The sequence below is a fragment of the Cloacibacillus evryensis DSM 19522 genome (assembly GCF_000585335.1).
Taxonomy (GTDB): Bacteria; Synergistota; Synergistia; order Synergistales; family Synergistaceae; genus Cloacibacillus; species Cloacibacillus evryensis.
The window spans coordinates 1,240,242-1,293,182 of record NZ_KK073872.1; the positions used below are offsets into that span (position 1 = coordinate 1,240,242).

Here is a 52,941-nt window from a genome sequence, read left to right on the forward strand (position 1 = left end):
GGAGTCCGGCACGCTTGACATGAGCCTCGCGAAGATCGCCTCCTTCATGGACGACCAGGACAACCTCCGCAAGAAGATCATCTCGGCGATGACCTACCCCGCGGTGGTCATCGGCATCGCGCTGCTCGTCCTCGGCGTGATGGTCGCCGTCGTCATCCCGCAGTTTGAAAAGGCCTTTTCCAACCTTAACATAAAACTCCCCGCGCTGACGCTGATGACCTTCAAATTCGGCCGCTGGATGGAGCACAACTGGTATATCATCCCGCTTGCCGTCGTCGCAATCGTCCTCCTTTTCAGCCAACTGCGAAAGATGAAATCGATGAAGCTGCCGCTAGACTCCTTTATGCTTAGGATACCGGTATTCGGCGACATCGCCTTCAAGGCCTCGCTGACGCGCTCCTTCCGCACGATGGGCTCGCTGCTGCGCTCCGGCGTCCCCGTGCTCTCCGCGCTTGAGATGACGGCCGACGTCGCGGGTAATGAGAAGATAAAGCGCGGCTTCCTCGAAATGCGCGACGGCGCCGCGATGGGGCGGGCCCTCAACGATGTCGTGCGCGAGAAAAAGCTCTTCCCGCCGATGATCGGCCACATGATCGCCGTCGGCGAAGAGACGGGGCGCACCGACGAGATGCTCGAGAAGGTCGCCGACTGGTACGACGCGGAGCTCTCGGAGAAGATCAAGCGGCTCAGCTCGATCCTCGAGCCGGTCATGGTCGTCTTCGTCGGCGTCATCGTCGGCTTCATGGTGCTCGCCATCTTCCTGCCGATCATCTCGGCGATCCAGGCTTTTATGTGATATATGGCAAATTTGAGCATTTTAAGAGATATATTGCTGCGATTTATGGCAAATTCGGCCCTTTTAAGAAATACATCTCTTTCCTTTTGTTGAAATTGATACTATAATCAGGATGGTAACAGCGGAGCCGCCAGGCGCGGCTCGGAAAAATTATAGATATAAACAAACGGAGATATCATCGAGGGAGGGATATGCAAGGGCATATCTGTCAAATCAAACGGGGGACCGGAAGGCGAGTCCGGTCCGAGCAGGGTGGGCGCGCGCGCGGCATTCGGCAAAAATAGATTGGGAGGAAAAATGTAAATGAAAAAGATGATCAAAAAGTACCGCAAAGCGAAAGGCTTCACCCTCGTAGAACTGCTTATCGTTATAATCATTATCGGCATACTGGCCGGGATGATGATGCTGTCGACCGGTTCGGCGACGGATACGGCTGAGGCAACAAAAATTGTATCAGATATGAGAAACATTAAATCTGCCTGTTTAATGTATTATGCAGAAAATCGTGTATGGCCCAAAGCAACAGACATCGAGAGTGTTGACAAATATTTGGATACACAAACCGATACGACAAAGTATAATCTCGAAGCAGGAGTTAAGTCAGGGGATTTGAACGTTACGGGAACTACGAAGGAGGCAGGTGTCCAGAAAAAACTTGTGACTATGGCAGCTGATGCAGGTTTATATGATGATAATACTGCTACTAAGATTATTAAAACCCCACAAGACAAGGTACATATGATAATTAAAAAAGACAAAGACTAGATTAATAGCTAAAGATAAATTCAATGGGGGTGCTGCTATAGCATCCCTTTTTTCGTCTTTTTACATACTCAAATAAAAGCATTCACGCAAACAAAAAACTCCCGCCCGCCGAATCTATCTCAAAAAACCTCGCAAACACCGAACCGCACCTGCTGCGCGGCGCGAAGCGCCAATAAACATGCCATCGCGGCGGAATTCCCCCATCACGCCACCAGCCGTGCCATCCTGCCTCTGTCGGGCAGAGGGGCGTCCTTTATCCCGCGCGCCGTCCCGATGAAGGCCTCCATCGCCTCCGTCATGTATTTGTTTTTGTGGTAGACGAGGGAAAAGACCCTGTCCCAGTCGCCGCTGCCGCTGCAGATCGCGCGGATGCCGCCGGCGTCGAGGTGCGGTATCAGCAGGCGGATGGAGGCGACGCCGATGCAGCCCTCTTCGCGCACCGCGCGCAGCGTCGAATCGAAGCAGGCCACCTCCCATTTGATTTTCAGTTTCCTCTTATGCTCGACGATGAAGTTCTCAAATATCTCCCTTGTGCCGCTGCCATGTTCGCGCATCACGAAGTTTTCGCGGCAGAGCTCGTCGAGGCTGACGTACTTTTTCCCCGCGAAGGGGTGGTCCTTGGCGCAGAAGAGCGCGACGTAGTCGTCCATCAGATGAAAGCGGAGGAGGTCGGGATTTCTTATCTTCCCTTCGACGACCGCCGCGTCCAGCTCCGAGCGCAGCAGCATCTCCTCTATCGTCCGCGTGTTGTTGACGTAGCTGTAGATGTCGGTATCCGGCCTTGTTTCGGAGAATTTTCTGACGACGGCCGGCATCACGCACATTCCCACGGTGACGGAGGAGCCCACGCGGAGGGTGTCGCGGCGCACGGCGGGAGACATGTTGTATTCAAGGTTTTCATAGGCGCTTATCACCTCCCGCGCGTAGCCGAGGAGCCTTTTGCCCTCCTCGGTGATATGGAGCCTTTTGGAGAGCCGCTCGAACAGCGCGGCGGAGTAGTATTCTTCCAGCTCCCGGATGATCTGGCTCACCGTCGGCTGTGAGAGGTGGTGATCGCGCGCGGCCGCGCTCATCCTGCCGCTCTCCGCGACGGCGATGAAGATTCTAAGGTGATGAAGGGTCATTTTGTTCCTCCCGGTATATAGGTTTTACCTATGATATAAATTATATTTTATTACTTTTAATAATCAAAAGATAGCCCTATAATTGGCTGCGGCAAATAATATTACAAGGGGCGTGGAATTGTGAAGATTCTTGTGATCGGCGGCGTGGCGGCTGGCACGAAGGTCGCGGCGAAGCTTAAGAGGGAAGACCGCGGCGCGGAAGTCCGCATATTGGTAAAGGATAAGGATATCTCCTACGCGGGCTGCGGCCTGCCCTATTATGTCGGCGGCGTCATCGCCGACAGGGGGGCGCTTATCGTCAATACGCCGGAGAAGTTTTCCGCGCTGACGGGCGCCGCGGTGCTTACGGGCAAGGAGGCCGTCTCGCTGGACAGGGAGGCGAAGCTGGTGACCGCCGTCGACACGGAGACGGGGGAGAGGGAGGCTTATTCTTACGACAAGCTGGTCATTGCGACGGGCGCGAGCCCCGTGGCGCCGCCCTTTCCCGGGATAAATCTGAAAAATGTATTTTTTATGAGGAAGCCGGAGGACGCCGTGTCTCTGCGCGCGGCGGTCGATACGGGGGAGATCCGGCGCGCGGTCGTCTGCGGCGGCGGTTTTATCGGCCTCGAGGTGGCGGAGAATCTCGCTGCGAAGGGCGTCAGGGTTTCGGTCATCGATATGGCGGAGCAGATCCTTCCCGGCTTTGACCCGGAAATGGCCGCTTACGCCGAAAGGCATCTCGCCGACCACGGCATCGCCTGCTTCACCGGGGCGAAGCTCGAGGAGATCATCGGCGGCGAAAAGGTGGAGAAGATAAGGACCGATAAGCGCGCGATGAAGGCGGACGCAGTGGTGCTGTCGCTCGGCATCCGTCCGAACACGGCGTTTCTAGCCGGCAGCGGCATCGAGCTCGCCCCCGGCGGGACGATAAAGGTCGACGGGCAGATGCGTACCAACGACCCAGACGTGTATGCCGTCGGCGACTGCGCGATGGTGACGAACCGCGTCACGGGAGCCCCAGCCTGGTCCCCGATGGGCTCTTCCGCCAATATAGAGGGACGCCTGGCCGCCAGGGTGCTCGCGGGGGAGGCGCTTTCATATCCCGGCGTGCTCGGCACGGGCGTCTGCAAGCTGCCGGAGCTCAACGTCGGCCGCACGGGCCTCACGGAGGCGGCGGCGAAAGAGGCCGGCTATGACGTGGTGACGGTGACGGCGGTCGTAGACGACAAGGCGCATTATTATCCGGGCGCGTCAAATTTTATCGTTAAGATGATCGCCGACAGGCAAAGCGGCAAGTTTCTCGGCCTGCAGGCGCTCGGCAAGGGCGCGGTCGACAAAATGGTCGATATCGCCGTCGTCGCGCTGACGCTGGGAGCCTCGCTGCATGACCTTGAAAACATGGACCTTGCCTACGCGCCGCCGTTCTCAACGGCGATACATCCCTTCGCCCATACGCTCAACGTGCTTCTCAACAAGATAAGCGGCGGGCTGGATTCGTTCACTCCCGCGGAATACGCGGCGGGACTGGCGGATGATTATAAGATAGTGGATGTTTCGATAAATCCGTCGCTGGAGGGCGCGCCCTATGTCGATCTTACGAAGATAGCCGGGCCGCTGCCGGAATACGGGACCGGCGATAAGCTGCTTCTCGTCTGCGCCAAGGGCAAGCGCGCCTATCTGACGCAGAACCGCATGAAATTTTACGGCTATGATAATACGAAGGTGCTCGAAGCCGGGCATATCTTCAATGAAATAGATATCGAAGAATAAATCAAGGGAATAAGGGGAGAAATCAGTTATGGCAAACGGTTCTGTTACGCCCGAGGAAGAGAAGTCCGTCAAGGCGCTGGGTTTTTTGAGGAACAGGGGCACGAATAATTTTTCAGGGAGGATCATCACCGTAAACGGCAAGATAACCGCCGACCAGATGATATGCCTGTCCGAAGCGGCCAAGCTCTACGGGAACGGCGTCGTCACGATGACGACGCGGCTCACAGTCGAATGTCAGGGGATACCGTTCGACAAGATAGAGGATTTTCGCGCCCATGTCGCGAAGGCGGGGCTCTCGACCGGAGGCACCGGCTCCAAAGTGCGCCCCGTCGTCTCCTGTAAGGGGACGACCTGCCAGTACGGCCTTATCGACACTTTTGAGCTGTCAGAGGAGATCCACGAGAGATTCTACAACGGTTACAGGTCTGTGAAGCTGCCGCACAAATTTAAGATCGCCGTCGGCGGCTGCCCGAATAACTGCGTCAAGCCGGACCTCAACGACGTCGGGATCATCGGCCAGCTGATCCCCAACTTTGACGAAGAGAGCTGCAACGGCTGCAAAAAGTGCGCGGTCGTGAGCGCCTGCCCCATGAACGCGGCGAAGGTCGCGGACGGCCTGCTTCAGATAGACGGCGCGAAGTGCAACAACTGCGGACGCTGCGTAGGCAAGTGCGGCTTTGACGCCATCGAGGACGGCACGCGGGGATATAAAATATACATCGGCGGCAGGTGGGGGAAGTCCACCGCCGTGGGCAGGCCGCTCGGCAAGGTATTTACCGACAGGGAAGAGGCGCTCGCGGCCATAGAACGGGCGATATTGCTCTTCTGCGAACAGGGAAAGACCGGAGAACGTTTCGCCTCCACCATCTCGCGCCTCGGTTTTGAGTACGTGGAAAAGGAACTGCTCGACGGCGGCATCCTCTCAAGAAAAGACGAGATCCTGGCAGCCGGCCTCCACGCAACAGGCGGCGCCACCTGCTAGAAACGTGACGAAAGAGGGCGGCGGAGCTCGATTGCCCCCGCCGCCCCGCCCGACGCGCTCATTCGCCGGCCTAACCCCTAACCCCCAAGCCGCCGGGCTCCGGCTCGCAGGCCGGAGCGACGGGAAATATGTCGTAATTATGAGTTTGTTGGTAAGGGTATGCGGCAACGATCATTTTCACAGCCGCGTTCTTTGGGTATATATTCAAAAAAATAACCCGGCTTAAAAAGCCGGGATTTTTGTCGGTGGTGGGCCCATCAGGAATCGAACCTGAAACCATCCGGTTATGAGCCGGGAGCTCTAACCAATTGAGCTATGGGCCCTTATGTCAGGGCGGCAGGGCTAGTCTATCGTTATAGCCGATACCGGGCAGCTGTCAGCCGCCTCTTTAGCCGAAGAATTGACTTCATTGCTTATGACCATGCATTTGCCTTCATCTTCGTCTAGCTTAAAATTTTGTGGACAAAGCTCGAAGCACACGCCACAGCCGATGCAGTCATCAAGGTTAACTTTTATACCCATGGCGAGTCACCTCCCTTCCACGAGGTAAGATTCTACGACATTTTCAGTGATACGTCAAACACTTTTTTATAAATGGGCCGAGGGACGCTACTCCCTGCCCGGCGTCACGGCGAGGCGGTTCTGCCCCTCCGAGCTGTGCTTCAGCGTCAGCAGCGACCGGTAGTTGGGGACGGTCTTTTCTTTCGGCTCGTCGTAGGCGATGAAGACGCCGATCCCCGCGACTTCGGCGTCGAACTGCTTCGCCATGAGCAGCATGCCGGACGCGGTGCTGCCGCCGCGCATGAAGTCGTCTACGATGAGGACGCGGCAGCCGCGGCGCATTTGGCGGGTGCCTATATACATGGTTTTGACGTCTCCGCTCGCGGTCGGATAGTGCACGCCCACGGCGGCCCCGTCGCTGGGGCGATTGCGGAAGCGGCAGACGGCGAGGGGAACGCCGAGCGCGTAGGCGGCGAACATCGCGATGGGGATGCCCTTTACCTCGGATGTCATGACGACGTCGGGTTCGGCGTCGGTGAACAGCGAGGCCATGCAGTAACCGAGCGAGAGGGCCGTTTCTGGGTTGAAGATAAGGTCGCTGTAGTAGATCAGTCCGCCGGGCAGGTTCCTCTCCGGGTCTGTCAGTTTTTCGGCGATCTCGGAGAGCAGCGTCTGGCGGTATTCTGGCGTGCATATCGGAACGAAGCGCGCGCCGCCGCTGCGTCCGCGGTCGACCTGCATCTGTCCGAATCCCTCCGCTACCATCGCCGAATTGATGACTTCGACGTCGTCGCTGATGACGGTCTTTGAGACGTTGAATTTGCTTGCAAGATCTGTCAGGGATATAAGCTTCGACGGACAGAGCATAAATTTTGCCGCTAACCTGACCAGTCTTTCTGTTCTTTGACCCCTCATAGTGATCACTCCATATTAAATGTTTTTAATATCCAGCCTTCATTGTTATATATCTTTTCGGCACGAAGCGCCTCTTCCCGGTCAGCGTAGAGGCCAAAGAAAGCGCTTCCGCTGCCGCAGAGCCCCCAGCCGCGGGCGCCCGTTTCCGAGGCTATCTCCTCCGCGACCGCGTACTCGCGGTGCTCCTCTGTAAGTATAGGGAAAAAATCGTTGGGCAGCCGGTTCGCCCGATGTCCTTCCCTGAGCCGACGCAGGCATTCGGCGGCCTCTGCCGCGATCTCTTCCTCCGACGGCGGAGCCTCGTTTTTGTTCTCGGCGCGCATGGCGTCCAGCTTCGCGTAGGCCTCTTTCGTGTCGGAACTCCACTTGGGAAAAGCAAGCACCCATCCCAGCTTTGGAGCCTCTCCGCCCGGGGTCAAAATTTCTCCTATGCCGCGCGCTGCCGCCATTTCACTGTCGGAGGCGAGAAAGGCGATATCCGCGCCTAGCCGTCCGATTTCTTTTTCCGTCATCTCAAGACGGAAATTTTCCCTTAGCCACTTCAGCAACGCGGCCGCGTTGCCGCTCCCGGCCCCTATCCCGCTCCCGGCAGGAAAAAATTTATCAAGCCGTATTTTGAGGGGCGGGATGTTCGCCGCGCACTCCCTTGCCGCCGTGAGAGCTTTTGTTACAAGGTTTTCTCCTATTATCGGCATTCCTGTTACTTCCAGAAAATCTCCAATAATTTCATCGCAATTTGCCCGAATTGTCAACCTCTCTACCGCTCTTTTCTGCCAAAATAGTGAATATATTTCATGATATCCGTCACTGCGCCGGGAGAGTATCCGCAGTGTCAGGTTTATTTTGATAGGGGAGTTTATTATGCTTTGCACCTTGATCCTCCTGAAGATATACTAAAACGCCCCGGCTCGTCTGCCGGGGCGTAGTCAGTCAAAGAATTTCTAAAAGAGATTTTCTCCGCTGGGTTCCAGCTGCAATTCAACTTCTTTGGTGAGGAGATCCGTATAGCTGAAAGAGATCGTACTCTGCTGGGATTCTATGAATACCGTAAAGAGGCTGGGGTACGTCTCCTTTATTATCCCTGTGCGCTCCTCAATCTTGCGCCTGCCGTTGGCCGCGCGGTATGAGATTTTGGACCCTTTGTGGAGAGACACTATCTCACGAATTGATTCTAAAGTATACGCCATACACAACACCTCCACAAGTCGTCAAGTAATTGTACATCAAAATTGGCGAGATTGCAATACAATCTTGAAAGGGAGGTGCGTTTACCAGCCTTTTATGCAAACATTTATTTTTTCATTAATATGCGCTTGTCGCCGACCCGTCTGGTGATCCCCTTGCTGTCAAAGTATTCAAGCAGCGGCAGAGCGTATTTTCTGCTGCTGCCGGTCGCGTCGCGCACCGCGGCGAGCGTAATGTCGCCGGAAATATTTGCTAACTTTTCTTTGAAATCAGCCTCAATTTCAAGGAATAGAAGGAACGCGCCCGTTATGAGCGCGAGTTCTTTTTTCTCCTTGAGGTAGGCGATAATGCGTTTCATCTCTTCCGCGGTGAAGCCCAGGGCAGCCTGCGCCTCTTCGACGCTTGGCATGGAGTAACCCATTTTGACGGCGTATTTTTTCAGCGCCGTGACATTGGCGGAGAAAAGTTCCTCGTCAAAGGGCTCGAAGTTGGCGAGACGCGCCCGCTCGTCTTCAAATTTTATCACGCCCTGTTTTTCAAAGAGCGTGAGAAGTTCGCGGGTAAACTTCGTATCCTGCAAGTCAATGGCCTTTGCGCATTCTTCGGCGGGCATTCCCTTTCTCTCAGGGTGTTCCCTGTGGAAGGAGGCGAGGGCCTTTGCGAGCCCGGAGCCGAGTTCTTCCATTTTGCCCTTCGAGAGCAGGACGGCGCTGCCGCCGCGGATCACGCCGATCTCCCCCCTCGCCTCAAGCGGAGAGAGCGCGCGCATAAGCTCCGCGATGTTTATCTCGTTCATCCTCGCGGCGTCGGCCGCGTTTATCAGCCCTTTGTAGTTTATCAGCGCAAGCAGCCTCTCTTTTAGCTGCGGTTCTTCGGAGAGCCTGTCGAGATATTCCAGCAGGGCGGTCTTTGACTGCCTGTTTTTAGGGCGTTCGCCCGCGGGCATCAGTATCTTTCCGCCGGCCACCGTCACCAGCGGGCTGTATGTCCTCAGTATGAAGCAGCTGTTCATCGAGGCGACGACGGGGTCTTCCGTTATCAACTGAGCCGCCGCGCTTTCGCCGGGAAGTATCTGTTCCCTGTCGAGCAGCGAGACACGGGTCACGGTGTCCGTGGTCCCCACGTGGAGCCTCAGCCTCTGCCAGTGTTTAAGCGGCTCGGCGGACGGCAGCAGCCTGATGCTGACGTCGAGGCACTTGGAGGCGGTGAAACAGTCTTTCGCCGTTACGACGTCCCCGCGTCCCACATCGCTGAGCGATATTCCAGCAAGGTTCACCGCGACGCGCTGTCCCGCCGTGGCGACGGAGACAGGCGCGCCGTGTACCTGTATGGAGCGTACCTTTGAGGGGAAGCTCCGCGGCATCACCTCTACCTCGTCTCCCTCGCGGACTTCGCCGTTGATGGCCGTGCCGGTGACTACGGTGCCGAAGCCTGAGATGTGGAAAGCCCGGTCGACGGGGAGGAAGAAAGCGCCTTTGCGGCTCTTGGCGTCCGCCGTTTCTGTCATCCGCTGCAGCGCCTTTTTGAGTTCTTCGATGCCCGCTCCCGTGTAAGCGGAGACCGGTATGACCGGCTTATCGGCCAGAAATGTATCCGCAAGCAGCGATTTGGCGTCGTCCACCGCCATTTCGAGCATCTCTTCGTCGACGAGGTCTATTTTGTTGATAACTGTCAATCCGTTTTTTATGCCCAGCAGCGAGAGGATGGCCAGGTGTTCGCGCGTCTGCGGCATCACGCCGTCGTCGGCGGCGATGACGAGCATTACCGCGTCTACGCCCGCCGCTCCCGCCACCATTTGGCGGATGAATTTTTCATGTCCGGGAACGTCGACGATGCTTATCGTCTGCCCCGACGGCAGGGTGAAGGGGGCAAAGCCCAGCTCGATCGTCATGCCGCGCTTTTTTTCCTCCGCTAGGCGGTCGCAGTCGACGTCGGTGAGGCGCTTTACGAGGGTCGTCTTGCCGTGGTCTATGTGTCCGGCTGTGCCGATGACAAATGGGTACTCGTTGTTGGCCATATCAGGCTCCGCGCTCCGACGGCATGTGGAGGATCTCGTCAAGGGCGTCGATGATCCGCCTGTCGTCTCCCGGCCGCATGGTGCGCAGGTGGAAGAGTACTTTGTCTTCGGCCGCGCCCGTGATCACCGGATGGCTTCCCCGGCGCAGCTTTTCCGCGAGTTTGCCCGCGCTGCCCATCTCGGGCAGGCGCAGGGCCACCGCGTATCCCGCGAGCTCCGACTGCGGAAAGGTGCCTCCGCCCACGGTGTCGTTTACGGGGACGACTTCGATCATCAGCCGCTGTATCCTCGTGTTCTTAAAATAGCTCTTGAGCCGGCGGCTGAATCTCTTCGCATCCTCAAGCAGCTCCTCTTTGGTTTTAAAGATCATGTCCACCGTCGGTATCGCGCGGCCGTCCCCGCGCAGGTAGAGGCGCAGCGTCGCCTCGCAGGCGGCCAGCGTCATCTTGTCGACGCGCAGCGCGCGCAGCAGCTGATGCGATTTCAGTTTTTCTATCAGCTCTTTTTTACCGACGATCGCCCCGATCTGCGGGCCGCCGAGCAGTTTGTCGCCGGAGAAGGTGACGATGTCGCAGCCGGCTTTGAGCGATTCCGCGACGGTGGGGTCGTTTTCGCTTGAGAGTCCCGCCGCCGAGGTGTCTATCAGCATGCCGCTGCCGAGGTCCTCCATGAAGACCAGGCCGCGGGCGCGGGCGAGCGCCGCGAGTTCTTCGCGCGGCACGGCGGAGTGGAATCCCGTAACGCGGTAATTGGACGGATGCACCTTCAGGAGTACCGCGCATTCTTCCGTGATCGCCGTTTCGTAATCTTTGAGGTGCGTGCGGTTTGTCGTGCCGACCTCGACCATCCTTGTGCCGGAAAGGGCCATGATGTCCGGGATGCGGAAGGAGCCGCCGATCTCGACGAGTTCCCCGCGCGAGACGACGGATTCTTTATCATTCGCGAGCGCCGAGAGGGCCAGGATCACCGCCGCCGCGTTGTTGTTGACGACGAGCGCCGCCTCCGCCCCCGTGAGGCGGCAGAGCAGCCATTCCACGTGGTTGTTGCGGTGGCCGCGCGCGCCCTCTTCGAGTGAATATTCAAGGGTGTTGTATGAGCCGGCGATCTCAAGGACCTCTTTTACCGCCTCCTCCGCGAGCAGCGATCGTCCGAGGTTGGTGTGGATGACGACGCCGGTCGCGTTGACGACGCGGCGCAGGCTCGGCGTCGATTTTTTATCGAGCAGCCGCCTCGCGTCGTTTTCGATCGATTCAAAGTCGAAGGCCGTGTCTGGGTCTTTAAGTATCCTGGCGCGCTGGGCGGCGAGCAATTCGGTCAGCAGCAGCTTCACCGTCTCGCGTCCAAGTTTTTTTTCGTATCCGTCTATCCACGGCAGAGCCAGCAGCTTGTCCATGGAGGGGATGTTTCTCATTATCTTTTGAATGTTCGCGTCCAAGGGAAGTCCTCCCTGTCATTTATATTGGTATTGACCACCTAATTGTATATGAAAATCCTGAAAAAGTTATATTATTTCAGACCAAATCAGGTTTGCGACCCTCAGTCCCTTCCGGGTCAGCCTGATCCCCCGCCCGTCGTTCTCATAAAGGTCGCGGGGAAATTTTCGCAGCGACGCGGTCAGGGAATCGAGGGCTTTTTCTCCGTACCTCTCCGTGAAAGCCGTCCTGTCGATGCCGGAGGTCATCCTTAACCCCAGCACCGCCGCCTCGCGCGCGCTTTTTTCAAGGGGGAGCCTTTCTTCCTCTTCGACCGGCAGCCGCCCTTTCGTCAGCTCCGCCGCGTATCGCCGCAGTTCGCCGAAGTTTTTATAGCGAAGCCCCGACAGATAGCCGGCGGCCCCCGGCCCGGCTCCGAAGTATTCCCCCTCGCGCCAGTAGTTGATGTTGTGGCGGCTCTCGCGCCCCGGTTTCGCGAAGTTTGCGACCTCATACTGCGCGTAGCCCTTGCGCGGAAGGTACCACTGGGCCCACCGGTAGGCAGCGTATCCGTCGCCGAGGATCTTTTCATCGAGCGATCCCCACGGCGTGCCCTCCTCAAGCGACAGCTGGTAGAGCGATATATGATCCAGGCCGCAGCGCGCCGCCTCGCGCAGGGTGCGCCCCCAGTTGGCGAAGCTCTGATAGGGCAGCCCGAAGATAAAATCCGCGCTCACGGAGAAGCCGGAGGCGAGCGCCGCGGAGATCGCGCCGTGCGCCTGGCGCGGGCTGTGCAGCCGTCCCATCAGCGAGAGTTCGGCGTCGTCAAAGCTCTGTACGCCGATGCTGACGCGCGTCACACGCCAGTCGCGCCAGGTCAGCAGATGCTCAGCCCGCAGTGAATTTGGATTCGCCTCGACCGTGACCTCCGCTTTCTGATCGAAGTCGAAGTACCTCTCTATAAGCTCCGTCAGCGCGAGCCATTGCGGCCCGGTGAGCGTTGTCGGCGTGCCGCCGCCGACGTAACAGGTCGCGAGCCTCGGCCTCTCCGCGGAGGAGAGGCGAAGCGAAAATTCGCGCTCCAGCATCGACAGCCAGAGCTCGCGCTCGCCCTCGCGCGGCACGGCGCTCTCAAAGGCGCAGTAATTGCATTTGCGTTCGCAAAACGGAACGTGGATATAGAGAGAACGACAGCTCATGGAGTTACCTTTCTACCGGCCCCTGACACAGCGCCGCGGCCTGTGTCCGCCCGTGGCGCTGATGATGTTTATGATCGGCGGCGATCCCTATTTATCCTCGGCTTTGGTGACGTCCATGAAGGCGAGGAACGCCTCCTGCGGTATGGAGACGCGCCCCACCTGCTTCATGCGCTTTTTGCCCTCTTTCTGCTTCTCGAGCAGCTTGCGTTTGCGGGTGATGTCGCCGCCGTAGCACTTGGCGAGAACGTCCTTGCGCACCGCCTTGATGTTCATGCGGACGATGACCTTCTTGCCGACCGCCGCCTGTACCGGCACCTCAAATAGCTGGCGCGGTATCAGCTCCTTGAGCTTGCCGACCACGGCGTGTCCGCGATGGTACGCCTGGTCCGCGTGGCAGATGAAGGAGAAGGCGTCGACCGGCTCCTCCTGGAGCAGCACGTCCACCTTGACGAGCTTCGAGGCGCGGAAACCCGTGTGGTCGTAGTCCAGCGAGGCGTAGCCGCGCGTGCATGACTTGAGCCTGTCGTGGAAATCAAGGATGAATTCCGCGAGCGGCATGTCGTAGGTGAGGCGCACGCGCTCCGGCGTTATGTAATCCATCGAGACGTAGGTGCCGCGCTTGTCCTGGCAGAGCTGCATCGCCGCGCCGACGAACTGTTCGGGCATAAATATCGAGAGTTTTATGTATGGCTCGCGTATCTCCTCGATGCGGACGGGGTCGGGAAAGTCGGAGGGACGGTGCGCCTCGATGATCGAGCCGTCCGTCTGCACGATCTGATAGACGACGTTCGGCGCGGTCGCCACAAGGTCGACGCCGAACTCGCGGTTCAGCCGCTCCTTCGCGATCTCCATGTGCAGCAGCCCGAGGAAGCCGCAGCGGAAGCCGAAGCCCAGCGCCGCGGAGTTCTCCGGTTCAAAGCTGATCGCAGAGTCGTTTATCTGTAATTTTTCCAGCGCCTCGCGCAGCTGGTTGATGTCCTCGCGCTCCACGGGGTAGAAGCCGCAGAAGACGACCGGCTTCACCTTTTTATAACCCGCGAGCGGCGCGGAGGCGGGCTTCGCGCTGTCGGTTATCGTGTCGCCGACATGCGCTTCGTCGATCGTCTTTATGCTTGCGCAGATAAAACCGACCTCTCCGGGGCCGAGCCTCTCGACCTTCAGCATGTCGGGCTTGAATACGCCGACCTCGTCTATCTGGTAATCGCGCCCGGTCGCCATGAAGCGGACATTCTTCCCCGCCGCCAGCGTTCCGTTCATCACGCGGACATAGCAGATGACGCCCTTGTAGTTGTCATACACGGAATCAAAAATGAGCGCCTGCAGCGGGGCCTCCGCCTCGCCGACCGGCGCGGGGACGTCGCGCACGATGCGCTCCAGCAGCTCTGGGATGCCCTCGCCGGTCTTTGCCGAGACGGGGACCGCCTCTTCGGCGTTGATGCCGATTATCTCCTCGAGCTCGCGCTTCACCTGTTCCGGGTGGGCCGAGGGGAGGTCTATCTTGTTCAGGATCGGCACGAGCTCGAGGTCGAGGTCCGCGGCAAGATAGCTGTTCGCCACAGTCTGCGCCTCGACGCCCTGCGCCGCGTCGACGACCAGCACCGCCCCCTCGCAGGCCGCGAGCGAACGCGAGACCTCGTAGGAGAAGTCGACGTGTCCCGGGGTGTCGATGAGATTCAGGATATATTCCCTGCCGTCCTGCGCCAGATAGTTCATCCGCACGGGAACGGACTTTATGGTGATGCCGCGCTCGCGTTCGATGTCGAGCCGGTCGAGCAGCTGCGCCTTCATGTTTCTCTTGTCTATCGTACCCGTCGCTTCGAGAAGCCGGTCCGAAAGCGTCGACTTTCCATGGTCGACGTGGGCGATGATGCTGAAATTCCTGATATTTTCCAATTTCATTCGCGTAAATTCACTCCCTCAAAATCACATTGTATTTTATCCGATAATGGCGGTGCAGGGCAATGTATAATTTTCCCAACTTAGATGTTAAAATACAAAGGCGGCCTCCGCGCCGCGAAAATTCCTACGAAAGCATGGACTGCAGATGGCGGATAAACGGCATTTTATACATAACACCGATATTGGACAAAATTTTCTGATCGACCGCGGCGTCGTCGAGTTTATATTAAAAAGGTCGGAGCCGGCGGCCGGCGACGTCGTGCTTGAGATAGGCCCCGGCGACGGCATCCTTACGCGCGGTTTGCTGACGACGCCGCTGGCGGCGCTTTATTCCGTCGAAGTCGACGACCGGCTGCGCGACGGCATTGAGAGGATCGCCGCGCACGACGGGAGGTACCGCTGCTTCTGGGGCGATGCGGTGCGGTTCGATTACGTGCGCGAACTGCCGGAGATGCCGGCAAAAATCATCGCGAACCTGCCATACCATATAACGACGCCTTTGATGTGGGCCTTCCTCGAACAACTGGTCCCGGATAAGACCGATTACATGCTGCTGATGGTGCAGTTGGAATCGGCGGAGCGCATCGCCTCTCCCGCCGGCCACCGCGAGCGCTCGCCGCTGGGAATAACCGTCGAGGCTATGGGCAGCGCGGAGATCGTCAGGAAGATCCCGCCGTCGGCCTTCAATCCGCAGCCGCGCGTGAACTCGGCGCTTATCGAAATAAAAATAGAGAGAAACAGGGAGCTGGCCAACGACCGGACCTGGCGCGGGCTGCTCGCGCGCTCCTTCACACAGCGCCGCAAGACCCTTGTGAACAACTGGACGGCGGGCTACGGCGGCAGCGGCGTGACGCGCGAGACGGCCCTTGAGATACTTGCCGCGCATGACCTGAGGGCGACCGCCCGCGCGGAGGAGCTTCCGCTTGAAAAATGGTTCGAGCTTGCGAAGGTACCGGAATTTCATCTGAAAAATAAAAAGAGCGGAGAACGGATAAATAAAGATGTTGTGGAATCTCAATAAAGTCATAATCAGCCAAAACGACGGGCTGCCGGTCGACTGGCGCGGAATGTCGCCGTCTGGGCGCGTCCTTGTCGAGATCGGATTCGGCAACGGGGAATTCCTCGAATTCCTCGCCGGCAGCAACCCCGACGCGCTCATCGTGGGCGTCGAGGTCTCCCAGTGGTGCGCCGCGAAGGGCGCGCGCCGGATACTCGCCGCCGGCTATGAAAACGCGCGCGTGATGCACGGGGACGCCCGCTTTCTGCTGCGCCATTGCTTTGCGCCGGAGAGCGTGGAGCGCGTATACATGAACTTTCCCTGCCCGTGGCCGAAGACGAGGCACGCCTCGCGCCGCGTCACGGTGCCGTCATTCGCCGATCTGATGAAATACCTCATCAGCCCCGGCGGCGCCTTAGAGCTCGCGACCGACGTCGATTGGTACGCGTTGGAGACGGCGGAAGTCTTTTCCGGAGATCCCGCCTTCCGCGCCGATCCCGTGGCGGTAAACCCGGCGCGCCCGTACGTGACGAAATACGAACGCAAATGGAAGGCGATGGGAAAGGATACCTGGCATTTGACGATACACAAGGATGTAAAACTTACGGAAAAACCGGCGGGGGAGGACGACTGGCCAATGGAATGTGAAGCGTCGACGAAAAAGAGCGTCAAAGAGGTCATAGATTCGCTGAAAGACTGCGAGGGAGAGGGAGTCGGCGGCAAAGGACACTGGGTGTTCCGCGACGCATTTCTCTCCGACGGCGGAGTGGGGCTGATGCTCGTCATCACCGCCGACGAAGAATTTGAACAGCATTTCTACCTCAAGGTGATCCCCAACCCGCGAGGCGTCACCATCAAAGTCGACTCCGTGGGACATCCCTACAGGACTCCGGCGATGAGGGCGGCGCTGCTGAAGGCGCTGGCCGCGGCTGAAAATTAACGCCCTCGTTATCTTTGATAATATTTGTTTTCATACGATGTGAAAAAGGGCGGAGCGCGGTTGTTCCGCCCTTGCTAAAATTCAAGCCTATTTTTTGAGCAATTTTTTGCCTATATACAATAAAGTAACGAGCCACGGCAGGAAAGCGACGGCATTGAGCGTCGCCTGCAGCCCCGCGATGTCGGCGATGATGCCGACTGGCGTGACGAAGAGATTGGCGATGCCCCATGACACCCCGTTGGACAACGAGCTTACCATACTGCGGGAATCGGGGCAGCGTCTTTGCGCCATAGCCGTGGTAACCGGGGTGCTGGCCTGTAAAAAAGCAAATCCAACCATCAGCGAGAGCAGGCAAAAGAGATTCGAGGCATGGAGGCCGATGATGAGAAAGAGCGGGGAAGCGGCAAGCGCCCCGAAAAGCACCTTCTCGTCGCCGATCATATCTGCCAGCTTTCCTCCCACGATACCGGCGAACGTCGCTGAAAGCGTGGCGGCAAATAGGACCATGCCGCCCATCGCGATGGTACTGCCGCGTGTGATGAGCAGCATCGGCAGGAATATCTTGATCGACTGGAAAACGGCGTCGCGGATGCTCGTTATCGAGACGATCCAGCCTACCCTGGAAATAAGATAACGCAGGTTGCGCAGGAACTGCGGGCGCTCGCCGGCCTCGCGGGCGGCTTCATCAGCCCGCCGTCCCATGCGGCGCCAGAGTGACAGGCAGACGCACGCCGCGACGGGAATGATGACGAGGGGAAAGCCCGGCTTGCCCAGCATCGAGATCATAAAGACGACATATATCGGTCCGATGGCGCTGCCAAAACTGCCGCTGGCCTGAAAGAGCGAAAGATAAAAGGCGAGGGCGTTCTCACCCGCCGTCGCGCCGCATCTGCCCGTGCCCTGCGGATGAAAAAGCGCCGTCCCCACGCTCATCATCCCGACGAAGATGAAAGCCGTGCCGTAACTCGGCGAAAGGGGGAGCAGCGCCGCGCCCGTGACGGAGAGCAGCGGTCCCCAGACGGCGAACCACGGGCGTCTGAGCCTGTCGGCAAAGAAACCGAAGACCGGCTGTCCGAAAATATTCGTAATGCCGAAAAGCGCGTTCAAAAGCCCCGCCTGGCTCATCGTCAGCGAAATAGACTGTGCCAGCATCGGGATGATCGTCGGCAGCGCCGTCGAATGCATATCGTTGAGGCCGTGGAGAAAGATCACTCCGAACAGCGTGCGTTTGTTTCTCTTAGAAATGGCGCGGCAATCATTACAGGCGGCGGTCGAATCCATAAAAAATCCCCCAATATCCATATATACATCAAAACTATCCGATATTATACTCTTTGTGTGAAACAGTGGGAGGAATAAGTTTATGAAAGAAATGAGACCGACGACCGGCAAAGTGACGCTGGCGCTCTTCAATATATTGGGCAACATCCACGGCAGAAGCTTTCTCGACCTTTTTTCCGGCAGCGGCCAGATCGCTTTAACGGCGGCGAGGAAAGGGGCCGCGCCGGTCGTATCTGTCGAATCGGAGCGGAAGCGCCACGCCGAGATCGTCAAAAAAGCGCCCGCGGGGGTGAAATGCCTCTGCTTCGACGTGCGCCGCGCCGTCGCCAGATTCGCGAAAAACGGCGAACGATTCGATATAATATTTGCCGACCCACCCTATAATTTAGGCTGGGGCGAAGAATTTCCCAAACTGATGGCGGCGAACGGGGAGATTTTAGCGCCGAACGGCGTTATAATCTTTGAACATTCCGAAGAGGAAGAGCCGGCCGCGATGGACGAGGCGGAGTGGGAACGCGAAGACAGAAGATACGGCGGCACGGTACTGAGTTTCTACAGCAGGAGGAATAACGATGATTAGGGCAGTATACCCGGGGTCTTTCGACCCGATAACCAACGGACATCTATATATATCGGAACGGGCGGCGGCGCTCTTCGACGAACTGATCGTCGCCGTGCTGGTCAACCCGGAAAAACGCTCCACCTTCAGCGAGGAAGAACGCCAGATCATGGCGCGCGAGGCGCTCGTCCACCTGCCGAACGTCAAGGTAAAATACTTCAACGGCCTGCTCGCGGACTTCATGCGCCAGCAGCAGAGCCGCATCATCATCCGCGGCCTGCGCGCCCTTTCCGACTTCGAGTACGAATTCCAGCTCGCGCAGATGAACCGCCAGCTCGCGCCGGAGATAGAGACCTTCTTCATCGTCACCGACGCCAAATACTCCTACCTCTCCAGCCGCGCGATCAAAGACGCCTTCCAGTTCGGCGGCGCGGTAAGAGACATGGTCCCCCCGGGGGTCTACAGAAGGCTGCGCGAAAGGATACCGCCGCGAAATCTGTAGGCGCCGCATATCCATATCCGCCGGTTACCTTCTCTTCGCCGGGATCGCGGTGGTCCAAATATCAGCGTTCCGGCCGCGGCCGTCTTATCTCCATCAGGTCCTGCGGCCGTTTGGTGGGGACGAAGCCCTTTTTGCGGTAGAGGCCGTGGGCGTCTTTGGTGATCAGCAACCACTGATAGACGTCGGAAAGTTCAGGCGCGCCGAGGACCCGGTCTATCATTTCCTGTGCGATGCCAGCGCCGCGATACTCTTCCTCGACGTAGAAATCGGTCAGGTAAGCGAAGCGGGTTCTGTCCGATATCACGCGCCCATATCCTATCTGCCGCCCCTCTTCGCCGAAGGCTCCGATCACAAGCGCTGAGTTTTGCGCGGCTTTTGTCACCTCGGCGAGCCCGATGCCGGGCGACCAGTAGGTTTTTGAAAGCATATCCCTCACCCTTGCCATATCCATATTCTTCAGGCCTGTTTTGTATGTGACGTTCATACCGCCCTTTTTCATACCATAATTACCTTCCTTTTATGTTCTTCGCCGTAGCTGCCGTTGGGGATCAGCTCCTCCCATAATTCGCAGGCCAGCGCCTCATAGCGCGCGGCCTTTGCGGCGTACGGCGATACCCGCGCCGCCTTGCCGTATGTCGTGACTACGGGCAGCGCGGATCTTTCCCTCATCTCGCGGAGCAGCGCGCGCCCTTTTTCGTTCATGCCGAGCACGCGGATGTACGGCGGCCCAAGGCGCTGGGCGGCGCGGTTCGTCCAATGGTCCAGCCCCAGCGCGGCGTGGACCGCCGAGCGGCGGATGCGTCCGGCGGGGTAGCGTTTCGAGGTGCAGGCGTCGGTCCATTCTTTGAAGCTTTTCGCTTCGCGCGCCGCTTCGCGCATTTTATATTCGACGCCCTCGCCGATCTCCGCGCAGTTTGCCAGCTCTTCCGTTTTTGTACGCAGGATCACGGCCCGCAGCAACTTCCAGAATGTATCGTGGCTGACGCAGGCGCGCCCCGTGTTGAGCGCGTCCTCTAAGATTCCCGCCGCCGCCGCGGGCATGTAAAGGAGCGCCTCGCTCCTTCTTTCCTCTCGCAGCGCCGCGCGTATCGCCGTGGCGCTGGGGATTTCTTCGAGTTCCGCGCAGTTGTAAGCGGAGCCGAGGCGTTTGACCGGCACCGGGCGCATAGGGTAGTTTTTCTTTTTTATCCTCATCATGTAGGAGAGCGCGAGCGTGTTGTTGCTGCCGGCAAGCAGCGCGGCGCTCCCGGGAAGCAGCTCCTCCGCCGCGCGCGCGCGCGCCTCGACGTATGAAAACCCCGCCGTCAAATATTTTTTCAAAGATAACTTGAAAGGTTCGGGTTCTTCTAGTAAGATATCAATAATACTGTCCACAAGGCAGTCTGGGTTTTCCGCGCCAAAGGAAAGATGCGTCACGGCGCCGGTCGCGGCAAGTATGTCTACGGCCGCGTTCGCGAAGACGCCGGCGTTGTGCGAGGAGAATATTACGGGCAGCTCGAGGACCAGATCTATCCCGCACGAGAGAGCCGTTTTTGCCCTTGTCCATTTATCGAGCAGAGCCGGTTCCCCGCGCTGGACGAAGTTTGAAGAGAGCACGGCGACGGCGGCCTCCGCGCCGCACGTTTCACGGGCTCTTTCGGCGTGGTAAAGATGCCCCTTATGGAGCGGATTATATTCGGCAACAATCCCGGCGACGGGGTAAAGCATAGAGGTCCACCGTCCTTTCATATTCATTAGGATACCATAAAGGGCGGTGCAAACAGATTAAGGGAGGCAACTCGGTTCTAATGAAAATTCTTGTTCTCAATTGCGGCAGCTCATCTCTGAAGTATCAGCTCATCGAAATGGATGGCGAAAAGGTCCTGGCCAAGGGGCTGGTGGAGCGTATCGGCATCGAAGGCTCGCGTATCAAGCACACAAAGACCGGCATGGACTCTGTGACGCGCGAAGTGCCGTTCCCCAACCACTCCGCGGCGATCAAGTACGTCCTCGACATTCTCGTCGATCCCGAGCTCGGCGTGCTCAAGAACCTTGACGAGCTTTACGCCACGGGCCACCGCATAGTGCACGGCGGAGAAAAGTTCACCAAGTCCGTGCTCGTTACGCCCGAGGTCGTCAAGGGCATCGAAGAGGTCATCCCTCTCGCGCCGCTCCACAACCCGGCGAACCTTCAGGGTCTCAAGGCCGTAATGGAGGCTCTCCCCGGAAAGCCGAACGTCGTCGTCTTCGACACCGCGTTCCATCAGACGATGCCGCCGAAGGCTTTCATTTACGGAACACCCTACGACTGCTACGAGAAGGACCGTGTGCGCCGCTACGGCTTCCACGGCACCAGCCACGGGTATGTCGCCGGCAGGGCGGCGGAGATACTCGGCAAGGATATCAAAGACCTTAAGATAATCACCTGCCACCTCGGCAACGGCAGCTCGATCACGGCTGTGGACGGCGGGAAGTCTGTGGATACGTCGATGGGATACGGCACGGCCGAAGGAGTCCTCATGGGCACTAGAAGCGGCAACGTCGATGTCTCCGTCATGATATACCTGATGGAGCGTTACGGCGACGTGCAGAAGGTCAGCGACATCGTCCACAAACAGTCTGGGCTCCTCGGCGTCTCCGGCGTCTCCGGCGTCTCCAGCGACCTCCGCGACGTCGAAGAAGCGGCGGCGAACGGCAACCAGCGCGCGAAGATTGCGCAGGACATCCTTATTACCGGCGTCAAAAAATACATCGGTTCCTATGCGGCGGAGATGGGCGGCGTGGACGTCGTCGTCTTCACAGCCGGTATCGGTGAAAACGGCATCGGCTTCCGCAAAGAGGTCTGCGAGAATATGGAGTTTATGGGCATCAAGATCGATCCCGAGAAGAACAACTGCCGCGGCAAAGAGGTCATCTTCAGCACGCCCGATTCAAAGGTCACGGTGATGGTCGTCCCGACAGACGAAGAAATGGCCATCGCGCGCGATACCAAGAGATGCGCAGAGGAAGCGAAGTAGGGAAGTAATGGAAAAATATCTGGAGGCGGCTCCCAAAAGCTGGAAGCATCGACTCGTGCTCTCCGCCGTTCCGAAAGACGGCGCCCCGTACGAGGACAGCTTTTCTGTACACCTGGACAGGCCGGTGAGCTACTGGGACCAGATATACACGCTGCTGTCGGACCCTCTGGTAAAGGTGGAGTCCTGCCGTTCGGAGGGGCGCGTGGTCGTCATCGTCTCCCTTCGGACGGAGGTCGGCGTTCCTTGCGCACGCTGCCTTGAACCGGCCCGCTCCGAGATCGGCGGAGAGCTGCGGTATATTTTTTCGCTTCGCCGCGACGAACGGCAGCGGGAAGAATCGGAAGAGGGGCAGGACGGGGAAGAGGAGATGATCGTTCTCGACTCATGGGAAGATGAGATCGATCTGGGACAGCTCATCTGGGAGGTCCTCATCACGGCGCTCCCCGGAGCCGTCCTCTGCTCGCCGGACTGCAAAGGGCTCTGCCCGCAGTGCGGCGCGAACCTGAACAAGGCTCCCTGCGGCTGCAAAAAAGAGAGCCGGGACCCTCGTTTCGACGTTTTGAAAAATTTTATGGCGGATAACGGTAAATAGTACTGCAAAAAAACCAATTTAGTGATAGAATTGTCCAGTTGGAAAAATGTTCCGGCGGATTTATTTAAGGGGGGAAACAGAAGATGGCAACACCCAAGAGGCGAGTATCCCACGCCCGTACGCATAATCGCAAAGCACAGTGGCTCGGCGAGCTCGAGGCCCCCAGCCTTACAGCCTGCAAGCATTGCGGAGAAATGATCCAGACCTATTGCGCCTGCCCGGCGTGCGGCTATTACAAGGGCCGTCAGGTCGTCAAGATCGCTGAAGAAAAGACAACGGATTAATAGCGCCGCAGGCCGCTTTTGGGCGGCGATGGCGAGTTTCTGTCTGACAGCCAAAGAACGGGACGGCATTTTTTGCCGCCCCGATTTTTGATTGCCGGAGGCTTTTACCCTCCGTGAAACATAGAAAATTTTCATAAAAAATTTACGCCGCGGGGCCGCGAATTATAAATTTTCCTATTGACAACGAACCTAAGATATAATATCTTGTCTGGTGTTATGACCAGCTCTTAATTGAGTTGGGATTTATGTGGCTAAGTGACCAGAGATGTTTCTTTAAGGAGAAGCAAATGCGTTCGGAAGGCAGAAAACAGCGGCACAAGCAGCTTGTAAACCTGATAGAATCGAATCCTTTGTTGACGGACGAAGAGATATCTTCCGCGCTCGGCGTCAGCCTGAGCACGGTGCGCCTTGACAGGGGCCTGCTTGCGATCCCCGAGCTGCGCGAGCGGATGCGCTCGATGGCGGAGCATGCCACGAGCCGCTTAAAATCGCTCTGCGCTGACGAGGTCGTCGGCGAGCTTGTGGGGCTTGAGCCGAGTAAATGGGCGCTGTCGATGCTTTCCACGAACCCCGATATGGCCTTTCGTCAGACGGAGATGGTCGGCGACTACTACATCTACGCGCAGGCCGCCTCGCTGGCGATCGCGACGATAGACGCCGAGATGGTGGTGGTAGCGACGGCGCGGCTCAAATATTGCCGCCCGGCCTATCTGGGAGAAAAGATAATCGCCCGTTCGAAGGTTGGGACGCATAAAGGCAACAAATATGTCGTCAGCGTTCATTCGCGTATCGGCGACAGGGAAATATTTGTCGGCCGTTTTGTGGTCGCTGCGCTGGATGCTCACAATAACGAAAAATTGGGGGACGAAATATGCTGATAGCACTGGATGCAATGGGCGGAGACCACGCGCCCGAAGAACCGTGCAAGGGCGCGATTCTCGCCTGCAGAGAGAAACCTCATCTTTCTATCGCGCTCGTAGGCGACAGCGAAAAGATAAAACCGCTCGTTGAAAAGGCGGAAAGAAATGTACGCTCACGGCTGAGCATAGTACATACCGACGAGGTGATAAACGGCAGCGACTCTCCTTCTCTCTCGATCAGAAGGAAGAAAAACTCAAGCCTCGTCGTCGGCTTTGAAATGGTCCGTTCCAAAGAGGCGGACGGCATCGTCTCCTCCGGCAACACCGGCGCGATCGCCGCGGGCGCGGTGCTCCTCCTCGGACGCATTCCGGGGATAGACCGTCCCGGGCTGGGCGCGGTGCTCCCGGTCCTCAACCGTTCGACGCTTCTCATGGATGTGGGTGGCACGGTGCGCTGCAAGCCGATAAACCTGCTGCAGTTCGCGCAGATGGGCTCCATATATATGAAGCTTTTCCAGAATGTCGAAAACCCGTCCGTGCGCCTGCTCAGCAACGGTGAGGAGATGACGAAGGGAGACGACGTGATCTCCGCGGCCAGAGGGCTGATCGAGGCGAGCTGCCTCAACTTTCAGGGATACGCGGAGGGCAAGGACATCCCCAACGGGATATCGGACGTCGTTATATGCGACGGCTTTACCGGGAACGTCATCATAAAATTCGGCGAAGGGCTCGGGGAACTGCTGAAAAGCCAGTTCAAAGAGGAATATATCCACCATACGCTGCCGAAGATAGGACTTTTCTTTATGTGGCCCGCGATGAAACGAGTTATGGGCCGTTTTGACTGGGAAAAATATGGCGGCTCCCCGGTACTGGGCGTCAACGGAAGCGTCGTCAAAGTACATGGACGCTCTAAGGCGAACGCCATAGCGCACGCCATTACGGGGGCGGCCAATTTTATAGAACGCAACGGCGTCGACCGAATACGAGAAGAGATTGCACGAGGAGTACAAAATGGCAATGATTAACGGATACCCCGTGAAGATCGCGGGAACGGGAAAATACATCCCGGAAAAGATAATGACCAACTTTGATTTTGAGGGATTTCTTGAGACCAGCGACGAATGGATCAGGAGCCGCACCGGCATTAAGAAACGGCATATAGCCGCGGATGACGAAAAGTGCAGCGATCTGGCCTACAGGGCCGGTCTGGCCGCTCTGGAAGACGCCGGAATGCGTCCCGAGGAGCTTGACCTCGTCATCGTCTCCACAAATACTCCCGATACCTATTGCCCCTGTACTTCGGCAAAGGTGCAGGGGAAGCTCGGCGCTAAGAACGCCGGCGCATATGACATCCTTGCCGGCTGCACCGGAAGCCTCACGGCTATGCTGACGGCGATAGGCGGCATTGCTGGCGGTATATGGAACAACGTGCTGGTCATCGGCGCGGAGGATTTCGCCAGCGTTCTTGACTGGAACGACCGCTCGACCTGCATCCTCTTCGGCGACGGCGCGGGGGCCTGCATCCTTACCCGTTCCGCGGAGGGCGGCCCGCGCTTCATCTCCGGAGAGCTCATGGCCGACGGAGATAAATACGATTTCATAACGATAGACAAAGAGGAGGGGCACCCCTCTCCCGTCTTGCGCATGAAGGGCTCCGAAGTGTTCCGCTTCGTCAATACGTACCTGCCCCCGTTCCTCAAAAACTTCTGTGAAAAATCAGGCGTTACGCCGCCGGAGGTGGATTTCTGGGTGCTGCACCAGGCCAACACGAGGATAATCGACAGCCTCTTCAAGCGCCTCGGCGTCTCCACCGACCGCACTCTGATCAACCTCGAAAATTACGGAAACACATCCGCCGCCTCAATGGTGGTCACGCTAGACGAGGCGATGAAAGAGGGGCGCGTAAAGAGCGGGGAGAAGATCATGTTCACCGCCTTCGGCGCCGGCATGACGCTTGGCGCGCTGCTTTACGAGGCGTAAGGAGAGGTTCGATGTTTGAAAATAACCCCGTAACAAAACTGCTGAAAATTAAATATCCCATCATCCAGGGCGGAATGGCCTGGGTCGCGGACGCGGACCTCGCCGCGGCTGTCAGCAACGGCGGCGGCTTGGGAATAATCGCGGCGGCGAACATGCCCCCAGAACTCCTGGAACGGCAGATAATAAAGATCCGCACTCTGACCGACAAGCCCTTCGGGCTCAACATAATGCTGATGTCGCCTACGGCCGACGACGCGCTTGAACTTGCCGCCAGGCATAACGTTCCCGTCGTCACTACGGGGGCGGGGCTGCCGGGCAAAGTGCTGGAAAAGCTCAAACCGCTCGGCACGACGGTCATTCCGGTCGTAGCCTCCGTTTCGCACGCTGAGCGTATCGCCAAACAGGGCGCCGACGCCGTTATCGCCGAGGGCACCGAAGCCGGCGGGCATATCGGCGAGATCACGACGATGAACCTCGTCCCGCAGATCGTTGACGCGGTGGATATCCCCGTGATCGCCGCCGGCGGCATCGCCGACGGACGGGGCGCGGCGGCGGCGTTCGTGCTGGGTGCCTCCGGCGTCCAGGTGGGGACGCGCTTTGTCTGCGCCGAAGAGTGCAACGTCCACATCAACTATAAGCAGAAGATAGTCAAGGCCAACGACCGCGCGACGGCGGTGACGGGCCGTTCGCTCGGGCATCCCGTGCGCGCGATAAAAAATAAATTCATCAAGCAGTACGAAGAGCTTGAAAAAAGGGGCGCGCCGGCGGAGGAGCTCGAGGCTCTCGGCGCCGGAAAACTGCGCCTCGCCGTCGTCGAGGGAGACACCGAGATGGGCTCCCTGATGTCCGGACAGTCCGCGGGACTTGTCCGCGCCATAGAGCCGGCGGCCGTCATTATTGAGAGCATCGTCTCTCAGATGAACAACATCTTTTCAGAAATGACGAGGTATAGCAGATGAAATATGCGATGATATTTCCCGGACAGGGCGCTCAGCGCCCGGGGATGGGAAAAGACATCTACGACCGTTACGTCTCGGCGAAGAGGATCTTTGACGAGGCCGACGAGGCTCTGGGATTCTCATTGAGCGACATAATATTCAACGGCACCCCGGAGGAGCTGGCCCATACGAAAATAACCCAGCCGGCCATCCTCACCGTCAGCGTCGCTATGCTCCGGGCGCTTGAACAGGAACTGGGGACCGCGGTGGAACCTGCCTGCATGGCGGGGCACAGCCTCGGCGAATACACGGCCCTTGTCGCCGCCGGGTCCCTGTCGCTGACAGACGGCGTGCGCCTTGTCCATAAACGCGGCGGCCTCATGCAGGATGCCGTTCCGCTCGGAATGGGCTCGATGGCGGCGATAATAGGGATCGAACTCTCAGACGTCAGCGCGATCTGCGCCGAGGCGGCGCAGGGCGAGGTCTGCCAGGCGGCGAATATCAATTCCCCGACGCAGATCGTCATCTCCGGACACGCGGGAGCGGTTGCCCGCGCGGTCGCCCTCATCGAACAGAAATACACCGCCAAGGTCGTGCCGCTGAGAGTGAGCGCCCCCTTCCACTGCGACCTTATGCGGCCGGTGGCGGACAGGCTGAAAGAGGCATTCAAAAGCATCGAATGGCATGAGCCTAAGTTCCCCATCATCGCGAACGCCAACGCCCGTCCGGTACAGAAGATCCCCGCCGTGCGCGAGGCCCTTTACAACCAGACCTTCTCGCCGGTCATGTGGTCGCAGTCGGTCCTCGAGATGGAGAACGAGGGCGTCGAGGGTTACATCGAGCTCGGCCCCGGCAGCGTCCTCTCCGGGCTTGTGAGAAAAATATGCAAAGGCAAACGCCCATATGCCGTTTCGAACTCGGATGAGCTCATGGCGGCCGCCGAATATCTGCGAGGCGCGAACAATGGATAAGAGGATCGCGCTGGTGACCGGAGCGGGCCGCGGCATAGGCCGCGCCATCGCCCTTGAACTCGCGAAGGACGGCTGCGCGGTGGCCGTAAATTACAGCCGCTCCGAAGGCCCCGCAAACGAAGTCGCGGCGGAGATAAGGGCGATGGGAGGCGAGGCGGTGGCAGTCAAAGCCAATGTTAGCGACGCCGCCGAGGTGAAGGAGATGTTCAAGCTCGTAGCGGAACAGCTCGGAGCCGTGAACATCCTCGTCTGCAATGCGGGCATCACGAAAGACAACCTTCTCATGCGCATGAAAGAATCCGAATGGGACGACGTCATAGACACGGACCTGAGTTCGCTCTTCTATTGCGCCAAAGAGGCGGTGCGCCCGATGCTCAAAGGCCGCTGGGGCCGCATCATCGCCATCACCTCGGTAAACGCGCTGCGAGGCGGCGCGGGGCAGTGCAACTACGCGGCGGCAAAGGCCGGCATGATCGGATTCATAAAGAGCCTCGCGCGCGAAGTCGCGGCGAAGGGGATCACCGCCAACGCGATCGCGCCGGGCTTCATCGAAACAGACATGACGGCCGTGCTCTCGGATGAGCTCAAAGGAAAATTCGTCGAATCGATACCGGCGGGCCGCGCGGGAACGCCGCGGGACGTGGCCGGAGCCGCGGTCTTCCTTGCTTCGGAAAACGCGTCTTATATACAGGGACAGGTCATCGCGGTTGACGGCGGCATCACAATGTAGTAAAACGGTTATAAAGTCGGATACAGGCTTTTGACATAAACAAAAAATCAAATTACGAACAATCGTAAAGGAGAGACATAACAATGAAAATGGAAGAAGTACAGAGCAAGCTGAAGGAAATAGTCATGGACCGCCTCAACGCGGAAGAGGATCAGATCAAGCCGGAAGCCTCATTTGTTGAGGACCTCGGCGCGGATTCGCTCGACATCGTCGAGCTCATCATGGGCATCGAAGAAGAATTCGACATCGAGATCCCCGACGAGGACGCCGAAAAGCTGACGACCGTCGGCGAGGCGATGGAATACGTTAAGACGAAGCTCGCGGTCGAAGACTAAGAAATGCGTTGGGGGACTGCCGCTGCGGTCCCCCCTCTTACACAGGAGGGAGCCTATGACGCCAATGAACAACAGAAGAGTGGTAATCACAGGTTGCGGTGCTGTTACCCCAATCGGAATCGGGAAAGAAGAATTCTGGAACGCCCTTGAGCGCGGGGAAAACGGCGCGGATTTCATCACACAATTCGATACAGCCCAGCACACCACAAAAATCGCCGCCGAAGTAAAAAATTTCAATCCTGAAAACTGGCTTGATAAAAAAGAGGCGCGCCGCACAGACCGCGTCATACACTTCGCGGCCGCTGCCGCGGACCTGGCGGTAAAAGACGCGGCGCTTGACATAGAAAAACTTGACAGCAACATGTTCGGCGTTTACGTAGGAAGCGGAGAGGGCGGCATCCACACGCTTGAAGACAACGCGCTGGTCCTCTATGAAAAAGGCCCCAACAGGATCAGCCCGTTCATGGTGCCGATGATGATCACTAACATGCCCGCCGCCTACATAGCTATCCGCGTCGGCGCGAAGGGGCCGAACATGGCCGTCGTGACCGCCTGCGCGAGTTCGATAAACAGCATGGGCGAGGCATACAACTGCATAGTGCGCGGAGACGCGGACGTAATGCTCACCGGAGGCGCGGAAGCCGCCGTGTCGCCGCTTGCCACGGCCGGATTCGCCTCGCTCAAGGCGCTCTCAAACAGGAACGACGACCCTAAACACGCCTCGCGTCCCTTCGACTCCGGGCGCGACGGCTTTGTGATCGGCGAGGGCGCGGGAATACTGGTATTCGAAGAATACGGGCACGCCAAAGCCCGCGGCGCGCACATATACGCCGAGGTCGTAGGCTACGGCCTCTCATGCGACGCGCACCATATCACAGCTCCCGATCCGGACGGCGACGGGGCCTGCCGCGCGATGGCGATGGCCGTCAAAAAGGCCGGCTGGCAGCCCGAGGAAATCGACCTCATAAACGCGCACGGCACATCGACGCCGCTCAACGATAAAATGGAAACGATGGCGATAAAGCGCCTGATGGGCGAAGAGGCGGCGAAAAAAGTCCTCGTGCATTCCACCAAATCGATGGTGGGGCACGCCCTCGGCGCCGCGGGAGCGATCGAGACGATCGCGACGCTTCTCGCCGTTGAAAAGGGGATCGTGCACCCGACGATAAACCAGATAACTCCCGATCCCGAATGCGGCCTTAACACCGTCCCCAATAAGGCGGTAAAGGCAAAGGTCGACCGGGCCATCATAAATAACTTCGGCTTCGGCGGACACAACGGCGTACTTGCCATCCAGAGCTGCAAAGACTGATAATGAAGACGGACAAAGGGCGCGAAGAACTTCTTCGCGCCTTTCAAAAAAAACTGCGCTACCAATTCAATGACACGGAACTTCTCCAGGAGGCGCTGACCCACTCGTCATACGCCAATGAGAACGGCGTGAAATTCAATGAACGGCTGGAATTTCTGGGCGACGCCGTTCTGGAACTCGTCACCTCCGACAAACTTTTCTCCTCATACCCGGACTACGACGAGGGCCAGCTCACCAGGCTCCGCGCCAGGATAGTCTGCAAAAACAGCCTGAGCCTCTGGGCCTCTGAGATGGGGCTCAAAAACCTCATCAGAATAGGCAAAAGCCTGGTGAAATCAGGACCGACCGACTCCGTCGCCGCCGACTGCGTGGAGGCGCTCTTCGGCGCGATATTCCTTGACGGCGGGTTCCCGAATGCGGTCGAAGCGGTCTCGAACTTTCTTGACACCAAGCCCGAGATATCGGGGGCGGCGGTCATAAAAGACCCCAAGACCGAGCTGCAGGAATACTTCCAGCGGCAGGGGATGGATGTGCCATGCTACGAGACGATGGAACGCACCGGGCCGGAACACGCGTTAAACTTCAAAGTAAGGCTCGCTATGGGAAACAAAATACTGGCCGAAGCCTGGGGCGCGTCGACCAAAGAGGCCGAATTCAAAGCCGCGGAAGAGGCGCTGAAAAAGATACGCGCGTGAACCCCTTCCCGTCATGCCGGCGATCAGCGGGAGCTAAAAATACTTCAGGCAGAGACCGCGGTTTCGTGATCGTCACGGTACTCATATTAGGCGGCGTGCTCCTGACCTTCGCGGCGCTCGCCCTCCAGACCGCGAGGGCGATGTTCGACGAAGACACTGCCGCCGCCGGGCGGCTGAGAATCGAAAACGCCGCCGCCCAAGCCTCGGCGCTGGCCGAAGAGTGGTTTCGAGTCAGCATAAAAGACCTCGCCAAAGAAAATACCTTCGCCCTTTCAGCCGAACCGCAGGACGATCCCACGATAGAACTTTCCCCTGGATTTTTTCAGATAATGACCGAGGAATACCGCAGCTGCGGATTCTCCTGCCAAACAATAGACCTTCACTACACCGACAAATTCGCTGCCTCCGCCGACAAACTGCGTATCCCGCGCATCCCGCCCGTTGAATTGCCGGACGGTTCCATTGAGAGAGCCTACATACAAAAGGTCGCCGTTACCCCAAATGAAAACAAAAACGCCGCCTACACCCACACAAAAAGCCTGAGAGCGATAAAAGACGCTTCGGGCGATATCCGCTGCGTCGTAGTCGGCGTGACGGACTAAACGCGTTATCCGTCCCGATAACTTACAAACCGTGCCCGTATAAAAAACACTTAAAGATCAAAAACAAACAAATCAGGGCGAATGCGTGAACAGCGATTTGCCAAATTGAAAGTGAACGGTAAACAGCGATTTAGCGGGCATCCACAAAAAGCCGTTTGTCGATATTCAACGATTTTGGTTTAGATTTTGCCCTTGCCTCCCTCGCCGAGGGAGGTGGCCCGAAGGGCCGGAAGGAGTTTTGACCTTGGGTTGTGCTTTGCTCTTGATCTTATCATCTTCCGCTTCTTCCGCGGCTGTCGCCGCGGGCTCCGTTCGGCGCGAAAACCGCGCGCCAAACGGAGCAACACTCCTTCCGTCATGACGCGGAAAAACACCGCGTCATGCCACCTCGTATAATAAGTGCAGTCGTTGAAGGACAGGGAAAACTCAAGAGCAATCCTGTACAATAAACGACTAACGCTGTGGACCGGTTGTGCCACGTACCGCACGACGGTTTGAGGGAGGATCCGGCCACGGCTTTTTGCTTGAATGGTGATGAGTCAGATACTGCGCGACAGTTTATATCTATCGAGGTTCCATATGCAAAAAGACCGTGGGTTACAGCGTATCTTAATTGAGAAAGATGGTTTTATTATGATCTATGTCGGCATCGACATCGCTAAGAATAAGCACGACTGTGTTATTCTCAGCGATCACGCTACTTGCCTTCGTCCTTGCTTCTCTTTGAAAAACAACTCTCAAGGCTTTGCTCTGCTAATTAATGCCATCAAAGAGGCTTGTGGCGGTGATTTCAATCATGGAGAAGTGAAAGCAGGGCTTGAAGCTACCGGACACTACGCTCACAACATAGTGGCTTTTCTAAACTCTAACGGTATTGATACCACAATATTCAATCCTTTTCTGGTAAATCAATATCGTAAATCACGTTCCCTGCGCAAGACAAAAACCGATAAGGCTGATGCCATGCTCATCGCTGAGCTTTTGATATCGACGGCCGCAAACCCTGCAACTTCATCTTACCACAATCAGGAAATGAAAACACTATGCAGGTATCGTTTTAGTCTCGTAAAACAGCGCAGCAAGCTCAAAGCTGACATGTCACGCTATGTCGACCTCTTATTCCCAGAACTTGGTTCTCTAGGCTTAAACCCCACTTCCTCCTCCGTCATGGCTATGTTAAAAGAACTTCCCGGTGCATCATATATTTCTATTTGTAATATCTCCCAGCTCACAGATACCCTCTCAAGCAGCTCTCGTGGAAGGTATGGAAAAGAAACGGCTGAACAGGTTAAAGCAATGGCGAAAGAATCCATCGCCACGGCCAATAAAGCGTTTGTCATACATAATGTCGGATACAATAGAGCAGATCTGCCTGCTAAACAAACGTATTGCAAAAATAGACGGTGAACTGAAAAACGAGGTTGAAAAATCTGGGACAAAACTTACCTCTATACCTGGAATAGGCTTTTGTATAGCTTCCGTGATATTAGCGGAAATAGGGGATATCAACCTCTTCTCATCTGCAGACAAACTTCAGGCATTCGCGGGACTCGACCCATCCACATTCCAGTCAGGAAACTTCACGGCAAGCCACACCCACATGGTAAAACGCGGCTCTGCATATCTGCGATGGGCGATCATGCAGGGTGCTCGCTTATGTTCTCTCAACAATCTAAAGTACAAACAATATTTGGACAAAAAAATAAAGGAAGGCAAACACTACAATTCGGCTTTAGGACACCTATCTAAAAAACTGATAAGATTGATATTCCATTTACTGAAAGAAAATGAAGAATATGATCCAAAAGTAGCTTAGCCGTAAAAAACAAGAACGGGACTAGAGATAAAACATGTCAATAGCCAGAGAAAAAGTCACCCCAAATGGTCAAAGAAAATGTCACTATTCCTTTGAATTATGGCATCATCCTTGGTAGTCACATTTGTAGATCTGCCCCGCCAGGGGTGGTCTGAAGCAGGTTTGTGTGGTGACACAACACCTGCTTTTTCTTTGAATCACTATGGGTCGCTTTTTTCGGCATCTCCACCTGTTTCATCAATATAGCCCTGTCGTTACGCATGATGTATATCTCTCCTTTAACGGTCTGTCTAACTTCAACGGTGCTTCCTGGAGTCATGTATATACTGCCGTCAACCGGAATATATATCCGACTGTTGTAAGATATAGTGTTTCCGCCGCCTATCTTTCTTTCACAGCGCAGAACAAAGACCAGATCCAGATCAATTCTCTTGTCGAATTTGAGATACACAGAGTTTTCTACTTTTGGTTCAACGGAAAATCTGGCGTTGTAATCATCCAGAAAGAGTGGGAGGAAGCTATTAGCCTCTTCAATGTTCCTGATTCCATTGAGCCTGAGTTCCGCCGCAAGCCTGTCCTGAAAAGTATTCCACAGCCGTTCTATACGTCCTTTAGCCTGGGGCGTATTGGCAAATATCTGCTTTATGCCTAAATCATTCAGTGCATGGCCAAAATTCGACAGGTGAATTGATACGCCTTTCAATTCGTCTTCGAGGGTCAGCTCCTTAGGAGACTTGAATTTTCGTGTGCCTGTCGCTGTAAATATAAAGGGGCAGTCCATAATCCCTTATACCCATCTTTATAGCCTCCGCATATCCGACAAAACATTCACTCTCTATGAAGAATGCACCGGTAACAATACCTGCGGCATCGTCCATAAAAGCATGCAGGGTTGCTACTATCTCCATCTTTGCCAAACCACTTATGGCTGCTCGCGTCTGTCTGCCATAACATGCCGGACGATTCCTTCCTTTGCCTCGGACGATGTGCTTTGGGCTTTTATTTACCGACCTCTTACTCCTTATTCCCTCCAACTTCAGAATACGAGACACCGACGACCGGCTGATACTGATACATTCCCTTTCATTAAGATGTTCGGTAAAATGAGAGATATTAAAGTCATAATACCTTTCCTTAAAAAGACTCACTACCTCCCCTCTGATCTCATCGGTAATCGCATGGACGGGATTCCTACCACGATTACCGTGAACCAACCCTTGTGCTCCTTCCTGTAAAAACTTCTTCTTGATTCTGATAAACTGCCTGACGCAAACACCGAGCAGCTCAGACGCATCTTTGTTAGTCAATCCTCCTGATAATGCGATACTCAACACCTCAACGCGCCTTACTTCCTTCTTCGTCATTGTCACTAGCTCCTGGCTCATAGTGACATTTTCTCAGATCTGTTATGGAGTGACTTTATCTCTGAGCAATAACAGACTAGAGATAAAACATTGCCTTTACAGAGGCTTAGTATTACTTTGATAGTATCTGCTGTTTACAATTATAGATACTTTCTCTTTTTTTTTGTTTAAGGGCTTGACTTAATATAGTCAGTCTCCCTCGGCGAGGGAGGCTTTAAAAGCATAAATCGTAAAAAATGTGCGGCTGCCACCTCTGGTGTGCCTACCAGCCGATTCGCACAAATCAGAAAAACTCTGATTTGGCTCCCTAGCCGCCTCGCCGAGGGAGGCTTTTAAAGCGTAAATCCCAGTTTACCTTTCCTCTTCGATTTATCCTACTATTAGTAAAGATAGTAAAGGCAAATTACATGGTTTGACAAAATAGTTAGACAGTGCTAACATAACCACCGCCATATGTTAGCAAAGACTAACTATAGGTTATTTATCGGCGTTGTTCGGCACCTTGAAAATAGAAATTTTTACTTTATTTATATTTCGCGGCTGCCAATCGCTTAGAATCCCGTAACTTCCAAAGGCTGAAAAGAGAGGTGAAACCGGCCAGAGCCACTAAGGGTGTACGGATTTTAAGGCGGGAGAATGATATGACGGCTGATGTCTGAGAACTAATCAAGGAAACATTGGAATCTTGAACTTGACCCGGACCAGCCCCTCACAAAAATTCTTTCGCTCTATAGAAAACTCAGAGACAACCAGGAGGGTTGCAGTGTAATGAAAAAAATTCTTGCAGTAATCGCAATGATCGCATCTATGGCAATGGCCGTTCCTGCAATGGCGGCGACAAATCCTTTTATGGATGTTCCGCAGGGCCATTGGGCCTATGACGCGGTAGGCCTTCTCGCTTCGCGCGGCATCGTGTCGGGATATCCTGACGGTGCATTCAAAGGCGCGCAGCCCGCGACACGTTATGAGATGGCGTCTGTGGTAGCGCGCGCCCTCGTGGCGGTCGACGCTGACAAGGCCAGCAAGCAGGATCTTGAACTCCTCAAGAAGCTCGTCATGGAATTCAAAGACGAACTCGACGCCCTCGGCGTGAAAGTCGACAAACTCGACAAGAGAGTCGCGGTCCTTGAAGACGGTGTCGGCGGATGGAAGATCCGCGGGACATTTATGTTCGACGCGAAGTTTGCCAACGACACCGACAACGGGCAATACTATTACAACGAAAGCAATAAAAAGAACGACTTTGAAAAAGAGCAGTTCCGTCTCTATCTGACGAAGCAGATCGACGAAAACACATACTTCTACGCCGAATACCGTACTGGCGCCGACGACGCGGGAGATGACGTCAACGGACGCGGCGACCTGCAGCACATGATGTGGTCGCATCTCTTCTTAGATACCAAGCTTCCGTACGATATCGGATTCCGCGTCGGGCGCTTCACCGTGGACTTTGAAGAAGAATACGGCCTCTACACCGACAACGACGCCGTCTTCGGCGACTTCCGCACGGATGGCTTCCGCCTCACCAAGCAGTGGAGCAATTTCAGGGCGACGGCGGTCGTCGGACGCAACGACAATCTTGGTATCGACGGCATGAACGACAGCGGCAGCGGTACCCACATGACATATGTGCTTGACCTCAACTGGCAGCCCGGCGAGAAGTTCTTTGCGGGCGCGACCGGCTACTGGTTCGACGACGATTCAACGCCCGACACGGCCGGCGATCTTGGAGTCAAAAACTACGGTCTCTATGCCGGTTATAAGTTCACCCCGGCGGTCGAACTGAAGGGCATCTACTACTTCCAGGATCTTGGCAAAGACGTCTCCGGCGCGGCGTACGAAGACAGCCCGAAAGCGTGGAAAGCCGTCCTCGACGTCAAGCAGGATCTTCTCAAATTCACCGGGCTCTGGATCGAATATTCACAGCAGGACAACACCTTCCTCGGCTACAACGACCGCTATTCGATAGGCGGGGGAGCCTATGACCATGTCGGCAGAAACATGGAATACGCAAACCCTTACGGGACCTCAAAGTGGTGGTTTGTGAAAGCCGACCAGCAGTGGAACGACAAGTGGAGCACCTTCATTCGTTTCGCGAACGTCGGCTACGATACCGCGGGGCTTGACGACGCGACGGAGTGGGGCCTTGGCGTTGGTTACCAGTACACGCCCGCCATCGGTTTTGAGCTTGCCTACGACCAGGTCGACCACGGAGACAACGGCTGGGCCGTCGGTGATCCCGAAGTGGCGCGCGGCAAGGACCATGTCGTCCGCTTCCGCACGACCATCAATTTCTAAACGTTCAGATACATTAAAATAAAAAGAGCAGAGACTCGCGAGGGCCTCTGCTCTTTTTCATATTGTTATGGTTCTGTCATTGGACCTTTGCGAGCTCGTCCAGCCTTGACTGAATGGTCGAGATCTCGCCGTTGATGGATGCGAGCTTCGCCTCTTCCTCGGCCTTGTCCTTGCGAAGCTTTTCGAGACGCTTGATCAGGCGGTCGGTCTCAATACGCGCCGCGGTCGTGCCTTGATATAATTTTTGCGGGGCGTCGTCGGAGACATCCCAGATGAACCTTGTCGGCTGCCCTTTGGTAATTGTGGGAGCGACGGCGCTGCGCAATTCCAGCGTGACGTTTTTCACCCCTTCCAAGAGGTCCCTGCCTGTCTTTTCGTCATAACGCGGAAAATATACGAGACCTTCCTTCCTGCCCTGGAATTTAAAGTTTAACCGTTTGTCATAGTCTACCGGTTTATAACTTTTGTTTTTTATTTGCAGTTTGACCATGATGTCAAATGGCCCCATATGCATTGTCTCGGCATTGTTATTAAATTCTATTTGAATTGGAATCATCTCGTCTAATTTTAGGGCGCTGAGGAATTTATATTTATAATCCTCGGCCTCCTGCTTAGTCCAGAGGTTTGCTTCCGCCTCTTTCTGTATATAAGCCTCTATAAACTCGGCTGAGTAGTATGTGGCCTTTATTTCGAGGTTGCTGAGCTTGTCTTCTCCCGTATACTTACGCGATTTCGTCCATCGGTCGAGAATCTGTCCAAAGCTGTCTGCGCTGGCGAACGGTATCGCCAGCAGACTCAAAAGCGCCGTGATAAGCAGGATGGGTATTATTTTTTTTCTCAAAAGAGTTTCCTCCAGTCTGATTTGCATTGCTTTGATAAAGCCGGTAAAAATAGATCGATGGTTATGAGAAAGCCTGTGCTCTTAACAAAACAGAGGCCCAAAGGGCCTCTGTTTTAGAGTTGTTAATTGTTTTTGTTCAGCAGATCGTCCAATTAGAAATTGATCGCTGTGCGGAACTGGAATACGTGGTCTTTGCCGTCTTTGAAATCGTCGCCATGATTAAAGATGTTGCCATCTCCATAGTCAACGCAGTCGTAGGCGAGACGGAAAGCGATGGCGGGCGTGTACTGATAAGTTACGCCAGCGCCGTAACCCTTCGCGTCATCAAGGCCGGTCGTGTCGAAATCAGCCTGCTGATAACGGAGGTAGCTGCTCCACTTGTCGTTCCATTTCTGGTCGGCATAGATGAAGAACAACTTCGTTGTACCGTCGTTCCAAGGCATATTGTCGGAGATCGAAGCGGCGTTTGCGGAATTGACGCCGAAGCTGTAAGGATCTCTTACGCCGTTGAAGGTATTATCCTGCTGCTGATATTCAAAGCGAAGCCCTGTGAACTTAAGCAGATCCTGTTTGACAGCAAGGGTTGCTCTCCAAGCCTTCGGGCTATCTTCAAAACCACCTGCAATCCCTTCATCGAGGTCCTGCCAGTAGTAGGTTCCCTGGAGGGCGACGGCCGGTGTGAAGTTATAGGACGCATAGACGCTGTAGGTGTTGTAATCCATATCCTCCATGGCCGCGAGGTCGCTGTCATCCTTAACCCAAACGCCGTTGGCGCCAATAAAGAACTTTTCATTGGGCTGCCAGGTAAGGTCAAGGGCGTAGTGCATCTGAGCTGTATCATAAAGATTACCACTATTCATCACAACGTCACCAGCTCCGTTTATTCTGTAAGCAGGAGACTTGTAAGCGCCGCTGAACGTGTTGCGTCCAATAACAGCCTTCGCGGAGAAGGTGTTCCATGTCTTCGTGAACTGGAAACCGTCTACACGATAGTCGCCGTAGATGGCGTCGTTGTCGATGTAGAGATCGTGGTCGCCTTCAAAGTCGAGGAAGAAACGCCCGACGCGGTAACCTACGCCATAGGGAAGCACTGTGTCGACATAGACCTGACGGATATTGAATCCATCGACATCTCCATAACCGCTCTTACCGCCGGAACCTTCGCTGCCCGCGCGGAACTGGGCATAGAAGCTGGTGGTGTCGCTGATCTGCTTGGTGAGCGTCAGACGGAAACGGTCTTTCTCAAAATCTGTGTCGAGTCCGTTCGATGTGTAAGCGCTTCCTGCCTGATCTCCGCCGGCGAAGTTAGCGTCAAACCAGAACTGTCCGGAGAGCTTCCATCCGCCGAGACGATCTTCAAGAACCGCAACGCGCTTGTCAATTTTGTCGACCTTCACGCCGAGTGCGTCGAGTTCGTCTTTGAATTCCATGACGAGCTTCTTGAGGAGTTCGAGATCCTGCTTGCTGGCCTTGTCAGCGTCGATCGCCACTAGGGCGCGCGCTACTACTGACGCCATCTCATAACGTGTCGCGGGCTGTGCACCCTTGAATGCACAGCTCCCCGTGACTGCTGCGGTGTTTTTTTACGTACTTTTGAGATGTACGACGTATGAGTAATTAGTGCCGAAGCATACTGACCGCTTCCTCCAAAGAATTATGCGAAAGATGAGCATACCTTTGCGTCATGGCGATAGAGCCGTGGCACAATAATTTTTGTATTATATGAAGCGGGACCCCCTCGATCGCGAGTTGGCTTGCGAAGTCATGCCGCAGGCAGTGCCACGTGAAATTTTTTAGCCCCGCCTTATCCACCACCCTCATGAAAGGGCGCGTTATATCATTCCTCTGACTTCCGTCCGGGGCGGAAAAAATAAAGCCGCTGTCGGCTCCGCAAAATTTCTGCCAATCGGCAAGCGCCTTATAAGCCTTTTTATTCAGCGGAATGATCGCGTCCTTTCCACCCTTCATGATCTCCGCGCGCAGACTGAGAGTACGCAGCTTGAAATCAACATCTTCCCACTTAAGTCCCAGCAGAGTTCCCTTTCTGATGCCGGTGTTCAAACTTAGGACGACGGCAGGTTTCAGATAGTCCTTTCCCTGCTGTCGCTCCCTGTCGTTGAGCGCGGCCATTAAACTTACGCGTTCCTCTTTAGTTAAAAAACGTGCCACCACTTTGGAATCTGTTTGAGGCAGTTTGGGGGCCTTGAACGGAACCTCTTTGAGGAAGCCATGCTTTACGCCCCAGGATGTCACCGCCTGTAATGCCGCGATACGCCGATTGATAGTGGCGCGTTTTATCTGTCCGATATTATCCATCTGCCAGCGCTCGATACAGCCGGTTGAAAGAGAGGCGACGGGGAGATCAAGAAACTCTTTGAAAAGCCTCAAAGCTCTCAGCGTGACCGCGCCGCTCTTTTGGTGGGAGTTGACCCACGGTTCATACGCGTCGATCAACTCTCGCAGAGTGACGCCGGAATAAACAGGCCTCTTAGGATTCATAAGAATGGCGGGGTCTACCCCTTCCAGATACAATTTCGCCAAATATTCTCTGGCGATCTTGCGTGCCGTGGCAAGATTTACAAGCGATGCGGAAATTATCTTTTTATTCTTGAGCCTCTTCTCAGGCGACGGCGTCCGATAACTTAGATACCATGTCTTTCTGCCGGAGACCTCTACGCGGAGAAACAGCCCGCGAACGAAGGTATCCCGCAGGTCGTAACGCTTGCTTCTTGGGCTTGCCTTGTCACAAACCGACTGTGTAAGATAAAGCTGTGCCATTTTTTCAATCCTCCATTTTGTATAAAACTGGTGTAACGAGACAAGAAAATATAACAAAATACAGACATAAAATAGCCCAAAGTCTTTTAATATGAGGCTATAGGCCCATGCCCCTATAAAAAAATGTATGTATAATGCTTACAAGCGAATAGAGAAAAGTGTTCGCTGGAAAGAAGCACATTGACAATCTGGACCCCAAATAGCTTGGAATTCTGCGACGACCCTGGACGGCAAGAAAGAGAGGTGAAAACCAACCCCCAGCCAATAAAGGAGAGCAGATTTTAAGGCGGCGGCAAGGCTGAAAAGGCTGACGACAAACATAGAGCAAGGAAACTTTGGAGACTTGAGTATGGATGCCGGCAACCCCTAAAGCGGAGCTTCCGCGTAATACAAAAAACTAAAAAACAACCAAGGGGGTTGTACAAGTAATGAAAAAGTTTATGGCAGTACTCGCAATGGTTGCCGTAGTAGCGTTCGCCGCTCCGGCACTCGCAGCAACAAACCCGTTCATGGACGTACCCCAGGGCCATTGGGCCTATGACGCGGTAGGTCTTCTCGCTTCGCGCGGAATCGTATCAGGATATCCTGACGGCGCATTCAAGGGTGCACAGCCCGCGACACGTTATGAGATGGCGTCAGTAGTAGCGCGCGCCCTCGTGGCGATCGACGCTGACAAGGCCCAGCAAGCAGGATCTCGAACTCCTCAAGAAGCTCGTCATGGAATTCAAAGACGAACTCGACGCACTCGGCGTGAAGGTCGACAAACTCGACAAGAGAGTCGCGATTCTTGAGAAGAACCTCGGCGGGTGGAGGCTTTCAGGAAGCTTCAAGTTTGACGCCAACTTCAGCAGCGACGACAACAACTGGTATAATGAAAACGGCGCCAGCACTGAATTCCACAAGGAATGGTTCAACCTTACGCTCCAGAAGCAGATAGACGACAAAACGTCGCTCTATGCGCGTCTCCGTATGGGACAGTACGTAGCGGGCACGGGCCGCGGTGATATCAGCGGCGCTGATACACGTTGGGACCGTATCTTTGTAGACACGAAGCTTCCCTACGATATCAACTTCCGCGTTGGACGCTGGCTTGTCGACTTTGAAGGCGACAATGGCCTCTATTGGGAATATGATTCGAACCCGATTTTCGGCAGCAAGCGTACAGACGGATTCCAGCTCAACAAAGCATGGAACGCTTTCACTGCCACCGCGGTTATCGGTCGTAACTCCACCTATGCATGGGACGGTGCGGCTGGCAATTATATGAACTACATGCTCGACCTCAACTGGAAGCCCAACGAGAAGTTCGTGCTTGGCGCGACCGGTTACTGGTTTGTAGGCGATGCCGGCCTCCCCGATGAGTTTGATATGGATGTAAATAACTATGGTATCTATGCCGGATTCAAGTTTACGCCGGCTATTGAGCTTAAGGGTATTTATTACTTCCAGAAGCTTGGAGACAACTGGGCAGTCGCGGAAGACAGCCCGAAGGCATGGAAGGCCGTCCTCGACGTGAAACAGGAAGCCCTCAAGTTCACCAGCCTCTGGCTCCAGTATGAGCAGGTCGACAACTCCTTCATGGGGCTCAATCAGCAGAACAATATGGACTGGGGTGTAGTTCCCTCGATCTCCGATAACAGGCCGGTCGGCGCGGACAGCACATCAACGTTCTGGATGATCGGCGCCACTCAGCAGTGGAACGACAAGTGGAGCACATTCCTGAAGTATGCTCAGGCTGATTACGACGAAGATTGGCTCGATGACGCGAAGAACTATACGATCGGTGTGAACTATCAGTACACACCGGCGATAGCCTTCCAGCTCACCTACGACCATATCGACTACGGTGATACAAACCCTGCCGATTACCTGAACGGAGACAACCACGTCGTCAAGTTCCGTACAACGGTCAATTTCTAATTTAACTCACTTAACACCAAAAACAGAGACCCGCAAGGGTCTCTGTTTTTTACGCCTTATTATTCAGGATTTATAGCTTGTTTTTTATTTTACGGATTTATCAAACATAAATCATCAATATTTTTAAAAACAGGAGGAAATAAATTTGAAAAGAAGTGTAAGGATGATTTTAGCAGTCGCATGTCTGCTTATAGGACTGGCTGCCGTCGCAAACGCCGCCGCCACAGATCAGATACTGTCAAGGTGGGGCAAGAAGATAAAGTTGATCGACAGGGAGGATCAGGTATCTAATTTAGAGATAAGGGCGACATATTATTCGACGGAGTATGTTGAAGCCCTCGTGCAGAGCGAGGCTCAGAAAAACCTCTGGACCCAGCAGGAGGCCGACGAGTATAAATACAGGCTGTTGAACACCCTTCAACTGGAAGAGATGATACCGATCCGTATAGAGTTCACTAACAACGGCCCATCCATGCATCTCGGCCCATTTGACGTAATGGTCAAGCTGATGATAGGCAACAAAGAATATAAAATGGCCGATTACGACAAGAGGTTCAACTTCAAATTTCAGGGAGAGAAAGAAGGTCTCGTGTTTTTCAGAAGATATGATGAAAAGACAGGAAAGGACCTTCTGAAAGGGGTCAAACAGGTACGCCTAATATTTTCTCCGACGATAAGCCCGATAACGGATGGCAGGCGAACGGAATTTATCTGGGACATAGCAAACGACGACCCTGCTAAGCTCTTTCAGGGAAAGGCCGCCGCGAAATATGAGACCGACCGCCTGATCAAGCGTCTCGAAAAGCTCCGCAAGGACAAGGCCGAGGAAGAGGCGAAGCTCGCCTCCATCAACGGCGAGATATCGACCATCCAGGCAAGGCTGGACGAGCTCGCGAAACAGTAACTTAAAAACCCCGGACACAGAGCGTAATTCTACGCCACGTGTCCGGGGGTTTTTTATATAAGCCATGCCGGGACCAGCCAATTGTGTTTGTTGATCGGTAATAGATCTTGAGACATGCATATCACGGCGCCTTCGCCAAGATTGAAGTTTTGTACGGCAAATATTTCACCGCTGTTATCAGAGTCCTTTTCTTCCCCTTCGGGCAGCAGCGCTTTGAAGTGCCTGGACGCATTGACTGGATGGGCGCTTTTTTTTATCTCTATCGGATAGAGAGTGTTGTCTTTGGCTATGATCAAATCCACCTCCCTGCTGTTGCTGTCCCGGTAGTAAAAAAGAGGCGGGCGTCTGCCTGTATTGATAAAGCTTTTGTATATCTCGCTGACGACCCATGTCTCAAAAATCGCACCTGACATCGCGCCAGCTTCAAGGTTTTCCGGAGACGTCCAGCGTGTCAGATGCGAACAAAGGCCGGTGTCAAGGAAATACATGCGCGGGGCTTTGACGGCTCTTTTCAGCGCATTGCTGAAATATGGCTCTATCAGGATAACAATGCCGGAGGTTACGAGCAGCGACAGCCACCTTTTAGCCGTAGGCGCGGAGACGTCAGCTTCCCTTGCCATCGCCTCATAATTCAGCATACAACCGCTGCGCGCGGCGGCTACGCAGAGAAAACGGTAAAAGGAATTCTCATCCGCGACCTGCGTCAAATCCCTGATGTCTCTTTGCAGATAGCTCTGTACGTATGAATAATAAAATTTCTCCGAATCTGTATCCGCCGCGTAAAGCGCCGGCATCGAACCTCTGAATATCCTCTCATAAACCTGCATTAAATCCATCGGAACGGCGCTTTTAAGCCTTGTCATAAGAATATCCGGCGATGTTGTGAATTCAGAGAAAACAGAACCGTTGATCTCTCCATTGGAAAGCCCCGCCATATTTAATATACCCACCCTTCCGGCAAGGCTTTCACTGACGCCGCGCATAAGATGGAATACCTGTGAGCCAGTCAACCAGAATATTCCCCGTTCGTCACCGTGGCTGTCAACATATATTTTTATATGCGTCATCAAATCGGGCGCGTATTGAATTTCGTCGATCAAGACAGGCGGTTCATACCTCTGAAGAAAAAGCTCCGGCTCACGGGAGGCTAATTCTCTTGCCGCCGGGTCGTCAAGCGTGACATATTTTCGCCCGCTATTCTGAGCTAATTTCTTTAAAACCGTAGTTTTCCCAACCTGCCTGGCCCCGGTAAGAAGTACGACAGGAAAAGACATATCTGTTTCAATAATGCTTTTTTCGATCGCCCGCTCGATGTACAAAGCTGTCACCTCACAATTATCTATGCAAATCAAATATTACATGTTAGATTATCCTAAATTTAAAATTAGGTTTTGGCAAGGGGGTAAAGGCTTTTTTACTTCTAGCTTAATTTCCTTCTCCTGCAAAAGGAAATCCCGTGTGTTGACACTCCTCTATATGTACGCTATTATGTACGTAATATTAAGGGGGGGATAATATGTTGAATACCAACATCACAAATTTCCGAAAAAATATCTTCATGCTTCTTGAGCAGACAATAAAATATAACGAACCTGTCAACATCAGCACCAAGGACGGAAATGCGGTGATCCTCAGCGAGGAAGATTACAATGGACTCATGGAGACATTGTACCTCTCATCGATCCCAGGCATGAAAGAGAAGATCGTAGAGGGGCTCAACACTCCGTTGGAAGATTGTATTGCCGAAGATAAAGTGTCATGGTAGGGTATTCTATCGTCTATACGAAAAAAGCGGCGGCTGATATACCTAATTTAAAGGCATCCGGATTGGAGTTCAAAGCCCGCGCCCTGATAGATATTATCAGAATCAACCCGTTTCAGTCTCCGCCGCCGTATGAGAAACTCGTCGGCGGTATGCGGGGAGCTTATTCCAGGCGCATCAATATCAAGCATCGTCTGGTATACGAAGTGAACGAAGAGAACAGAACGGTAAAAATCATCAGTATGTGGTCTCATTACGAGTTTTAAAGTTAATACCCAAAGTTTAGGCAAAAAGTGTTGTTGCGGATTTTCATTTAGAAGAGATGATACCGATCCGCATAGAGTTCACTAACAACGGCCCATCCATGCATCTCGGCCCATTTGACGTAATGGTCACGGTGCGCAATATAACTTGATAATTTTTATCCAATATGATATTCTAAAAACAAGATTTGAAGAAAAAAGGAAAGGGGGGATACTTCGATGATCATGACGCGGGAGACTGATTATGCGGTGCGCATCTTGCGGGCTTTGTCTTGCGGAGAGCGTATGACGGTGCGTCAGGTCTGTGATTTGGAGCTTGTCCCCGTCCAGTTTGCCTATAAGATTTTAAAGAAGCTGGCCGCCTGCGGTTATGTGGAGGTGTTCCGCGGTCAGGAAGGCGGGTGCCGCCTGAAGGCCGACCTCAACGAGCTCTCTCTTTATGACCTGATGCGCTGCATCAACGATGATATTTTTGTTAATGCCTGCATGGACCCCGGATACAAGTGCCCGTGGCGGCGCTCTCACTGCGGCGTGTGTCATTTCCACAGCAGCCTCAAGGGAGTCCAGAATGAGATCGAAGAGCTGCTGAAGCGATGGTATATAGGAAAAATGCTGTAATGAACAGCGTTCTATTTTTTTGTGTGTAAAGTGGATAAAAATTATCTAAATATGCCGATAGGGCGAGGGAGGAATTCTTATGAATCAGTGTTTTGGGTGCAGCACCTGTAAGAGCGCGGATAAGCCGCTCGAGGCGTTTATCCGTTCGCTGCCGCTTGAGACGTCGCATCATCGTGTCGAGGGGCAGTCGGTAAAGTGCGGTTTTGGCCTGCAAGGGGTCTGCTGCCGCCTTTGTTCAAACGGCCCCTGCCGCGTGACTCCGAAAGCGCCTAAAGGCATCTGCGGCGCGACGGCGGACGTAATTGTTTCACGCAACTTTCTGCGCGCCGTTGCCGCAGGCTCGGGCTGTTATATCCATATCGTTGAGAATACGGCGCTTAATCTTAAGAATACTGCGCTTGCCGGAGGCGCGATCAAGGGAGAGAAGGCGCTTGACCGCCTCTGCGGGTTATTCGGCGTTACGGCGGCCGATAAGTATGATAAGGCGCTTGCCGTTGCGGAGATGGTGCTCGCGGACCTTTATAAGCCCGAATATGAAAAGATGGCGCTGGTGAATAAGCTGGCATACGCGCCGCGCCGCGCAAACTGGGAGAAGCTTGGCATCCTCCCTGGCGGCGCGAACGCGGAGATCGTGAAGGGCGTGGTGAAGTGCTCGACGAACCTTAATTCCGATCCGGTCGATATGCTGCTCACCTGTCTCAAGCTCGGCATATCGACGGGGCTTTACGGCCTGACGCTCACGAACCTTCTGAATGACGTGATGCTCGGCGAGCCGGAGATCCGCCTTGCCCCCGTCGGGCTTGGCGTCATTGATCCCGATTATATAAATATCATGATCACCGGCCATCAGCATTCCTGTTTCTCTTATCTTCAGGACCGCCTCACCGATCCCGAAGTCACGGCGAAGGCCGCGGCAGTGGGGGCGAAGGGCTTCCGCCTCGTCGGCTGTACCTGTGTGGGACAGGATCTGCAGCTGCGCGGGGCACATTATGAAGAGGTGTTTGTCGGGCACGCCGGCAATAATTATACGTCGGAGGCGGTGCTGGCCACCGGCGCGATCGACGCGGTGCTTTCGGAGTTCAACTGCACGCTGCCTGGCATCGAGCCTATCTGCGACATGCTCAATATCAAACAGATATGTCTTGACGATGTGGCGAAGAAGTCGAACGCGGAGTATATGCCATTTGTCTTTGAAAGCCGCGCGCCGGACAGCGACCGTATCATCGACGCCGTCATCGCCTCCTACAAAGCGCGCCGCGGCGAGGTCGCCCTGAATCTGCAGCCGGAGCATGGGAACAGTGATACGCTCACCGGCGTCTCTGAGGTATCGCTCAAGGATTTCCTCGGCGGCAGCTGGAAGCCGCTGATAGACCTGATCGTATCAGGCGATATCAAGGGCGTCGCCGGCGTCGTCGGCTGTTCCAACCTTACCTTTGGCGGCCATGACGTACTCACGGTAGAGCTGACGAAGGAGCTCATCAAGCGTGACATCATCGTCCTTTCGGCCGGCTGTTCGTCGGGCGGCCTTGAAAATTGCGGACTGATGTCGCCGGAAGCGGCCGAACTGGCCGGTCCGAAGCTCAGGGCGATCTGCAAAAAATTGGGAATCCCGCCGGTGTTGAATTTTGGTCCCTGCCTCGCGATCGGACGCCTGGAGATCGTCGCGACGGAGCTTGCCGCGGAGATCGGAATAGATCTGCCGCAGATGCCGCTCGTGCTCTCCGCGCCGCAGTGGCTTGAGGAACAGGCGCTCGCGGACGGCGCCTTCGGACTTGCGCTGGGACTGCCTCTGCACCTTGGCGAAGCGCCCTTCATTACGGGAAGCAAGCTTGTAGTGGATGTGCTTACGGAGAAGATGAAATCCCTAACGGGAGGACAGGTGATAGTTGACCCGGACGCTAGCTCGGCGGCGGACAAACTTGAGGGCATCATACTCGAGAAGCGGGCCGCGCTGGGGCTCTGAGGAGAGGGGAGTGTGCGGCGATGAAACGTATTTTCATAGATGCCGATAAGTGCGACGGCTGCATGAACTGCTCTCTTGCGTGCATGAACGCCCACCGCAAGGACGGCGCGGATAATATTTATTCGCTTGATTTAAACGACCCCGAGAACGAGAGCCGCAATTTCATCCTGCAGGACGGGGAGAAGCATTATCGCCCCCTTTTCTGCCGTCATTGCGGCGAGCCGATGTGCGTCACGAGCTGCATGAGCGGCGCGATGCGCAAGAACCCCGAGACGGGGCTTGTCGAATATGACGAAACGAAATGCGGCGCCTGCTATATGTGCGTCATGAACTGCCCTTACGGCGTGCCGAAGCCGGATGCCGCGACGCGCACTTTTGTGATAAAGTGCGACTTCTGCGCCGGCAAGGAGGAGGGGCCGAGCTGCGTCCGGGCCTGTCCGAAAGAGGCCATCTATCTCAAGGAGGTGGAGTAGGATGAGACATCTTATCATCGGAGCCTCCGCCGCGGGGATCGCCGCGGCGAAGAAGATCCGCGAAATGCGCGCGAACGACGGGATCACGGTCATCGCGAAGGACGCCAAGGTCCATTCCCGCTGTATGCTCCACCATTTTCTCGGCGGACGTAAGAGCGCCGAAGAGATAAATTTCGCGGGCGCGGATTTTTTCGAGAGGAACAATATCCGTTTTATCGCGGAGGAGGAGATAACGGCGGTCTGCCCGCGGGAGAACTGCGTTATCGGCGCAAGATCCGGCAAACTGCCCTACGACGTCCTGCTGATAACGACGGGCGCGCGCTTTTTTATCCCGCCGATCCCCGGCTTCCGGGAGGCGAAGAATGTCTACGGACTGCGGGACCTTTCGGACGCGCAGAAGATAGACGCCGCCGCGCTCGGCGCGAAGGAGTGCGTCATCGTGGGGTCCGGCCTCGTCGGCCTTGACGCCGCCTACGCCCTCTGCGAACGCGGTATAAAATGCCGCGTCGTCGAGATGGAGGACCGTATCTGCCCGCTGCAGCTTGACGCGGTGGCCGGCGCGCCGTACCAAAGGCTTTTCGAAGAGGCGGGCTGCGAATTTTTCCTCGCGAAGAGAGCCGCCGGTTCCGAACTGGATGATGCGGGCGACATGCGCGCGGTGCTGCTTGAGAGCGGTGAACGGCTGCCGGCCGATTTTGTGATCGTCACGGCGGGGGTGCGCCCCAATATAGAATTCCTCGAGGGCAGCGGCGTCGTCACAGACAGGTGTGTCAAGGTCGACGACGGCATGCGCACGAACATAGAGAATATATGGGCCGCCGGCGACGTCGCGGGGCTTTCCGGCATCTGGCCGAACGCCGCGCTGCAGGGCGAGACGGCGGCGCGCGGCATGTGCGGCGAGTCCGTTAAATACAGCGACCGCTACGCGATGAAGAATACGATGAATTTCTTCGGCCTGACGACGCTCTCTCTGGGCCCCAATTCGGCGGAAGCCGGCGACGAAACGGTGGTAAACGAGTGGCGGTCCGGTTATACGAAGGCGATCATTCGCGACGGCAGGCTTGTGCATCTCACTATTCAGGGAGATATTTCAAACACCGGATTCTGGCAGGAGCTCATAAAGCGCGGCCTCAAGGTAAAGGACGCGAAGAAGCCGCTGGAACGCCTGAGCTACGCGGATTTCTGGAACTATGACGAGGAGGGCGGGGAATACCTCTGGAAATAAGTAAATCGGCGTTTATAAGCACGATTTGCGTCATAACTTAGGGCTCTGGCGTCCTCGCCGTATTAATATACGGCTCCGGTTCCAGAGCCCAAAGTTATTTAGCAACTCGCACTTCTAAACGCCGATTTACGCGATTAGGAGGGAACGGCAAACTGCGGTTTATATTTTAAAGCCTCCCTCGCCGAGGGAGGTGGGCCGGCGCACGATTTTTGCGCCGGGTCGGAAGGAGTGTTGCACTGTTTGGCGCGGTTTTCCGCGCTAAACAGTGCCAGCGGCGCAAGCCGCGGGAGAGGATAAGGTCAAAGAATCAACACCAAGGTCAAATCGAGTAGGAGGCCTCCCATTATTTGAGAGGCCGTCCTCTCACACCACCGTACGTACCGTTCGGTATACGGCGGTTCGGTAACGAGCGCGCATTGCCTCATATCGCAGCAGGATATCGTCATATCCCTGCGAGGCGAGGTATTTGTTGGTCAGTGAGGTGGTCAGTATCCACGTTCTGGCTATATGCCAGCATCCGAGCCTGCTGTTTGCCCATCGCCACGCGTCCCTGTGATGGATCCCCAGCTGCCTGAGGTTCTTGTATTTCGGCCATATCCTTTTCCACTGTTTCCAGTAGATTTGCCGTATCCTGCGTCTTATCCATCCAGTCAGCTGTAACATCGCGCTTTTCATTTCGGCTATCGCATAGTAGCCCAGCCATCCCGTCGTGTATTTCCTGAGGTTTAGCATGATGGTCTCTATCGAGCGTCCCTGATTCCTGGCGGTAAGTTTTCGGATTTTGTCTTTGAACCGTTTCAGGCTTTGTTCGTGGACCCTTATCTTCGTTTCTCCTTTGCTAGGGTAGAGGGAGAAACCAAGAAATTTGAGTTTTGTCGGGCTTCCGATACAACTTTTCTTTTGGTTCACTTTGAGTTTCAGCGTTCCTTCAAGATAATTGACGCAGTTTCCCATTACTCTTTGGGCGGCTCTTGCGCTTTTGACATATATGTTGCAGTCGTCGGCATATCTTACAAATTTGTGTCCTCTGCTTTCCAGCAGTTTGTCAAATTTTGTAAGGTAGATGTTGGAGAGGAGTGGTGATAGGTTGCCTCCCTGCGGAGTTCCTTCTGTGGTCGAGCTGATGAGCCCGTTTTCCATTACTCCGCTTTTGAGGTATTTCCTGATGAGCCTTATTACACGCTCGTCTTTTATCTCTTCCCGAAGCATCTTTATGAGCAGGTTGTGGTTGACTGTGTCAAAGTATTTGGCCAGGTCGATATCCACTGATACTTTGTATCCCTGTTCGTAATATATCCTCGCCTGTTCTATTGCCTGATGGGCGCTTCTCCCTTTGCGGAATCCATAGCTGCCGTCGGAGAATTGCTTCTCGAATATTGGCGTCAGCACTTGGGAGATGGCTTGCTGTATCATACGGTCTATGACCGTGGGGATTCCCAGCTTGCGCTTTCCTCCGTCCGCTTTGGGGATTTCGACTCTCTTTACTGCTTGGGGCCTGTAGCTTCCATCATAGAGGCTTTGGATAAGTTCGGGATAGTGCTCCTTCAGGTGTCCATACATCGCTTGGACTGTCATTCCGTCTATGCCTGACGCACCTCCGTTTTTGACTACCCGTTTGTACGCCTCTGCCATGTTCGCTCTGGTGAGGATACATTCGAGCAACGTTTGCGCTCTTTCTTCTCCTGCGTTTTCTGTGTGGGCAATACTCGGCGCTTTCATGGTGCTTTCCGCTTCCAGCTTGTCCTCGCATGAACAGCCTGCTTGCGCAGTTTTCTGCTTTCTTCGCATTGCCCGACCTTCTTTCGTCTGAGAAGTTTGTTACCGTTCGGCCCTTCCTGATGTTTTTTTTCTCTCACCAGTACTATGGCCTCTGCTGACTTCTTGCGGTTCATCCATCCATCTCTGGGTGGATTGCACTCAGGTTAAGCCCCCGCAAGATCTCCCCGAGTAAGCACATAAACTTTCTCCTCATATATCCGCCGCATTTACACCATGGGATTCGTGCAGTGTAGGACTTTGTCTTGGGGGGTAGACTCGTCCGTCCCATAATGCCTCACATGCGGTTCCTGTTCGTCGGACCGAGGGTTTGCCTCCGGCTTCCTTCAGATTCCACCTCACGATGGACACCCTTGCCTTTGGCTAACAGTTCACACTGCAATGCCTGTAGCGGACTTACACCGCCTAGTTTATGTGCATGTCGGGCGCACATCGAGTAGGAGGCCTCCCATTATTTGAGAGGCCGTCCTCTCACACCACCGTACGTACCGTTCGGTATACGGCGGTTCGGTAACGAGCGCGCATTGCCTCATATCGCAGCAGGATATCGTCATATCCCTGCGAGGCGAGGTATTTGTTGGTCAGTGAGGTGGTCAGTATCCACGTTCTGGCTATATGCCAGCATCCGAGCCTGCTGTTTGCCCATCGCCACGCGTCCCTGTGATGGATCCCCAGCTGCCTGAGGTTCTTGTATTTCGGCCATATCCTTTTCCACTGTTTCCAGTAGATTTGCCGTATCCTGCGTCTTATCCATCCAGTCAGCTGTAACATCGCGCTTTTCATTTCGGCTATCGCATAGTAGCCCAGCCATCCCGTCGTGTATTTCCTGAGGTTTAGCATGATGGTCTCTATCGAGCGTCCCTGATTCCTGGCGGTAAGTTTTCGGATTTTGTCTTTGAACCGTTTCAGGCTTTGTTCGTGTGCCCTTATCTTCGTTTCTCCTTTGCTAGGGTAGAGGGAGAAACCAAGAAATTTGAGTTTTGTCGGGCTTCCGATACAACTTTTCTTTTGGTTCACTTTGAGTTTCAGCGTTCCTTCAAGATAATTGACGCAGTTTCCCATTACTCTTTGGGCGGCTCTTGCGCTTTTGACATATATGTTGCAGTCGTCGGCATATCTTACAAATTTGTGTCCTCTGCTTTCCAGCAGTTTGTCAAATTTTGTAAGGTAGATGTTGGAGAGGAGCGGTGAGAGGTTGCCTCCCTGCGGAGTTCCTTCTGTGGTCGAGCTGATGAGCCCGTTTTCCATTACTCCGCTTTTGAGGTATTTCCTGATGAGCCTTATTACACGCTCGTCTTTTATCTCTTCCCGAAGCATCTTTATGAGCAGGTTGTGGTTGACTGTGTCAAAGTATTTGGCCAGGTCGATATCCACTGATACTTTGTATCCCTGTTCGTAATATATCCTCGCCTGTTCTATTGCCTGATGGGCGCTTCTCCCTTTGCGGAATCCATAGCTGCCGTCGGAGAATTGCTTCTCGAATATTGGCGTCAGCACTTGGGAGATGGCTTGCTGTATCATACGGTCTATGACCGTGGGGATTCCCAGCTTGCGCTTTCCTCCGTCCGCTTTGGGGATTTCTACTCTCTTTACTGCCTGGGGCCTGTAGCTTCCATCATAGAGGCTTTGGATAAGTTCGGGATAGTGCTCCTTCAGGTGTCCATACATCGCTTGGACTGTCATTCCATCTATGCCTGACGCACCTCCGTTTTTGACTACCCGTTTGTACGCCTCTGCCATGTTCGCTCTGGTGAGGATACATTCGAGCAACGTTTGCGCTCTTTCTTCTCCTGCGTTTTCTGTGTGGGCAATACTCGGC

Annotated in this window: 53 protein-coding genes, 1 tRNA gene and 1 pseudogene (1 of these 55 cut by a window edge); 33 read left to right on the plus strand and 22 right to left on the minus strand. The window is 55.0% G+C overall.

The window, feature by feature from the left end:
* Both CLOEV_RS05475 and CLOEV_RS05480 read left to right on the plus strand, forming a co-directional pair.
* Nucleotides 1-796, plus strand: partial view of a type II secretion system F family protein gene (locus CLOEV_RS05475; RefSeq protein WP_008711203.1) — the 3' portion only. 452 nt of this gene lie to the left of the window's left edge; 796 of the gene's 1,248 nt are visible here — the last part of the coding sequence; its start codon lies beyond the left edge, outside the window; the stop codon is at nt 794-796.
* A 303-nt stretch (nt 797-1,099) separates the two neighbouring features.
* Nucleotides 1,100-1,561: a prepilin-type N-terminal cleavage/methylation domain-containing protein gene (locus CLOEV_RS05480; protein ID WP_008711205.1), complete on the plus strand. Its 462-nt coding sequence runs from the start codon at nt 1,100-1,102 to the stop codon at nt 1,559-1,561.
* 203 nt (nt 1,562-1,764) lie between these two features.
* Here CLOEV_RS05480 and CLOEV_RS05485 read toward each other — a convergent pair whose 3' ends face one another.
* Nucleotides 1,765-2,685 carry a LysR family transcriptional regulator gene (locus CLOEV_RS05485; RefSeq protein ID WP_008711207.1) on the minus strand — a complete coding sequence of 307 codons (921 nt, stop codon included), beginning with the start codon at nt 2,683-2,685 and terminating at the stop codon, nt 1,765-1,767.
* Nucleotides 2,686-2,805: 120 nt separating this feature from the next.
* On the opposite strand from CLOEV_RS05485, the gene CLOEV_RS05490 reads away from it, so the two are divergent.
* On the plus strand, nt 2,806-4,437 hold the full coding sequence (locus tag CLOEV_RS05490) for an FAD-dependent oxidoreductase (protein WP_008711208.1): 1,632 nt from the start codon (nt 2,806-2,808) through the stop codon (nt 4,435-4,437).
* Between the two features lie 28 nt (nt 4,438-4,465).
* The gene (locus CLOEV_RS05495) at nt 4,466-5,419 is read left to right on the plus strand and encodes a 4Fe-4S binding protein (protein ID WP_008711212.1); all 954 of its coding nucleotides are present in this window, start codon (nt 4,466-4,468) and stop codon (nt 5,417-5,419) included.
* Between the two features lie 246 nt (nt 5,420-5,665).
* Here CLOEV_RS05495 and CLOEV_RS05505 read toward each other — a convergent pair.
* From CLOEV_RS05505 to lepA, 9 genes are all read right to left on the minus strand, one after another.
* A tRNA-Ile gene (locus CLOEV_RS05505) sits at nt 5,666-5,742 on the minus strand.
* A gap of 19 nt (nt 5,743-5,761) precedes the next feature.
* Nucleotides 5,762-5,941 carry a ferredoxin gene (locus tag CLOEV_RS05510; protein WP_008711213.1) on the minus strand — a complete coding sequence of 60 codons (180 nt, stop codon included), beginning with the start codon at nt 5,939-5,941 and terminating at the stop codon, nt 5,762-5,764.
* An 87-nt stretch (nt 5,942-6,028) separates the two neighbouring features.
* Nucleotides 6,029-6,835, minus strand: a complete 807-nt coding sequence (locus tag CLOEV_RS05515; RefSeq protein ID WP_008711216.1) for a phosphoribosyltransferase family protein — start codon at nt 6,833-6,835, stop codon at nt 6,029-6,031.
* 5 nt (nt 6,836-6,840) lie between these two features.
* Nucleotides 6,841-7,530, minus strand: coding sequence for a GHMP family kinase ATP-binding protein (locus CLOEV_RS05520; protein WP_050805892.1), 690 nt, complete (start codon nt 7,528-7,530; stop codon nt 6,841-6,843).
* 246 nt (nt 7,531-7,776) lie between these two features.
* On the minus strand, nt 7,777-8,022 hold the full coding sequence (locus tag CLOEV_RS05525; protein WP_008711220.1) for a Veg family protein: 246 nt from the start codon (nt 8,020-8,022) through the stop codon (nt 7,777-7,779).
* A 104-nt stretch (nt 8,023-8,126) separates the two neighbouring features.
* Nucleotides 8,127-10,037, minus strand: coding sequence for a selenocysteine-specific translation elongation factor (gene selB / locus CLOEV_RS05530; RefSeq protein WP_008711222.1), 1,911 nt, complete (start codon nt 10,035-10,037; stop codon nt 8,127-8,129).
* Nucleotide 10,038: 1 nt separating this feature from the next.
* Complete coding sequence (gene selA, locus CLOEV_RS05535) at nt 10,039-11,472, minus strand: L-seryl-tRNA(Sec) selenium transferase (RefSeq protein ID WP_008711224.1); 1,434 nt, start codon at nt 11,470-11,472, stop codon at nt 10,039-10,041.
* A 66-nt stretch (nt 11,473-11,538) separates the two neighbouring features.
* Nucleotides 11,539-12,648 (minus strand): radical SAM family heme chaperone HemW, encoded by a 1,110-nt coding sequence (gene hemW / locus CLOEV_RS05540; protein ID WP_051484913.1) that lies wholly within the window; start codon nt 12,646-12,648, stop codon nt 11,539-11,541.
* Between the two features lie 87 nt (nt 12,649-12,735).
* Entirely contained in the window at nt 12,736-14,547 is a 1,812-nt protein-coding gene (gene lepA, locus CLOEV_RS05545; RefSeq protein ID WP_008711229.1) for a translation elongation factor 4, read from the minus strand.
* Between the two features lie 145 nt (nt 14,548-14,692).
* Here lepA and rsmA point away from each other — a divergent pair, with 145 nt between their 5' ends.
* Together rsmA and trmB are read left to right on the plus strand one after the other, a co-directional pair.
* Entirely contained in the window at nt 14,693-15,568 is an 876-nt protein-coding gene (gene rsmA, locus CLOEV_RS05550) for a 16S rRNA (adenine(1518)-N(6)/adenine(1519)-N(6))-dimethyltransferase RsmA (protein ID WP_008711231.1), read from the plus strand.
* On the plus strand, nt 15,549-16,484 hold the full coding sequence (trmB, locus tag CLOEV_RS05555) for a tRNA (guanosine(46)-N7)-methyltransferase TrmB (protein WP_008711233.1): 936 nt from the start codon (nt 15,549-15,551) through the stop codon (nt 16,482-16,484). Before rsmA ends, trmB begins: the two co-directional genes overlap by 20 nt.
* A gap of 87 nt (nt 16,485-16,571) precedes the next feature.
* On the opposite strand, the gene CLOEV_RS05560 is transcribed toward trmB, so the two are convergent.
* Nucleotides 16,572-17,765 carry an MFS transporter gene (locus CLOEV_RS05560; RefSeq protein WP_008711235.1) on the minus strand — a complete coding sequence of 398 codons (1,194 nt, stop codon included), beginning with the start codon at nt 17,763-17,765 and terminating at the stop codon, nt 16,572-16,574.
* 82 nt (nt 17,766-17,847) lie between these two features.
* Here CLOEV_RS05560 and CLOEV_RS05565 point away from each other — a divergent pair, with 82 nt between their 5' ends.
* Both CLOEV_RS05565 and coaD read left to right on the plus strand, forming a co-directional pair.
* The gene (locus CLOEV_RS05565) at nt 17,848-18,345 is read left to right on the plus strand and encodes an RsmD family RNA methyltransferase (RefSeq protein ID WP_008711236.1); all 498 of its coding nucleotides are present in this window, start codon (nt 17,848-17,850) and stop codon (nt 18,343-18,345) included.
* Nucleotides 18,338-18,826 (plus strand): pantetheine-phosphate adenylyltransferase, encoded by a 489-nt coding sequence (gene coaD, locus CLOEV_RS05570; RefSeq protein WP_008711239.1) that lies wholly within the window; start codon nt 18,338-18,340, stop codon nt 18,824-18,826. Before CLOEV_RS05565 ends, coaD begins: the two co-directional genes overlap by 8 nt.
* 61 nt (nt 18,827-18,887) lie before the next feature.
* Here the strand turns inward: coaD and CLOEV_RS05575 are convergent, their stop codons facing one another.
* Complete coding sequence (locus CLOEV_RS05575) at nt 18,888-19,325, minus strand: GNAT family N-acetyltransferase (RefSeq protein ID WP_008711241.1); 438 nt, start codon at nt 19,323-19,325, stop codon at nt 18,888-18,890.
* A complete protein-coding gene (locus tag CLOEV_RS05580; protein WP_034442426.1) occupies nt 19,322-20,533 on the minus strand; it encodes a tRNA(Met) cytidine acetate ligase in 1,212 nt (403 codons plus the stop codon). The genes CLOEV_RS05575 and CLOEV_RS05580 overlap by 4 nt, the downstream gene beginning before the upstream one ends.
* Before the next feature lie 80 nt (nt 20,534-20,613).
* On the opposite strand from CLOEV_RS05580, the gene CLOEV_RS05585 reads away from it, so the two are divergent.
* From CLOEV_RS05585 to CLOEV_RS16410, 15 genes are all read left to right on the plus strand, one after another.
* Nucleotides 20,614-21,822 carry an acetate/propionate family kinase gene (locus tag CLOEV_RS05585; RefSeq protein ID WP_034442429.1) on the plus strand — a complete coding sequence of 403 codons (1,209 nt, stop codon included), beginning with the start codon at nt 20,614-20,616 and terminating at the stop codon, nt 21,820-21,822.
* 7 nt (nt 21,823-21,829) lie between these two features.
* A complete protein-coding gene (locus tag CLOEV_RS05590) occupies nt 21,830-22,414 on the plus strand; it encodes a DUF177 domain-containing protein (RefSeq protein ID WP_051484914.1) in 585 nt (194 codons plus the stop codon).
* A gap of 83 nt (nt 22,415-22,497) precedes the next feature.
* Complete coding sequence (rpmF, locus tag CLOEV_RS05595; RefSeq protein WP_008711251.1) at nt 22,498-22,698, plus strand: 50S ribosomal protein L32; 201 nt, start codon at nt 22,498-22,500, stop codon at nt 22,696-22,698.
* Nucleotides 22,699-22,985: 287 nt separating this feature from the next.
* Nucleotides 22,986-23,576: a transcription factor FapR gene (gene fapR, locus CLOEV_RS05600; RefSeq protein ID WP_034442433.1), complete on the plus strand. Its 591-nt coding sequence runs from the start codon at nt 22,986-22,988 to the stop codon at nt 23,574-23,576.
* Nucleotides 23,570-24,583: a phosphate acyltransferase PlsX gene (gene plsX / locus CLOEV_RS05605; RefSeq protein WP_034442436.1), complete on the plus strand. Its 1,014-nt coding sequence runs from the start codon at nt 23,570-23,572 to the stop codon at nt 24,581-24,583. Before fapR ends, plsX begins: the two co-directional genes overlap by 7 nt.
* Nucleotides 24,570-25,538 (plus strand): 3-oxoacyl-ACP synthase III family protein, encoded by a 969-nt coding sequence (locus CLOEV_RS05610; protein WP_008711257.1) that lies wholly within the window; start codon nt 24,570-24,572, stop codon nt 25,536-25,538. Before plsX ends, CLOEV_RS05610 begins: the two co-directional genes overlap by 14 nt.
* An 11-nt stretch (nt 25,539-25,549) precedes the next feature.
* Entirely contained in the window at nt 25,550-26,497 is a 948-nt protein-coding gene (gene fabK / locus CLOEV_RS05615; protein WP_008711258.1) for an enoyl-[acyl-carrier-protein] reductase FabK, read from the plus strand.
* Nucleotides 26,494-27,447 carry an ACP S-malonyltransferase gene (fabD, locus tag CLOEV_RS05620; protein WP_034442439.1) on the plus strand — a complete coding sequence of 318 codons (954 nt, stop codon included), beginning with the start codon at nt 26,494-26,496 and terminating at the stop codon, nt 27,445-27,447. The genes fabK and fabD overlap by 4 nt, the downstream gene beginning before the upstream one ends.
* A complete protein-coding gene (fabG, locus tag CLOEV_RS05625; RefSeq protein ID WP_034442441.1) occupies nt 27,440-28,177 on the plus strand; it encodes a 3-oxoacyl-[acyl-carrier-protein] reductase in 738 nt (245 codons plus the stop codon). The genes fabD and fabG overlap by 8 nt, the downstream gene beginning before the upstream one ends.
* An 83-nt stretch (nt 28,178-28,260) precedes the next feature.
* Nucleotides 28,261-28,512, plus strand: coding sequence for an acyl carrier protein (gene acpP / locus CLOEV_RS05630; protein WP_008711266.1), 252 nt, complete (start codon nt 28,261-28,263; stop codon nt 28,510-28,512).
* Between the two features lie 55 nt (nt 28,513-28,567).
* Complete coding sequence (gene fabF, locus CLOEV_RS05635) at nt 28,568-29,824, plus strand: beta-ketoacyl-ACP synthase II (RefSeq protein ID WP_008711267.1); 1,257 nt, start codon at nt 28,568-28,570, stop codon at nt 29,822-29,824.
* 2 nt (nt 29,825-29,826) lie between these two features.
* Nucleotides 29,827-30,519 (plus strand): ribonuclease III, encoded by a 693-nt coding sequence (rnc, locus tag CLOEV_RS05640; protein WP_008711269.1) that lies wholly within the window; start codon nt 29,827-29,829, stop codon nt 30,517-30,519.
* A gap of 65 nt (nt 30,520-30,584) precedes the next feature.
* Entirely contained in the window at nt 30,585-31,121 is a 537-nt protein-coding gene (locus CLOEV_RS05645; RefSeq protein WP_034442445.1) for a hypothetical protein, read from the plus strand.
* A 579-nt stretch (nt 31,122-31,700) separates the two neighbouring features.
* Nucleotides 31,701-32,528, plus strand: a complete 828-nt coding sequence (locus CLOEV_RS05650) for an IS110 family transposase (RefSeq protein WP_169732199.1) — start codon at nt 31,701-31,703, stop codon at nt 32,526-32,528.
* Nucleotides 32,467-32,937, plus strand: coding sequence for a transposase (locus tag CLOEV_RS16410; RefSeq protein WP_169732200.1), 471 nt, complete (start codon nt 32,467-32,469; stop codon nt 32,935-32,937). The genes CLOEV_RS05650 and CLOEV_RS16410 overlap by 62 nt, the downstream gene beginning before the upstream one ends.
* A 118-nt stretch (nt 32,938-33,055) precedes the next feature.
* Here CLOEV_RS16410 and CLOEV_RS15875 read toward each other — a convergent pair whose 3' ends face one another.
* Complete coding sequence (locus CLOEV_RS15875; RefSeq protein ID WP_156938370.1) at nt 33,056-33,718, minus strand: hypothetical protein; 663 nt, start codon at nt 33,716-33,718, stop codon at nt 33,056-33,058.
* The gene (locus CLOEV_RS15880; protein ID WP_051484917.1) at nt 33,663-34,301 is read right to left on the minus strand and encodes a helix-turn-helix domain-containing protein; all 639 of its coding nucleotides are present in this window, start codon (nt 34,299-34,301) and stop codon (nt 33,663-33,665) included. The genes CLOEV_RS15875 and CLOEV_RS15880 overlap by 56 nt, the downstream gene beginning before the upstream one ends.
* A gap of 768 nt (nt 34,302-35,069) precedes the next feature.
* Here CLOEV_RS15880 and CLOEV_RS05660 point away from each other — a divergent pair.
* Complete coding sequence (locus tag CLOEV_RS05660) at nt 35,070-36,599, plus strand: S-layer homology domain-containing protein (protein WP_034442448.1); 1,530 nt, start codon at nt 35,070-35,072, stop codon at nt 36,597-36,599.
* 76 nt (nt 36,600-36,675) lie between these two features.
* Here the strand turns inward: CLOEV_RS05660 and CLOEV_RS05665 are convergent, their stop codons facing one another.
* The 3 genes from CLOEV_RS05665 to CLOEV_RS05675 form a co-directional block, all read right to left on the minus strand.
* Nucleotides 36,676-37,440 carry a hypothetical protein gene (locus CLOEV_RS05665; protein ID WP_034442451.1) on the minus strand — a complete coding sequence of 255 codons (765 nt, stop codon included), beginning with the start codon at nt 37,438-37,440 and terminating at the stop codon, nt 36,676-36,678.
* A gap of 152 nt (nt 37,441-37,592) precedes the next feature.
* Nucleotides 37,593-38,957, minus strand: a complete 1,365-nt coding sequence (locus CLOEV_RS05670; RefSeq protein WP_008709819.1) for a porin family protein — start codon at nt 38,955-38,957, stop codon at nt 37,593-37,595.
* Between the two features lie 100 nt (nt 38,958-39,057).
* Entirely contained in the window at nt 39,058-40,218 is a 1,161-nt protein-coding gene (locus CLOEV_RS05675) for a site-specific integrase (RefSeq protein ID WP_008709817.1), read from the minus strand.
* Nucleotides 40,219-40,727: 509 nt separating this feature from the next.
* Between CLOEV_RS05675 and CLOEV_RS17465 the strand changes: the two genes are divergently transcribed.
* From CLOEV_RS17465 to CLOEV_RS05685, 3 genes are all read left to right on the plus strand, one after another.
* Entirely contained in the window at nt 40,728-41,009 is a 282-nt protein-coding gene (locus tag CLOEV_RS17465; RefSeq protein ID WP_342667590.1) for an S-layer homology domain-containing protein, read from the plus strand.
* The gene (locus tag CLOEV_RS05680; protein ID WP_051484918.1) at nt 40,936-42,138 is read left to right on the plus strand and encodes a porin family protein; all 1,203 of its coding nucleotides are present in this window, start codon (nt 40,936-40,938) and stop codon (nt 42,136-42,138) included. Before CLOEV_RS17465 ends, CLOEV_RS05680 begins: the two co-directional genes overlap by 74 nt.
* 145 nt (nt 42,139-42,283) lie before the next feature.
* Nucleotides 42,284-43,042, plus strand: a complete 759-nt coding sequence (locus tag CLOEV_RS05685; RefSeq protein WP_008709815.1) for a hypothetical protein — start codon at nt 42,284-42,286, stop codon at nt 43,040-43,042.
* Between the two features lie 53 nt (nt 43,043-43,095).
* Here the strand turns inward: CLOEV_RS05685 and CLOEV_RS17310 are convergent, their stop codons facing one another.
* Together CLOEV_RS17310 and CLOEV_RS17315 are read right to left on the minus strand one after the other, a co-directional pair.
* Nucleotides 43,096-43,905, minus strand: coding sequence for an ATP-binding protein (locus tag CLOEV_RS17310; RefSeq protein WP_245591155.1), 810 nt, complete (start codon nt 43,903-43,905; stop codon nt 43,096-43,098).
* 57 nt (nt 43,906-43,962) lie between these two features.
* Nucleotides 43,963-44,316, minus strand: a pseudogene (locus tag CLOEV_RS17315) (ATP-binding protein); the annotation flags it as partial.
* Between the two features lie 242 nt (nt 44,317-44,558).
* Between CLOEV_RS17315 and CLOEV_RS05695 the strand changes: the two are divergent.
* The 6 genes from CLOEV_RS05695 (at nt 44,559) to CLOEV_RS05720 (ending at nt 49,346) form a co-directional block, all read left to right on the plus strand.
* Nucleotides 44,559-44,807 (plus strand): type II toxin-antitoxin system Phd/YefM family antitoxin, encoded by a 249-nt coding sequence (locus CLOEV_RS05695; RefSeq protein ID WP_008709813.1) that lies wholly within the window; start codon nt 44,559-44,561, stop codon nt 44,805-44,807.
* Nucleotides 44,801-45,070, plus strand: coding sequence for a Txe/YoeB family addiction module toxin (locus tag CLOEV_RS05700; protein ID WP_034442454.1), 270 nt, complete (start codon nt 44,801-44,803; stop codon nt 45,068-45,070). Before CLOEV_RS05695 ends, CLOEV_RS05700 begins: the two co-directional genes overlap by 7 nt.
* 216 nt (nt 45,071-45,286) lie before the next feature.
* A complete protein-coding gene (locus CLOEV_RS05705) occupies nt 45,287-45,685 on the plus strand; it encodes an RrF2 family transcriptional regulator (RefSeq protein WP_034442457.1) in 399 nt (132 codons plus the stop codon).
* 79 nt (nt 45,686-45,764) lie between these two features.
* Nucleotides 45,765-47,648, plus strand: a complete 1,884-nt coding sequence (gene cooS, locus CLOEV_RS05710) for an anaerobic carbon-monoxide dehydrogenase catalytic subunit (RefSeq protein WP_034442460.1) — start codon at nt 45,765-45,767, stop codon at nt 47,646-47,648.
* A 20-nt stretch (nt 47,649-47,668) separates the two neighbouring features.
* A complete protein-coding gene (locus tag CLOEV_RS05715) occupies nt 47,669-48,121 on the plus strand; it encodes a 4Fe-4S dicluster domain-containing protein (protein WP_008709801.1) in 453 nt (150 codons plus the stop codon).
* Nucleotide 48,122: 1 nt separating this feature from the next.
* Nucleotides 48,123-49,346: an NAD(P)/FAD-dependent oxidoreductase gene (locus tag CLOEV_RS05720; protein ID WP_034442462.1), complete on the plus strand. Its 1,224-nt coding sequence runs from the start codon at nt 48,123-48,125 to the stop codon at nt 49,344-49,346.
* Between the two features lie 363 nt (nt 49,347-49,709).
* Here the strand turns inward: CLOEV_RS05720 and ltrA (CLOEV_RS05725) are convergent, their stop codons facing one another.
* Complete coding sequence (ltrA, locus tag CLOEV_RS05725) at nt 49,710-51,134, minus strand: group II intron reverse transcriptase/maturase (RefSeq protein WP_034442464.1); 1,425 nt, start codon at nt 51,132-51,134, stop codon at nt 49,710-49,712.
* A gap of 459 nt (nt 51,135-51,593) precedes the next feature.
* The coding region (gene ltrA / locus CLOEV_RS05730; protein WP_084482195.1) for a group II intron reverse transcriptase/maturase at nt 51,594-52,941 on the minus strand (1,348 nt) is incomplete at its 5' end.

Bases quoted from the DNA above. Each gene is read 5' to 3' on its own strand.
- CLOEV_RS05520 (WP_050805892.1), bottom strand. From the start codon at position 7,530: ATGCCGATAATAGGAGAAAACCTTGTAACAAAAGCTCTCACGGCGGCA.
- CLOEV_RS05720 (WP_034442462.1), top strand. From the start codon at position 48,123: ATGAGACATCTTATCATCGGAGCCTCCGCCGCGGGGATCGCCGCGGCG.
- lepA (WP_008711229.1), bottom strand. From the start codon at position 14,547: ATGAAATTGGAAAATATCAGGAATTTCAGCATCATCGCCCACGTCGAC.
- plsX (WP_034442436.1), top strand. From the start codon at position 23,570: ATGCTGATAGCACTGGATGCAATGGGCGGAGACCACGCGCCCGAAGAA.
- trmB (WP_008711233.1), top strand. From the start codon at position 15,549: ATGTTGTGGAATCTCAATAAAGTCATAATCAGCCAAAACGACGGGCTG.
- rpmF (WP_008711251.1), top strand. From the start codon at position 22,498: ATGGCAACACCCAAGAGGCGAGTATCCCACGCCCGTACGCATAATCGC.
- acpP (WP_008711266.1), top strand. From the start codon at position 28,261: ATGAAAATGGAAGAAGTACAGAGCAAGCTGAAGGAAATAGTCATGGAC.
- CLOEV_RS05700 (WP_034442454.1), top strand. From the start codon at position 44,801: ATGGTAGGGTATTCTATCGTCTATACGAAAAAAGCGGCGGCTGATATA.
- CLOEV_RS05715 (WP_008709801.1), top strand. From the start codon at position 47,669: ATGAAACGTATTTTCATAGATGCCGATAAGTGCGACGGCTGCATGAAC.
- hemW (WP_051484913.1), bottom strand. From the start codon at position 12,648: ATGAGCTGTCGTTCTCTCTATATCCACGTTCCGTTTTGCGAACGCAAA.
- CLOEV_RS05675 (WP_008709817.1), bottom strand. From the start codon at position 40,218: ATGGCACAGCTTTATCTTACACAGTCGGTTTGTGACAAGGCAAGCCCA.
- rnc (WP_008711269.1), top strand. From the start codon at position 29,827: ATGAAGACGGACAAAGGGCGCGAAGAACTTCTTCGCGCCTTTCAAAAA.
- CLOEV_RS17310 (WP_245591155.1), bottom strand. From the start codon at position 43,905: ATGACAAGGCTTAAAAGCGCCGTTCCGATGGATTTAATGCAGGTTTAT.
- CLOEV_RS16410 (WP_169732200.1), top strand. From the start codon at position 32,467: ATGTCGGATACAATAGAGCAGATCTGCCTGCTAAACAAACGTATTGCA.
- CLOEV_RS05705 (WP_034442457.1), top strand. From the start codon at position 45,287: ATGATCATGACGCGGGAGACTGATTATGCGGTGCGCATCTTGCGGGCT.
- fabK (WP_008711258.1), top strand. From the start codon at position 25,550: ATGTTTGAAAATAACCCCGTAACAAAACTGCTGAAAATTAAATATCCC.
- CLOEV_RS05650 (WP_169732199.1), top strand. From the start codon at position 31,701: ATGCAAAAAGACCGTGGGTTACAGCGTATCTTAATTGAGAAAGATGGT.
- CLOEV_RS05585 (WP_034442429.1), top strand. From the start codon at position 20,614: ATGAAAATTCTTGTTCTCAATTGCGGCAGCTCATCTCTGAAGTATCAG.
- fabF (WP_008711267.1), top strand. From the start codon at position 28,568: ATGACGCCAATGAACAACAGAAGAGTGGTAATCACAGGTTGCGGTGCT.
- CLOEV_RS05495 (WP_008711212.1), top strand. From the start codon at position 4,466: ATGGCAAACGGTTCTGTTACGCCCGAGGAAGAGAAGTCCGTCAAGGCG.
- CLOEV_RS05485 (WP_008711207.1), bottom strand. From the start codon at position 2,685: ATGACCCTTCATCACCTTAGAATCTTCATCGCCGTCGCGGAGAGCGGC.
- CLOEV_RS15880 (WP_051484917.1), bottom strand. From the start codon at position 34,301: ATGACGAAGAAGGAAGTAAGGCGCGTTGAGGTGTTGAGTATCGCATTA.
- CLOEV_RS05510 (WP_008711213.1), bottom strand. From the start codon at position 5,941: ATGGGTATAAAAGTTAACCTTGATGACTGCATCGGCTGTGGCGTGTGC.
- CLOEV_RS17465 (WP_342667590.1), top strand. From the start codon at position 40,728: ATGGACGTACCCCAGGGCCATTGGGCCTATGACGCGGTAGGTCTTCTC.
- cooS (WP_034442460.1), top strand. From the start codon at position 45,765: ATGAATCAGTGTTTTGGGTGCAGCACCTGTAAGAGCGCGGATAAGCCG.
- CLOEV_RS05575 (WP_008711241.1), bottom strand. From the start codon at position 19,325: ATGAAAAAGGGCGGTATGAACGTCACATACAAAACAGGCCTGAAGAAT.
- ltrA (WP_034442464.1), bottom strand. From the start codon at position 51,134: ATGCGAAGAAAGCAGAAAACTGCGCAAGCAGGCTGTTCATGCGAGGAC.
- rsmA (WP_008711231.1), top strand. From the start codon at position 14,693: ATGGCGGATAAACGGCATTTTATACATAACACCGATATTGGACAAAAT.
- CLOEV_RS05560 (WP_008711235.1), bottom strand. From the start codon at position 17,765: ATGGATTCGACCGCCGCCTGTAATGATTGCCGCGCCATTTCTAAGAGA.
- CLOEV_RS05660 (WP_034442448.1), top strand. From the start codon at position 35,070: ATGAAAAAAATTCTTGCAGTAATCGCAATGATCGCATCTATGGCAATG.
- CLOEV_RS05680 (WP_051484918.1), top strand. From the start codon at position 40,936: ATGGAATTCAAAGACGAACTCGACGCACTCGGCGTGAAGGTCGACAAA.
- CLOEV_RS15875 (WP_156938370.1), bottom strand. From the start codon at position 33,718: ATGGACTGCCCCTTTATATTTACAGCGACAGGCACACGAAAATTCAAG.
- CLOEV_RS05525 (WP_008711220.1), bottom strand. From the start codon at position 8,022: ATGGCGTATACTTTAGAATCAATTCGTGAGATAGTGTCTCTCCACAAA.
- CLOEV_RS05695 (WP_008709813.1), top strand. From the start codon at position 44,559: ATGTTGAATACCAACATCACAAATTTCCGAAAAAATATCTTCATGCTT.
- CLOEV_RS05580 (WP_034442426.1), bottom strand. From the start codon at position 20,533: ATGCTTTACCCCGTCGCCGGGATTGTTGCCGAATATAATCCGCTCCAT.
- CLOEV_RS05480 (WP_008711205.1), top strand. From the start codon at position 1,100: ATGAAAAAGATGATCAAAAAGTACCGCAAAGCGAAAGGCTTCACCCTC.
- selB (WP_008711222.1), bottom strand. From the start codon at position 10,037: ATGGCCAACAACGAGTACCCATTTGTCATCGGCACAGCCGGACACATA.
- CLOEV_RS05590 (WP_051484914.1), top strand. From the start codon at position 21,830: ATGGAAAAATATCTGGAGGCGGCTCCCAAAAGCTGGAAGCATCGACTC.
- fabG (WP_034442441.1), top strand. From the start codon at position 27,440: ATGGATAAGAGGATCGCGCTGGTGACCGGAGCGGGCCGCGGCATAGGC.
- fabD (WP_034442439.1), top strand. From the start codon at position 26,494: ATGAAATATGCGATGATATTTCCCGGACAGGGCGCTCAGCGCCCGGGG.
- fapR (WP_034442433.1), top strand. From the start codon at position 22,986: ATGCGTTCGGAAGGCAGAAAACAGCGGCACAAGCAGCTTGTAAACCTG.
- CLOEV_RS05670 (WP_008709819.1), bottom strand. From the start codon at position 38,957: ATGGCGTCAGTAGTAGCGCGCGCCCTAGTGGCGATCGACGCTGACAAG.
- CLOEV_RS05610 (WP_008711257.1), top strand. From the start codon at position 24,570: ATGGCAATGATTAACGGATACCCCGTGAAGATCGCGGGAACGGGAAAA.
- coaD (WP_008711239.1), top strand. From the start codon at position 18,338: ATGATTAGGGCAGTATACCCGGGGTCTTTCGACCCGATAACCAACGGA.
- CLOEV_RS05565 (WP_008711236.1), top strand. From the start codon at position 17,848: ATGAAAGAAATGAGACCGACGACCGGCAAAGTGACGCTGGCGCTCTTC.
- CLOEV_RS05515 (WP_008711216.1), bottom strand. From the start codon at position 6,835: ATGAGGGGTCAAAGAACAGAAAGACTGGTCAGGTTAGCGGCAAAATTT.